At 57.2% G+C, this 56,101-nt stretch carries 55 protein-coding genes and 1 pseudogene (1 of these 56 only partly in view); 22 read left to right on the top strand and 34 right to left on the bottom strand.

Annotation, left to right across the window (positions count from 1 at the left end):
• Positions 1-88, top strand: partial view of a tRNA 5-methoxyuridine(34)/uridine 5-oxyacetic acid(34) synthase CmoB gene (gene cmoB, locus CC94_RS0100985; protein WP_005373175.1) — the final stretch only. It extends 887 nt beyond the left edge of the window; the window shows 88 of its 975 coding nt (coding positions 888-975); the start codon falls outside the window, past its left edge; its stop codon occupies positions 86-88.
• Between the two features lie 250 nt (positions 89-338).
• On the opposite strand, the gene CC94_RS0100980 is transcribed toward cmoB, so the two are convergent.
• Together CC94_RS0100980 and pepN are read right to left on the bottom strand one after the other, a co-directional pair.
• The gene (locus CC94_RS0100980; RefSeq protein ID WP_005373173.1) at positions 339-551 is read right to left on the bottom strand and encodes a type II toxin-antitoxin system HicB family antitoxin; all 213 of its coding nucleotides are present in this window, start codon (positions 549-551) and stop codon (positions 339-341) included.
• A gap of 635 nt (positions 552-1,186) precedes the next feature.
• On the bottom strand, positions 1,187-3,838 hold the full coding sequence (gene pepN / locus CC94_RS0100975) for an aminopeptidase N (protein WP_005373171.1): 2,652 nt from the start codon (positions 3,836-3,838) through the stop codon (positions 1,187-1,189).
• A 678-nt stretch (positions 3,839-4,516) separates the two neighbouring features.
• Between pepN and CC94_RS0100970 the strand changes: the two genes are divergently transcribed.
• Both CC94_RS0100970 and CC94_RS24465 read left to right on the top strand, forming a co-directional pair.
• A complete protein-coding gene (locus CC94_RS0100970) occupies positions 4,517-4,711 on the top strand; it encodes a hypothetical protein (RefSeq protein WP_031429521.1) in 195 nt (64 codons plus the stop codon).
• A 40-nt stretch (positions 4,712-4,751) separates the two neighbouring features.
• Positions 4,752-4,979, top strand: a complete 228-nt coding sequence (locus tag CC94_RS24465) for a transposase (protein ID WP_051911346.1) — start codon at positions 4,752-4,754, stop codon at positions 4,977-4,979.
• On the opposite strand, the gene CC94_RS25380 is transcribed toward CC94_RS24465, so the two are convergent.
• Complete coding sequence (locus CC94_RS25380) at positions 4,923-5,309, bottom strand: Rossmann-fold NAD(P)-binding domain-containing protein (protein WP_157203343.1); 387 nt, start codon at positions 5,307-5,309, stop codon at positions 4,923-4,925. The two genes, CC94_RS24465 and CC94_RS25380, sit on opposite strands and share 57 nt — an antisense overlap.
• A 43-nt stretch (positions 5,310-5,352) precedes the next feature.
• Positions 5,353-5,964, bottom strand: a complete 612-nt coding sequence (locus CC94_RS24460; protein WP_245619686.1) for a hypothetical protein — start codon at positions 5,962-5,964, stop codon at positions 5,353-5,355.
• Between CC94_RS24460 and CC94_RS0100960 the strand changes: the two genes are divergently transcribed.
• From CC94_RS0100960 to CC94_RS0100925, 8 genes are all read left to right on the top strand, one after another.
• A complete protein-coding gene (locus tag CC94_RS0100960) occupies positions 5,944-8,790 on the top strand; it encodes a site-specific DNA-methyltransferase (RefSeq protein ID WP_245619685.1) in 2,847 nt (948 codons plus the stop codon). The genes CC94_RS24460 and CC94_RS0100960 overlap by 21 nt on opposite strands.
• Before the next feature lie 177 nt (positions 8,791-8,967).
• Positions 8,968-9,489 (top strand): REP-associated tyrosine transposase, encoded by a 522-nt coding sequence (locus tag CC94_RS0100955; RefSeq protein ID WP_005373168.1) that lies wholly within the window; start codon positions 8,968-8,970, stop codon positions 9,487-9,489.
• 93 nt (positions 9,490-9,582) lie between these two features.
• The gene (locus CC94_RS0100950) at positions 9,583-12,915 is read left to right on the top strand and encodes a DEAD/DEAH box helicase family protein (RefSeq protein WP_245549376.1); all 3,333 of its coding nucleotides are present in this window, start codon (positions 9,583-9,585) and stop codon (positions 12,913-12,915) included.
• A 153-nt stretch (positions 12,916-13,068) separates the two neighbouring features.
• Positions 13,069-14,478, top strand: a complete 1,410-nt coding sequence (locus CC94_RS22060) for a C13 family peptidase (protein WP_051911344.1) — start codon at positions 13,069-13,071, stop codon at positions 14,476-14,478.
• Between the two features lie 360 nt (positions 14,479-14,838).
• Positions 14,839-16,218, top strand: a complete 1,380-nt coding sequence (pabB, locus tag CC94_RS0100940; protein WP_005373162.1) for an aminodeoxychorismate synthase component I — start codon at positions 14,839-14,841, stop codon at positions 16,216-16,218.
• A complete protein-coding gene (locus CC94_RS0100935) occupies positions 16,215-16,772 on the top strand; it encodes an amino acid kinase family protein (RefSeq protein ID WP_005373160.1) in 558 nt (185 codons plus the stop codon). The genes pabB and CC94_RS0100935 overlap by 4 nt, the downstream gene beginning before the upstream one ends.
• Positions 16,756-17,460, top strand: a complete 705-nt coding sequence (locus CC94_RS0100930) for a DUF2959 domain-containing protein (protein WP_157203342.1) — start codon at positions 16,756-16,758, stop codon at positions 17,458-17,460. Before CC94_RS0100935 ends, CC94_RS0100930 begins: the two co-directional genes overlap by 17 nt.
• A 301-nt stretch (positions 17,461-17,761) precedes the next feature.
• Positions 17,762-19,141: an L-serine ammonia-lyase gene (locus CC94_RS0100925; RefSeq protein WP_005373157.1), complete on the top strand. Its 1,380-nt coding sequence runs from the start codon at positions 17,762-17,764 to the stop codon at positions 19,139-19,141.
• Between the two features lie 510 nt (positions 19,142-19,651).
• On the opposite strand, the gene CC94_RS0100920 is transcribed toward CC94_RS0100925, so the two are convergent.
• The 19 genes from CC94_RS0100920 to CC94_RS0100830 form a co-directional block, all read right to left on the bottom strand.
• Positions 19,652-20,674 (bottom strand): ornithine cyclodeaminase, encoded by a 1,023-nt coding sequence (locus CC94_RS0100920; protein ID WP_031429517.1) that lies wholly within the window; start codon positions 20,672-20,674, stop codon positions 19,652-19,654.
• Positions 20,675-20,990: 316 nt separating this feature from the next.
• Entirely contained in the window at positions 20,991-21,671 is a 681-nt protein-coding gene (gene queC, locus CC94_RS0100915; RefSeq protein WP_031429516.1) for a 7-cyano-7-deazaguanine synthase QueC, read from the bottom strand.
• 6 nt (positions 21,672-21,677) lie between these two features.
• Positions 21,678-22,319: a 7-carboxy-7-deazaguanine synthase QueE gene (gene queE, locus CC94_RS0100910; protein WP_005373151.1), complete on the bottom strand. Its 642-nt coding sequence runs from the start codon at positions 22,317-22,319 to the stop codon at positions 21,678-21,680.
• Positions 22,316-23,191, bottom strand: coding sequence for a tol-pal system protein YbgF (ybgF, locus tag CC94_RS0100905; protein ID WP_031429514.1), 876 nt, complete (start codon positions 23,189-23,191; stop codon positions 22,316-22,318). The genes queE and ybgF overlap by 4 nt, the downstream gene beginning before the upstream one ends.
• Complete coding sequence (pal, locus tag CC94_RS0100900; RefSeq protein WP_031429512.1) at positions 23,192-23,773, bottom strand: peptidoglycan-associated lipoprotein Pal; 582 nt, start codon at positions 23,771-23,773, stop codon at positions 23,192-23,194.
• 222 nt (positions 23,774-23,995) lie between these two features.
• A complete protein-coding gene (gene tolB / locus CC94_RS0100895) occupies positions 23,996-25,273 on the bottom strand; it encodes a Tol-Pal system beta propeller repeat protein TolB (RefSeq protein ID WP_031429511.1) in 1,278 nt (425 codons plus the stop codon).
• Positions 25,274-25,534: 261 nt separating this feature from the next.
• Positions 25,535-27,226, bottom strand: coding sequence for a cell envelope integrity protein TolA (gene tolA / locus CC94_RS0100890; RefSeq protein WP_031429510.1), 1,692 nt, complete (start codon positions 27,224-27,226; stop codon positions 25,535-25,537).
• A 5-nt stretch (positions 27,227-27,231) separates the two neighbouring features.
• Positions 27,232-27,675 (bottom strand): ExbD/TolR family protein, encoded by a 444-nt coding sequence (locus CC94_RS0100885; RefSeq protein WP_031429508.1) that lies wholly within the window; start codon positions 27,673-27,675, stop codon positions 27,232-27,234.
• Positions 27,672-28,349, bottom strand: coding sequence for a protein TolQ (gene tolQ, locus CC94_RS0100880; protein ID WP_005373139.1), 678 nt, complete (start codon positions 28,347-28,349; stop codon positions 27,672-27,674). The genes CC94_RS0100885 and tolQ overlap by 4 nt, the downstream gene beginning before the upstream one ends.
• Positions 28,346-28,765, bottom strand: coding sequence for a tol-pal system-associated acyl-CoA thioesterase (gene ybgC / locus CC94_RS0100875; RefSeq protein WP_005373137.1), 420 nt, complete (start codon positions 28,763-28,765; stop codon positions 28,346-28,348). The genes tolQ and ybgC overlap by 4 nt, the downstream gene beginning before the upstream one ends.
• A 107-nt stretch (positions 28,766-28,872) precedes the next feature.
• Positions 28,873-29,907, bottom strand: a complete 1,035-nt coding sequence (gene ruvB, locus CC94_RS0100870) for a Holliday junction branch migration DNA helicase RuvB (RefSeq protein WP_031429507.1) — start codon at positions 29,905-29,907, stop codon at positions 28,873-28,875.
• Entirely contained in the window at positions 29,904-30,503 is a 600-nt protein-coding gene (gene ruvA / locus CC94_RS0100865; protein WP_031429506.1) for a Holliday junction branch migration protein RuvA, read from the bottom strand. The genes ruvB and ruvA overlap by 4 nt, the downstream gene beginning before the upstream one ends.
• A complete protein-coding gene (gene ruvC / locus CC94_RS0100860) occupies positions 30,500-31,027 on the bottom strand; it encodes a crossover junction endodeoxyribonuclease RuvC (RefSeq protein ID WP_005373132.1) in 528 nt (175 codons plus the stop codon). Before ruvC ends, ruvA begins: the two co-directional genes overlap by 4 nt.
• 6 nt (positions 31,028-31,033) lie before the next feature.
• Positions 31,034-31,783 (bottom strand): YebC/PmpR family DNA-binding transcriptional regulator, encoded by a 750-nt coding sequence (locus CC94_RS0100855; protein ID WP_005373130.1) that lies wholly within the window; start codon positions 31,781-31,783, stop codon positions 31,034-31,036.
• Between the two features lie 136 nt (positions 31,784-31,919).
• A complete protein-coding gene (locus CC94_RS0100850; RefSeq protein ID WP_005373129.1) occupies positions 31,920-32,282 on the bottom strand; it encodes a type II toxin-antitoxin system HicB family antitoxin in 363 nt (120 codons plus the stop codon).
• Positions 32,279-32,518: a type II toxin-antitoxin system HicA family toxin gene (locus CC94_RS0100845; RefSeq protein ID WP_005373128.1), complete on the bottom strand. Its 240-nt coding sequence runs from the start codon at positions 32,516-32,518 to the stop codon at positions 32,279-32,281. Before CC94_RS0100845 ends, CC94_RS0100850 begins: the two co-directional genes overlap by 4 nt.
• 16 nt (positions 32,519-32,534) lie before the next feature.
• Positions 32,535-33,176 carry an HAD-IB family phosphatase gene (locus CC94_RS0100840; RefSeq protein WP_031429505.1) on the bottom strand — a complete coding sequence of 214 codons (642 nt, stop codon included), beginning with the start codon at positions 33,174-33,176 and terminating at the stop codon, positions 32,535-32,537.
• Positions 33,173-34,756, bottom strand: coding sequence for a phosphoglycerate dehydrogenase (serA, locus tag CC94_RS0100835; RefSeq protein WP_031429503.1), 1,584 nt, complete (start codon positions 34,754-34,756; stop codon positions 33,173-33,175). Before serA ends, CC94_RS0100840 begins: the two co-directional genes overlap by 4 nt.
• 155 nt (positions 34,757-34,911) lie before the next feature.
• Positions 34,912-35,967, bottom strand: a complete 1,056-nt coding sequence (locus tag CC94_RS0100830; RefSeq protein ID WP_005368514.1) for a transposase — start codon at positions 35,965-35,967, stop codon at positions 34,912-34,914.
• A 194-nt stretch (positions 35,968-36,161) separates the two neighbouring features.
• Here CC94_RS0100830 and CC94_RS0100825 point away from each other — a divergent pair, with 194 nt between their 5' ends.
• The 3 genes from CC94_RS0100825 to CC94_RS0100815 are packed head-to-tail and all read left to right on the top strand — an operon-like array spanning position 36,162 to position 37,981.
• On the top strand, positions 36,162-36,671 hold the full coding sequence (locus CC94_RS0100825) for a TlpA family protein disulfide reductase (RefSeq protein WP_245549375.1): 510 nt from the start codon (positions 36,162-36,164) through the stop codon (positions 36,669-36,671).
• A 3-nt stretch (positions 36,672-36,674) separates the two neighbouring features.
• Positions 36,675-37,100, top strand: a complete 426-nt coding sequence (gene hemJ / locus CC94_RS0100820; RefSeq protein ID WP_005373123.1) for a protoporphyrinogen oxidase HemJ — start codon at positions 36,675-36,677, stop codon at positions 37,098-37,100.
• A 17-nt stretch (positions 37,101-37,117) separates the two neighbouring features.
• The gene (locus CC94_RS0100815) at positions 37,118-37,981 is read left to right on the top strand and encodes an AAA family ATPase (RefSeq protein ID WP_005373122.1); all 864 of its coding nucleotides are present in this window, start codon (positions 37,118-37,120) and stop codon (positions 37,979-37,981) included.
• Between the two features lie 101 nt (positions 37,982-38,082).
• Here the strand turns inward: CC94_RS0100815 and CC94_RS0100805 are convergent, their stop codons facing one another.
• Positions 38,083-38,526, bottom strand: a complete 444-nt coding sequence (locus tag CC94_RS0100805; RefSeq protein ID WP_005373121.1) for a ferritin-like domain-containing protein — start codon at positions 38,524-38,526, stop codon at positions 38,083-38,085.
• A 190-nt stretch (positions 38,527-38,716) separates the two neighbouring features.
• Between CC94_RS0100805 and CC94_RS0100800 the strand changes: the two genes are divergently transcribed.
• The 3 genes and pseudogenes from CC94_RS0100800 (at position 38,717) to CC94_RS0100790 (ending at position 41,225) form a co-directional block, all read left to right on the top strand.
• A complete protein-coding gene (locus CC94_RS0100800) occupies positions 38,717-39,883 on the top strand; it encodes an EAL domain-containing protein (RefSeq protein WP_031429500.1) in 1,167 nt (388 codons plus the stop codon).
• Positions 39,884-39,991: 108 nt separating this feature from the next.
• Positions 39,992-40,219: pseudogene (locus CC94_RS0100795) on the top strand (LemA family protein); the annotation flags it as partial.
• A gap of 31 nt (positions 40,220-40,250) precedes the next feature.
• Positions 40,251-41,225 carry a DUF3137 domain-containing protein gene (locus CC94_RS0100790; protein WP_245549374.1) on the top strand — a complete coding sequence of 325 codons (975 nt, stop codon included), beginning with the start codon at positions 40,251-40,253 and terminating at the stop codon, positions 41,223-41,225.
• 554 nt (positions 41,226-41,779) lie between these two features.
• Here CC94_RS0100790 and CC94_RS0100785 read toward each other — a convergent pair.
• Entirely contained in the window at positions 41,780-42,961 is a 1,182-nt protein-coding gene (locus CC94_RS0100785) for a pyridoxal phosphate-dependent aminotransferase (RefSeq protein ID WP_005373118.1), read from the bottom strand.
• 105 nt (positions 42,962-43,066) lie between these two features.
• Between CC94_RS0100785 and mntA the strand changes: the two genes are divergently transcribed.
• Together mntA and uvrB are read left to right on the top strand one after the other, a co-directional pair.
• Positions 43,067-43,489, top strand: a complete 423-nt coding sequence (mntA, locus tag CC94_RS0100780; protein ID WP_005373117.1) for a type VII toxin-antitoxin system MntA family adenylyltransferase antitoxin — start codon at positions 43,067-43,069, stop codon at positions 43,487-43,489.
• A 4-nt stretch (positions 43,490-43,493) separates the two neighbouring features.
• Positions 43,494-45,500, top strand: coding sequence for an excinuclease ABC subunit UvrB (uvrB, locus tag CC94_RS0100775; protein WP_005373116.1), 2,007 nt, complete (start codon positions 43,494-43,496; stop codon positions 45,498-45,500).
• A gap of 113 nt (positions 45,501-45,613) precedes the next feature.
• Here the strand turns inward: uvrB and CC94_RS0100770 are convergent, their stop codons facing one another.
• The 5 genes from CC94_RS0100770 to CC94_RS0100750 are packed head-to-tail and all read right to left on the bottom strand — an operon-like array spanning position 45,614 to position 49,571.
• On the bottom strand, positions 45,614-47,230 hold the full coding sequence (locus tag CC94_RS0100770) for a SpoIIE family protein phosphatase (protein ID WP_031429498.1): 1,617 nt from the start codon (positions 47,228-47,230) through the stop codon (positions 45,614-45,616).
• On the bottom strand, positions 47,227-47,844 hold the full coding sequence (locus tag CC94_RS0100765; RefSeq protein WP_005373114.1) for a SpoIIE family protein phosphatase: 618 nt from the start codon (positions 47,842-47,844) through the stop codon (positions 47,227-47,229). Before CC94_RS0100765 ends, CC94_RS0100770 begins: the two co-directional genes overlap by 4 nt.
• Positions 47,832-48,233 (bottom strand): anti-sigma regulatory factor, encoded by a 402-nt coding sequence (locus tag CC94_RS0100760; protein ID WP_005373113.1) that lies wholly within the window; start codon positions 48,231-48,233, stop codon positions 47,832-47,834. Before CC94_RS0100760 ends, CC94_RS0100765 begins: the two co-directional genes overlap by 13 nt.
• Positions 48,226-48,603 (bottom strand): STAS domain-containing protein, encoded by a 378-nt coding sequence (locus tag CC94_RS0100755; protein WP_005373112.1) that lies wholly within the window; start codon positions 48,601-48,603, stop codon positions 48,226-48,228. The genes CC94_RS0100760 and CC94_RS0100755 overlap by 8 nt, the downstream gene beginning before the upstream one ends.
• Complete coding sequence (locus CC94_RS0100750) at positions 48,600-49,571, bottom strand: protoglobin domain-containing protein (RefSeq protein ID WP_005373111.1); 972 nt, start codon at positions 49,569-49,571, stop codon at positions 48,600-48,602. Before CC94_RS0100750 ends, CC94_RS0100755 begins: the two co-directional genes overlap by 4 nt.
• A gap of 335 nt (positions 49,572-49,906) precedes the next feature.
• Here CC94_RS0100750 and arcC point away from each other — a divergent pair, with 335 nt between their 5' ends.
• Positions 49,907-50,836 carry a carbamate kinase gene (gene arcC, locus CC94_RS0100745; RefSeq protein WP_005373110.1) on the top strand — a complete coding sequence of 310 codons (930 nt, stop codon included), beginning with the start codon at positions 49,907-49,909 and terminating at the stop codon, positions 50,834-50,836.
• A 132-nt stretch (positions 50,837-50,968) separates the two neighbouring features.
• On the opposite strand, the gene CC94_RS0100740 is transcribed toward arcC, so the two are convergent.
• Positions 50,969-51,376, bottom strand: a complete 408-nt coding sequence (locus CC94_RS0100740) for a phosphate-starvation-inducible PsiE family protein (protein WP_005373109.1) — start codon at positions 51,374-51,376, stop codon at positions 50,969-50,971.
• Between the two features lie 229 nt (positions 51,377-51,605).
• Between CC94_RS0100740 and trhA the strand changes: the two genes are divergently transcribed.
• A complete protein-coding gene (gene trhA / locus CC94_RS0100735; RefSeq protein WP_005373108.1) occupies positions 51,606-52,262 on the top strand; it encodes a PAQR family membrane homeostasis protein TrhA in 657 nt (218 codons plus the stop codon).
• Between the two features lie 19 nt (positions 52,263-52,281).
• Here trhA and CC94_RS0100730 read toward each other — a convergent pair whose 3' ends face one another.
• Positions 52,282-52,512 carry a hypothetical protein gene (locus CC94_RS0100730; protein ID WP_031429496.1) on the bottom strand — a complete coding sequence of 77 codons (231 nt, stop codon included), beginning with the start codon at positions 52,510-52,512 and terminating at the stop codon, positions 52,282-52,284.
• Between the two features lie 461 nt (positions 52,513-52,973).
• The gene (locus tag CC94_RS0100725; protein WP_031429494.1) at positions 52,974-54,323 is read right to left on the bottom strand and encodes a cyclic 2,3-diphosphoglycerate synthase; all 1,350 of its coding nucleotides are present in this window, start codon (positions 54,321-54,323) and stop codon (positions 52,974-52,976) included.
• A gap of 228 nt (positions 54,324-54,551) precedes the next feature.
• Here CC94_RS0100725 and CC94_RS0100720 point away from each other — a divergent pair, with 228 nt between their 5' ends.
• Positions 54,552-54,971, top strand: coding sequence for a cupin domain-containing protein (locus CC94_RS0100720; RefSeq protein WP_036304184.1), 420 nt, complete (start codon positions 54,552-54,554; stop codon positions 54,969-54,971).
• 40 nt (positions 54,972-55,011) lie between these two features.
• Here the strand turns inward: CC94_RS0100720 and CC94_RS0100715 are convergent, their stop codons facing one another.
• Positions 55,012-55,809 (bottom strand): hypothetical protein, encoded by a 798-nt coding sequence (locus CC94_RS0100715; RefSeq protein WP_051911342.1) that lies wholly within the window; start codon positions 55,807-55,809, stop codon positions 55,012-55,014.
• Between the last annotated feature and the right edge of the window lie 292 nt (positions 55,810-56,101).

Genomic DNA, 56,101 nt, shown 5'->3' with positions numbered 1-56,101 from the left:
GGACTTTCTCGATCCGAACGCGCCCGAATTGACGGTAGAAGGTTTGCCGGCCCCGAAACGTGCCATCTTACTGGCCAATTGCCTGTAGGAGTGACTGAATACCGTTGCGGATCGCTCTGGGGAGAGTAAAAAACAATTCGCATCGGTAAGTCAGCGGCACGCCCCTGTAACTCCTTTCATCGTTTGCTTGCCTTGTGAGACGAACTTTCGAACCAGGGCGGCAATGGCTTTAAGCGTCAGCCACCGTTTGACTCTATGCCGCAGTGCGAATCGCTACGCCTCTTCCTTGCCGATTTCCGGAAAGTTGCCGGGGAGTTTGTCGTGGCCGGCAAAAAGGGTCAGGTGGCAATATCAATGGTTTCCGCCCTGCAATAGCTTCTGGGAATATCGAGGCCTACTTCCCTCAGTTTCTCGATATGGTAGGAGATGGCTTCTTTCAGAGCGTCTTTGGCGCTTTCTTCCGTGACGCCTTTTGCGATGTATCCGGGGATATCCGGGCTATAAGCTGAAAAGCCTTTATTGGTGGGTTCTATGATGGCTACATATTTCATCGAAAACTTCCTTAGTTACGTTGATTTTCGGGAGCATCAGCATTTTGTGCGAAAGCCGAAACCAGGTCCGTCCGGTTTCAGCCGCAAAAAAATAAGCTGGCGGTCGCGTTATTGGCAGCCTGTAGTCCTATGTCCGCCGCGATCTACCCCTTTTTTCGGATACCGCCGTGCGCTGAGGGTTTCCACCATGACTTGGTCACCCTGTCAGATGATCCTATATTCTGGACTGCTTTTTTGCCTGAGATCCGTCTCGGTCAGAATAATCGGTCTTGCGGCGCCGGGGGGAGGGATATATCGCTCCGTCGCGTTACGTTTTCCGAACTTCTTCCTTATTGGTATATGAGCTTGCTTGCTCGAAGTCATCAACGCAGAATTTTCCTTTAATTTTCGCCAGCGGGGTTAGTTTATTGGGCTGGCAGAATCTTGTAAACGACTCAAAAAGGGTAATAAAAGGGTACTCAATGGATAGCTTGAATATCTATCGTCCGGAGTGAGGTAATTGATTTTCAAAGGATAACTGCGGGGTTTCTTATCGAAAAACGCGTATCTCCCGCCGTGGATGCAGGATATGGCTGGCGCGATAGAAAAGGCGGGGAGCTCCCGCCTTTTCTTGACCGGTTTCGGGAGGAGGGCGGTCAGGCCAGACTCTTTGCCGCCAATTCATAAACATCTTTCGAAATCACCTCAGTCGAGACGATTCGTTCCAGCTCCGCTTTCATCCGGTTCTGGCGGTTTTCGTCATAGCGCCGCCATGAAGTCAGGGCGCCGACCATCCTTGAGGCGACTTGCGGATTCAAGCCGTTCAATTCGATAATCCGGTCGGCCAGAAAGCGGTAACCCTGGCCGTCGGCGGCATGGAAATGCAGCGGATTCGACTGCGAAAACGCTCCGATCAATGAGCGGACCCGATTCGGATTCCTGATGTCGAAGGCCGGATGGCCGAGCAGGCCGAGCACCCTTTCGTAAGTGCCCGGCATCGGGCTCATCGCCTGGGCCGCAAACCATTTGTCGATGACCAGCGCTTCGTGCCGCCATTGACGGTAAAAGCCGTCCAGGCATTGCTGCCGGGCCGGATGCGGATGATTCACGATCACGGTCAGTGCGGCGAGCTGGTCGGTCATGTTCTTGGCGGTGTTGAACTGCTGCAGTGACCAGTGCCGAGCCCAGTCCGCGTCGAGCTGCGCGAGATAGCTGAGGCAGGTATTCTTGATGCGGCGGCGGCCGATCGCGCCGGCATCGAAGCGGCCGGACTCGTCGCGGTGGTAGCGCAGATAGAGCGTTTCGAGCGGTTCGCGCAGCTGTTCCGCCAGCGCCCTGGCGACCGCCTCCCGGGCATGATGAATCGCCTCGACGTCGACCACGCGCATCTGCTCGGTCAGGTACAGCTCCGAAGGCAGCGTCATCAGCAGCGAAAAATAGGACAAATCGTCCCACGATTGTTCCAGCACTTTGCGGTAGGCGTCGATCAACAGCGGATTAACGGCCAATTTCGCGCCGTTCCGATAATCGGCGATCAATCCCGACATCACCTGCACCGCCAACTGCTGGCCGGCATCCCAGCGGTTGAAGGTGTCCGGGTCGTGGCTCAGCAGGAACGCCAGTTCCTCGGGCGGCCGGTTCAAAGCCGGTTTGACCGGCGCGGAAAAACCGCGCAGCAGCGAAACGACCGGTTCTTCCTCCAGCCCTGAAAATACGAAGGCCTGCTTCGCCTGGGTCAATTCCAGGACGACCTGCTCGGCTGCTGCCTCGTTTTCTCCGAGACGGCAAAGCGCCGGGGAGCCGTCTCGGTTGATCAGTCCGGTGACGACCGGAATATGCAGCGGTTCCTTGGCGGTTTGCCCCGGCGTCGGCGGGCAATGCTGGGAAAGCGTCAGCGAAAGCGTCTTTTGCGCGGCATCGAAATGCTGCGCGACGCCGACCACCGGCGTGCCCGCCTGCGCATACCAGCGGCGGAACTGGCTGAGATCGACCCCGTTCGCGGTTTCCATCGCGCTGACGAAATCGTCGCAGGTGACCGCCTGGCCGTCGTGGCGTTCGAAATACAGGTCGCTGCCTTTCCGGAAGCCTGCCGCGCCGAGCAGCGTGTGCAGCATCCGCACGACTTCGGCGCCTTTTTCATAGACGGTCAGCGTGTAAAAGTTGTTGATCTCGATGTAGGCGTCGGGCCGGATCGGATGCGCCAGGGGACCCGCGTCTTCGGCGAACTGACGGGTGCGCAGCATGTTCACGTCCTCGATGCGTTTGACCGCTCGGGATGTGCGGTCGCCGGTGAATTCCTGGTCGCGGAACACCGTGAAGCCTTCCTTCAGGCTGAGCTGGAACCAGTCGCGGCAGGTGATCCGGTTGCCGGTCCAGTTATGGAAATATTCATGCCCGATTACCCCTTCGATATTTTCATAGTCCGCGTCGGTCGCGGTATCGGGGCGGGCCAGCACGAACTTGGTATTGAAAATGTTCAGCCCCTTGTTTTCCATCGCGCCCATGTTGAAATGGCCGACCGCGACGATCATGTACAGGTCCAGATCGTATTCGCGGCCATAGACCTGCTCGTCCCAGGCCATCGCATGCTTCAGCGACTGCATCGCATGATCGCATTTGTCCAGGTCGTGTTTCTCGACGAAGATCTGCAGCGCGATGTCGCGGCCGGACATCGTCGTGAAACGGTCCTCGACGCATTCGAGCCGGCCCGCGACCAGCGCGAACAGGTAGCAGGGCTTCTTGAACGGGTCCTTCCAGGAAACCCAGTGCCGGTTGTCCGGCAGGTCGCCACCGCCGACCCTGTTGCCGTTCGACAGCAGCACCGGAAAGCGGTCCTTGTCGCCGACGATCGTGGTCGTGAACGTGGCCATCACATCCGGGCGGTCCAGAAAATAGGTGATTTTGCGGAACCCTTCCGCCTCGCACTGCGTGCACAGCATTCCGTTGGACAGATACAGGCCTTCGAGCGCGGTATTGGCTTTCGGGTCGATCGTGTTTTCGATCGTCAGCACGAAACTGCGCTGCTGCGGCACTTCGTGGATGATCAGCGAATCCGGCGTTTGCAGATAGTCCTTGTCGCCCAGTTCGCTGTCTTCGTTCAACACCACCCGGACCAATTTCAGATTTTCGCCGGTCAGAGTCAGCGAGGTATCGCTCGACCGGCTGGCCGGATTCCGGCACATCGTCAGCCTCGATACGACGCGGGTGTTTTTCTCGTCCAGCGTGAAGCTCAGATCGACGTTATGAATCAGATATTCCGGTACGGTGTAGTCTTTGAGGTAAACGGTTCTGGGATTGGAATCGCGCATAATCAAACGTTCGGGAAAGAGTGGTAAATGGAGTGAGTGTATCGGAATTGCCGGTAAACGCAACTGTTGCTGTTTGCAGGGCAATCGCGCTATGTCTTATTTTCCGAAGATTCGCGTTGTGGCGCAGCGGTCCAAACGCCGGACCGGGCCGGACGGGCTATATCCCGTCCGTAACGTTTAAAGCGGGATGGACAGGAAAGATGATTTGGTGTTTGCGGAGAATTTTCAAACAGACGAACGGGGCGATAAATCCCATCCCGCTCGGTCCGGCGGAAGTTTCAACATGGCGCGATTGCCCTGTTGCCGTTTGCAAAAAGTTGACTTCTCAATATGAATTGCCTATTGTTCGCTTCAAATTTTCGTTAGGCCGGGCGCTGCAGGAAAAACCGTTTATCTTCGCGCCTAGCGGGTTAAAGAGACAGTCAGGTTACCGATGCGCGTCAGGAGGATCAAAGAAAGCCTGGCTGAGTAGCGTTTTTTAGACCGTACCGGCAAGCAATTAGAATACATTGCCTTTCAGCCTATTGTTTCGCCTTTGCCTACGGGATTCGTTACTCCGCCATCGTAAAATTTTCCTGAAACATTTAGACACTATCAAACGGCGAGTTTTGCCGCTGTGCGTGTTCAAAGCATATTTCCTGAAAGGGTTGCGATGAAATGTTCCGAGATAGTTAATTCTTGCAAGTGATCACAGCATTCCATGCGAAATATTTCGCGCATGAGCTTACACGGCAGCATGCGCCCAACGGGATAGGCCGGCTATCACAATCCCTATTCGATGCCAGCGTTGATCTGAATCCGCATCAGATTGAAGCCGCTTTGTTCGCCTTAAAATCGCCGTTGTCCAAAGGCGTATTGCTTGCAGTGGAGTAAAAGCGGTGTTTGGGAAGCAGCGCTGGATCAATTGAACAGGATGCATCGAAAAAAACAGCGTCAACCCGGCCCCAGTTACGGGATTATCGACTCTCAAAGCGCGAAAACCCAGTATGACAGCGAGGAACACGGCATCGACGGCGGCAAAAAGGTGAAGGGACGCAAACGCCATATCGTGGTCGATACCCTGGGTAATCTGTTACATGTTCATCTACAGATGACGCTGCATTTCCGTGAAAATCAAAGATGGCTTTGCCGTGTTGCCTAAACGTTGGGTGGTGGAGCGGACTTTTGCCTGGCTTGGACTGTTTCGGTGCTTAGGATTTAGCTCCAAATCACTTCCCGGCCAAAGACCTGCCAGGTTTTTAAAACCTGGCAGGTCTACCACCCATACCAGGAAGTTAATATCGGCCAAATCCTTAGCCAAGAATTTTGAAGTCCTCATCGCCACCGCTGAAAACGGGGTACGGATTGCCATGATCGAATTAACCCTTGCAAAATGCTTGTGATGTTTTGCAGGACAGCTTCTAAGGATGGCATTAATAAAACAAACTAACAACGCAGCAAAGTAAGCTTGTCGATTGAGCGGAAAGCTCAAGACAGGCTTGAATAGGGCTAAAACTTCAATTTTCTAAAAAATTCTAATGAGCAACACCGAAAAATACCGTATCCGCCTGATCAATCTGCTGAAAGAGTTGTTCCAACTCGACCAGCCGGAACTGGATTTTGGCTTTTACAAAATCATGCACGCCAAGAGCGTGCAGGTTACGCACTTTCTGGAAAACGACTTGCTCAAAGTCATTCAGGATGCTTTCGGCGAAGCCGATGAAAACCGGATTGCGGAAGCCAGGGCAAACTATGAAGCGGCGCCTGAACAAGCCAACAGATTCGGCGCGCCTAACCCGGAAGAAACAGACGGCGTCAAAGAAGCCAAAGCGCTTTATGAACAGGCCAAGGACGGCGGCAATGCCGAAAGCGAAGTCTACGACCATCTCTACCGTTTTTTCGAGCGCTATTACGACAACGGTGACTTCATGTCGCGCCGTTATTACGCCCGCGAAAGCGACAGCCGCGCCGCGCCTTATGCTGTGCCTTATGACGGGCGCGAGGTTTACCTGCACTGGGCGAACAAGGACCAGTATTACATCAAGAGCAGCGAATACCTGACCAACTACAGTTTCGACCTTAACGAAGCGATCCGCCAGGAAGCGCAAAAAGCCAAAGGCCAGGGCTTGGAAGCCTTTGCCGACCACGGCGGTCAGCTACCGCTGAAGGTCCACTTCCGCATCGTCGAGGCGAGCGAAGGCGAGCACGGCAACATCAAAGCCGCCAGCGAGCAGAAACGCTTTTTCTTGATCCACGCCGCGAGGCCGGTTGAATTCATCGACGGCGAACGTAGGGTGGACCAGTGTAGCGCATCCATCGATACCGACGCGCCCATGGCGGATGCGCCTAACGGCTTATCCACCCTACAAATCAACTTCGAATACCGTCCCGACGCCGAAAAAACCGGCCAGGACAATAAATGGCAGGAAACCCGGCTGCGAGAAGCGGAAGCCGCCATCGTCAAGGCATTGCAAAACCAACCGGCAGCGGCGGATTTTCTCAAAGGACTGACGTTGCCCGCGCCGACCGATAGCAAGGGCAAACGCACCCTGTTGGGCAAATACCTACAAAAATACGCTGCGCGCAACACCATGGATTACTTCATTCATAAAGATCTCGGCGGCTTTCTGTGCCGCGAGCTGGATTTTTACATCAAGAATGAAATCATGCGCCTCGACGACATCGAGAACGCCGACGCGCCGCAAGTCGAACACTACCTGGCCAAAATACGCGTGTTGCGCCGGATTGCCCAGCAACTGATTGCGTTCCTGGCGCAACTCGAAGAATTCCAAAAGAAGCTTTGGTTGAAAAAAAAATTCGTCACCGAAAGCCATTATTGCATCACCCTGGACCGCATACCGGAAAGCTTTTATGCCGAAATTGCCGCCAACGGCCGGCAGCGCGAGGAATGGGTAAAGTTGTTTGCTATCGACGAAATTGCCGCGGATCCGGCGCGCCCCGGCTACAGCAATCCGCTCACACTGGAGCTTCTCAAAGCCAATCCATTTCTGCTGGTCGATACCGCGTTATTCGACGAAGGTTTCAAACAGCGGTTGCTGGCCAAAATTCCCGATTTGGACGCGCAATGCGACGGCGCGCTGATCCATTCCGAGAATTTTCAGGCGTTGGGGTTGATGCAGGAGAAATATCGGAAGCAGGTGAAGTGCATTTATATCGATCCACCGTATAACACGGGCGGAGATGGATTTGCCTATAAAGATAGTTACCAGCATTCGAGTTGGTTATCGAATATCCATAACCGATTAGCTTTAGCAAAATCCTTGCAAGCCGATGATAGCAGCATTTCCGTTTCTATTGACGATAACGAAGTGGTTAATTTATCCCTGTTATTATCGTCGTTATATGGAGATGCTTGCAAAATAGCCGACCTGATATGGCAAAAGCGATATTCTCCAGATATTCGCAAAGCAATTAGCGATGCACATGAATATATATTGGTTTACGCAACTGATCCTTTTGAATTCAAGGCAAAGCGTAATCTATTGCCCTTAGGAAATGACCAAATCAAACAGTTTTCTAATCCGGATAATGATTCTCGTGGATCTTGGAAGGCAGATAATTTTACGGCGCCTGGTTTCCGTCCTAACCAAATGTATGAAATAGAAACGCCAGATGGTCGAAAGCTTACACCGCCGCCGGGACGTTGCTGGATGGTTACGCAAGAAAACTACGAAAAGTTAAAAGAAGATAAACGTATTATTTTCGGAAAAGACGGTTCCGGCCGTCCTGCAGTAAAACGGTTTTTGAATGAAATGGAAGGCATGGTCCCATGGACATGGTGGGATCATCATTCCTCTGGGCATTCGCAAGAAGGCTTAAAGGAAGGTAGCGATCTTTTTTCCAGAGAAGGCACGTTTTCTACGCAAAAACCGACCCGACTCATTCAAAAATTACTGCATATTACGACTTCGAAGACGGCTAGTGTCTTTGACTTTTTTGCTGGTTCCGGGACAACTGCCCACGCAATAATTAATCTCAACCGTGAAGATAACGGTAATCGCAAATACCTTCTTGTTGAGCAAGGCGATCATTTCGACACTGTACTCAACCCCCGCATCCAAAAAGTAGTCTACTCAAAAGACTGGAAAGACGGCAAACCTGTTTCCCGACAAGGCATCAGCCACTGCTTCAAGTACCTGCGCCTGGAAAGCTACGAAGACGTGTTGAACAACCTGGTTTTCAAAGAGGATGCCGCCCGCGATACGGCCTTGGCGAACAATCCCGAGTTGCGCCGCGATTATTTGCTCAATTATTTCTTGGACGTGGAAACTCAAGGCAGCCAAAGCCTGTTGAACATCGCCGATTTTCGCGACCCGACCGCTTACCGAATGCGGATCAAGAAGCCGGGCAGCGGCGAGCAAAACTTGCAAACCATTGATCTGGTCGAAACCTTTAACTGGCTGATCGGCTTGTGGGTGCGGCACATGGCCGCGCCGCAAACGTTTTCGGCGGAATTCGCGCGAGAAACCGATCCCGACTTGCCGCAAGATCAAAACACCCGCTTGCGCTGTACGCGGCTGAAGCCGGTGGCCTTGGATGCCGGAGAATCCGGTGGATGCGGCTCGCGCCTTATCCACCCTACGTCCACGATGGATGACAATGGTAGGGTGGATAAGGCGCGAGCCGCATCCACCAAGCATCACGACCACGATGAACCGCGTTATTGGTTTCGCCTGATCGAAGGCTATACGTTGAAAGTGCCGGGCGACAATTCGTCGAAAATCCCGACCTTGATCGTCTGGCGCAAGCTGACCGATAACCCGGAAAAAGACAATGCGGTGTTGCAAAAATACCTGCTGGATAAGCTGCAAATCTCCCCGCGCGAACACACCTATGGCGCGATTTACATCAACGGCAGCCATACCTTGCCCAATCCGGTGATCGAAGGCGAACAAATCAAAGTGCGTCTGATCGAGGAAGCATTTCATACCGCGATGTGGTCCGGGGAATAAGGCATGACTGCAAACCAAAGACGAAGATGCCCGCAGGTCGAGATCGCGTTACGCCGGCGCGGCACAAAAAGCCTGTCAGAGCATGCGGTGGATACGCCTGACGGCTTATCCACCCTACAGGCCGCAGCTTCAGGTAGGGCGGATAAACGCTAGCGCATCCACCATTGGGCAGAATCGATGAGCGAATACCGCCGCTTATTTGTCCGCGGAGGCCACTACTTTTTTACTGTGGTTACCTATCAACGCCGGCCGGTGTTTTCCGAACCGACCCATGTCGATATTTTGCGGGCCGCATTTAAACAGGTGATGGCAGTACGGCCTTTGGAGATCGAGGCGATCGTGATCTTACCCGACCATCTGCATTGCCTTTGGCGCTTACCCAGCGGAGACGCGGATTTTTCAGGGCGTTGGCGGGAAATCAAAAAATATGTTTCCAAACGTATCGGTGATTCGGGAAGACGATCGGGCGAACGCGATGTTTGGCAGCGACGGTTTTGGGAGCATGCTATTCGCGATGAGAACGACTGGCGGCGGCATGTGGATTATATTCATTTCAATCCTGTTAAACATGGCTTGGTCAGCTCTCCTGGTGAATGGCCTTATTCATCATTTAGAAAATTTGTTTCAGCCGGTTGGTATGACGTTGGCTGGGGTGCCGGCGGATTGCCGGATAACATAAAAAACATCGATTGCGAGTGATTAAGGTAGGGTGGATAAGCGAAGCGCATCCACCATGGAAGGCAAATTTGGTGGATGCGCTTCGCTTATCCACCCTACATCGAGACGATTCAAATGGCAGTAAAACCCAAAGCCGTTAAAACCGGCGGCAAGAAGACCGGACAAACATTACCGTTTGCCGACAAGCTGATACTGAACCAATGGATCATGTCTTTGCTGGGCATCGATACTTTTGCCGAACATCAAGACGGCAACCGCCGGGTGCGTCCCATGCAGTTGCTGGCGAAACAACTGCGCGATTGCCGGGAAGGATTGGATAGCGATAACCTGCATTATTTTTATCAGCAATTGAAAAACCACTGGCAACCGGGCGCCACCTTGAGCCCGGCGGCACTGCTCAACTACGAGCAAAACATCGTCGACCATACGCTATGGCTCAACGAAGGCCGGGACCGGCCGATCGAATGGAAATATTACCAATGGCTGTCGTTGTTGTTTGCGGAAATTTATCTGCACCACTACTTTGCCGACCGCGATAAACTCTTGGAGCAATTGAACGATTATGTGCGGCGCTTTAATGACCATTGGCAAGCCAAGCAGTACAGCACCGGTATCAGCGAATACAGCGCGGACGAATTAAACAAACTGTGTCTGCAAAATGCGACCGGCTCCGGCAAGACCCTGCTGATGCACATCAACTATCGCCAGTTCGCGCATTACGCCAAGGAAGCAGGCAAGCATGACGCCGTGACACGCACCTTGTTGATTACTCCGAACGAAGGCTTGAGCAACCAGCATGAACAGGAGTTGAAACAGAGCGGTATAGAAGTATCGAGATTGGTGTTGGATAACAATGACATCGGTAGCACCGCCAATATCTTTGCCAGCGGTTACGGCCATTTGAGCCGGATCGATTTTATCGAGATCACCAAGCTGGGCGATAAGGACGGCCCGAATACCATCGCTACCCGCAACCTCGGCGATCAGAACCTGATTTTGGTTGACGAAGGCCATCGCGGCATGGGCAAGGCGGAAGAGGAAGGCTGGATGAAGCAGCGCGAACGGCTGGTAGAAAAAGGCTTTGCGTTCGAATATTCGGCGACGTTCAAAGAGGCGGTCAAAGCCGCGGGCAATGCCAAAATCGAAGAGAGTTATGCCAAAGCGGTATTGTTCGATTATTCCTACCGTTATTTTTATGAAGACGGTTACGGCAAGGACTATCGCATCTTCAATATTCCCAAAGCGCAAACCGATCACGAGTTTTTATACCTATCGGCCTGTTTGCTGAGTTTTTACCAGCAGTTGCGCTTGTACCGCGAACGCAAGCCTCAGTATGCGGCTTATAACATCGAGAAGCCGCTCTGGGTGTTTGTGGGTTCGAGCGTTTCCAAAGCAACCGAAAAAAATAAGAAAGGCGAGACGGTCGTTGATGACACAGTCTCCGATATTGTGCAGGTGTTGCGTTTCATTAACCGATTTCTGGCCGAGCCGCAGCAAGCCGTCAAAACGATCGAAACCTTGTTGCATGACAACGGCACATCGACCGGTTTGGTCGATAGGAACGGCCACGATATTTTCCACGGCGCTTTTTTGTTTTTGCGCAAGCAACTGCAAAAAGGCGAGAAGGCTGCCGAGATGCACGCCGACATCCTCGGCGCGTTATTCAACAACCGCGCCGGCGGTCAATTGCATGTTCTGCGTTTGAAAGGGGATAGCGGCGAGTTGGTTTTGAAAGCCGGTCATGGGGATAAGCATTTCGGCTTGATCAATGTCGGCGATGCGTTGGGACTGGCTAAACACGTACAAGAGTCCTGCCCGAATATTGTGTTGGATGACAGCGATTTTGTAGCCGCGCAATTCGCCGGCATCAAGGAATCGTCCTCGCCGATCAATCTGCTGATCGGCGCGAAAAAGTTTGTGGAAGGCTGGGATTGCTGGCGGGTTTCTACCTTGGGTTTGATGCGTGTCGGCCGCAGCGAGGGTTCGCAAATCATTCAGCTTTTTGGCCGGGGCGTGCGTTTGAAAGGCTATGAGTGGTCGTTGAAACGTTCGTGGGCGGTGACTCCCGTTAAACAACCGGAATATATTCATTATCTGGAAACCTTGAATGTATTCGGGGTGCAGGCCGATTTTATGGAGAAATTCCGCGACTTTTTGAAAGAAGAAGGCTTGCCGGCCAATGACCGCAAGGAAGTGTTCCAGATTCCGATGAACGTCACTTACGATTTTGGCCATAAATTGAAAGTGATCCGGCCCAAGCTGAAAAAAAGCGACGGCCGCGAATACAGTTTTACCCGCGACGGAGCGATGCCCTTACTCGGCGGGGTGCCGGAGGCGATGCGCAAAAACCGCATCGAAGCGGACTGGTATCCCAAGATTCAGGCAATCGTTGCGCAAGGTGTAAAATCGGGTACCGCTGCCGTCAATGCGAATGAAGCCGTTTTCAGCGAAGAGCATATTGCCTTTCTCGACATCAACAAGCTTTATTTCGACTTGGAGCAGTACAAGGCCAGGGAAAATCTGTACAGCCTGATCATTGTGCCGCAAGCCATCCATAGCCTGTTGAAACGTCATGATTGGTATGTACTTTACGTGCCGAAAAATCTGATGGCGATGAATAACTATGCCCATGTGCGCGTCTGGAATCAAATTGCCTTGGAGTTGCTGAAAAAATACTGTAAACGGTATTACTTGTATTCCATGGACGAGTTTATTCGGCCCCGGCTTGAAGTTCGGGAGTTGGATGCAAGTGACGGCAATTTGCCAAAGCCGGATGAGTCCTATCAATTGATCGTCGATGCCAGCGAAAAACAGTTGATAGGCGACATCGAAAAATTAAAAACAGAAATCGAACAGGCCGTACACTCGAAAAAGCCCAAACTGATCGAAGCTGGACAATTAAAAGCCTGCTTATTGGCTAATCATTTATATCAGCCGTTATTGTATGCCGAGAAAGGCTGTCCGATTTCGATTGCCCCGGTTTCGCTAAACGACAGCGAGAAGAATTTCGTCGTGGATTTGATGGGGTGGCTGGGAGCCAATGAATCCAGACTGCTCGAAAACAAAACATCCATTTTTCTGTTGCGCAATAAATCGCGCGGCAGTGGCATAGGTTTTTTCGAGGCGGGCAATTTCTATCCCGATTTTATCTTATGGTCGGTTAAGGGCGAACAACAGGTCATCGCCTTTATCGAACCGCATGGCATTACCCATGAAGGGCCGGAGCATGACAAGGTGCGTTTCCATAAAACTATTAAGGAAATCGAACAGCGCCTATCCGATAAGCATATTCGGCTGGAGAGTTTTATCGTTACACCGACCCCTTATCAACTGGTCGAGGCAATGGGATATGATCGCCAGCATTGGGAAGAGCGACATGTATTGTTTATGAATACGCCGGCTTATATGGAAATCCTGATGAAAAATATCACCCTCAACGGGTTTTAGTTAAGTGCGGCGGGATAAATATCCCGTCCGGCTAGTGGCTAGAGTCCGATATACTGCCGGCCGTTTTGTAGCGATCAAAAAGCGGCCGGCAAGGGCTCGAACGGGTAAAATATCGGATACTTCCCATTTTTTCAGCGCCTGTTTCGCCTCCGAATGAATCCAATATCCAATTTATCGACGAATCTGCACAACGGCTTGCGCCTGGCGTTTTTCCGCAAGCGCGGTCCGGAAAACTTCGTTGTCGGTCTCGACCCGTTTTTGCTGCTTCTGCTTGTCGATCTGCTGCTGGAAACCGGCTCCGGTTATCTACTGTATTGGCCCGATCCGGAGTTCCAGCTTTACGCGCTGCCGGTTTATACCTTCGAGCTGGCCTGTTTCCTGATGGCGGCTTGGTTGACTTCGAAGTTTGTCCGGCGCGAAAACGCGGCGCTACAGATCGGGGTTGTGGTTTACAGCTTGTCGCCTGCGTTGATTTTGCTGCAGACGGTGTCGCGTTATCTGAACGGACGGGAGTTCGAAAGCTGGCCCGATCTCGGCCCGTGGTTCGAGCGGCTGGCGGCGGTGTATCTGTTGATTCTGCTCGGGCGTGCCCTGTTTCTGGTTTGCGGGCGCTGGCGTTCCACGACCGCCGGCATGGCGCTGGTGCTGTTGTCGGCCGGTCCTGCCGGCGAGTGGTTCGCGGATTACCGCGATTTCTGGTATTCGCCCGAAGAACAGGAAGTACAGGACGGCGATCCGTATGCAAGGTACAAGGCGCTGGATGCCGAAAGGCTGATGTACCGGCAGCCGGTTCTGCTCGAAGAAACGTTGAGCCGGCTGCGCCCGGAGCGTAAAGGCCGCGTCGATCTGTTCTATCTCGGTTTCGCCAGCTATGCGACCGAAGACGTGTTTTCGATCGAGGCGGACTATATCAAACGGCTGTTCGACGAACGGTTCGGTACGGTCGGCCATTCGCTGAACCTGGTCAATCATCTCGACACGCTCGAAGACACGCCGCTTGCGACCGCGACCAATCTCGCCCAGGCCTTGAAACGCATCGGCCGGATTATGAACCCCGACGAAGACGTGCTGTTCCTGTACCTGACCAGCCACGGCGGCAGCGATCACAAACTGGCGGTCGAGTTTTGGCCGCTGCCGTTGAACGACCTCTCTCCTGAACAGCTGAAGGCGATGCTCGATCAGGCCGGCATCAAGTGGCGGGTGGTGGTGGTTTCCGCCTGTTATTCGGGCACGTTCGTCGATGCGTTGAAAGGTCCGCATACCCTGGTGGCGACGGCCGCGGCGCACGATCGGACCTCTTTCGGCTGCGGTTCGGAATCGGATTTCACCTATTTTGGCGAGGCGGTGTTCAAGCAACAATTGCAGAGCCGGTTTTCGTTGATCCCGGCATTCAAGGCGGCCGCGGCCTCGATTGCGGAGCGCGAGCGGTGGGAAAAACTGGAAGCCTCCCGGCCGCAATTATGGGTCGGTAAACCGATGGAGGCCCATCTTGCCGACCTGGAAAAATCGCTGACCCGTTTTCAATGCGAAGCTGGACGGAGGCAGGCGCAATGCGCCGAATGAGAGCCGGGATGGCGGTTCCGGCAAGATTCGGCGCACCGCCGGCTGAACGTTCCGAAAGCGGAGCGCCGGGATCGATGAAATGTGGGAACGGCGTCGAGCATTAAGGCAAACAATGTTACAATAGCGGCCTTCTCAATACGCCATCGTCCGCATTCATCCGTAACGGTTGCACTTTTCCGTCATTCAAGCCTCATTGCCGCCGATTTTTCTCTTTTACGACTTGCGGCAGCGTTGCAGGAAGCGCTGAACTATCGATGACTTCAAATCAGACCTCATTATTTTCAGGCCGGGCGCCATGCCGTATCATGCGCCCGCTGCCGGCTGCCTTTCGCCTTGGCTTTAACCGCGTCCGTCGCCTCGATGCTTTTTTCTGACTTGCGCAAGGATTCGCTGCCTTATTTTGAAAATACCGCCGCGTTGTTTTCATCGATGGCGGGCGAACCCTGGGCGGTTTTCCTGGACAGCGGCTATCCTGGCAATACGCGCGGACGCTACGACATCATCGCCGCCGAGCCGGTCTGCACCCTGGTCACGCACGGCGAGAAGACCCGGGTCGAGCGGGACGGGCGCTGCGAGGAATCGGGCGGCGATCCGTTCGATCTGGTCAAACGGGAACTCGGCAGCGTCGCGCGGCAGGATGGCGATTTGCCTTTCAAGGGCGGCGCGATCGGTTATTTTGCCTACGATCTGGCCCGGCGGCTGGAGCATCTGCAGGCGCTCGCGGCCGATCGGGAGCATATTCCGGAAATGGCGGTCGGGATCTACGAATGGGCGGTCGTGGTCGACCACCACGAGAAGAAAAGCTATCTGGCCGGCATCGCGCGCGATCCGGCCCGCTGGCAGCGCCTGATCGAACGCTTCGGCTGCCTGCCCGAAGCACATCCGGCAGCGCCGTTCCGGGTGCGCGGCGAGATCAGGACCAACATGGACAAGGCCGGCTATTTCCGGGCTTTCGACCGGATCAAGCATTATCTGACCGAGGGCGACTGTTACCAAGTCAATTTGTCGCAGCGTTTTTCGGCCGATTGCGAAGGCGATCCGTGGACCGCCTACCGGAAGCTGCGCGAGTTGAATGCGGCGCCGTTCAGCGCCTACCTGAACTTTCCCGAAGTACAAATCCTGAGCTCCTCGCCCGAGTGTTTTCTGAAGCTGACCGACGGCGTGGTCGAAACCAAGCCGATCAAGGGCACTCGCCCCCGCAGAGCGGACGAGCGCCAGGACCGCCGACAGATGCGGATTTTGCGGCACAGCCCGAAAGACCGCGCCGAGAATTTGATGATCGTCGACCTGCTCCGCAACGACATCGGCAAGACCTGCAAGCCGGGCACGGTCAGGGTGCCGAAAATCTTCGCGATCGAAACCTATGCGACCGTGCACCATCTGGTCAGCACGGTCACCGGCGTGCTGGCCGACGGCAAGCATGCGCTCGATTTGTTGAAACATTGTTTCCCGGGCGGTTCGATCACCGGCGCGCCGAAAATCCGCGCGATGGAAATCATCGAAGAACTCGAACCGAACCGGCGCGGCGTCTATTGCGGCTCGATCGGCTACATCGGCTTCGACGGCAACATGGACAGCAATATCGCAATCCGCACGCTGGTGCATTCGCACGGCGAGATCCGCTTCTGGGCCGGGGGCGGGATCGTGAACGATTCGGTCGCCGAAGAGGAATACCAGGAATGCTTCGATAAGGCGGCGGCCTTGCTCGATCTGCTCAGGCAGTTTGCGGATAAGCCATGATCGTGATCAAGCTCGGCGGCAGTCTCGAAGCGGCCGGTACGCTGGCCGATTGCCTCGCGGCCATCGAGCGAAAATTCGCAGACGGGGCGGTGGTGGTGCCGGGCGGGGGCCTGTTCGCGGACCGGGTCAGGGATGCGCAGCAACGCTGGCGGTTCGGTGATCCGGCCGCGCACCGGATGGCGATTTTGGCCATGCAGCAGATGGCGCTGCTGTTCAACGGCTTGAAACCGGATTGGCGGATCATTTCGCAAGTCGCCGATTTTGACCGCTTCACGGGCATGTCGATCTGGTCCCCGGATCCGGACGAGCTCGATCGGGCGGGCATTCCCGCCAATTGGAACATCACTTCCGACAGCCTCGCGGCCTGGCTGGCGGGACGGCTCTCGGCCGGGGAATTGATCCTGGTAAAATCCGTTGCGATCGACGCCGGCACAAGCCTTGCGGAACTGGCCGAGCGGCAGATTGTCGATAAGGCGTTTTGCGCGTATGCCCAAGACGCGCGTTTTAAAATAACTCTCATCAATCAAAGTACGTTGAATGGCTGCATCCAATAAACCGACGGACGGCGACTTAATGGCTTATGCCGTGTCGTTCATCCGGCGCTTATTCCTGAAACAAATCAAATCGGTCTATTACAACGCCCGGGAAACGATCGGCGGCGACCACAAGCGCGCGATCGTGGTGCATCAGGTCGAGCAGGCGTGCGTAAGCCTCAGGGAAACCCGCAACGAATTCGAGGACGCCCTGCAGCGCTTCAAGATGCTGGTGAACGTGAACGATGCGCTGCTCGAACACCGTTATCATCAGCTGAACCGGAAATACCAGTTCTGCCGAGCGAAATCCGAGGCGGTCAGCACGCGGATCCGGGCGATCGAAGAAGTCAGCGAGGCGCTGTTCGCCGAGTGGGAAAAGGAACTCGACGAATACAATAGCCGCACTCTCAGGAACCACAGCAAGCAACAACTCCGGCTGGCCCGGCAGAATTACGCCCGCCTGCTCAAGTCCCTGCGCACGGCCGAAGCGAAGATCCATCCGGTCCTGTCCGCGTTCAAGGATCAAGTCCTGTACCTGAAGCATAATCTGAACGCGCAGGCGATCGCCGCGCTGCAAAACGAATTCGTCGTGATCGGGGTCGACATCGCCCAGTTGATCCAGGCGATGGAGCAGACGATCGCCGAAGCCAGCAGTTTCGTGGCGATGCTGTCCGACCGGAAGGAAGCGCTGCCGGGTCCGCATCGTTAAGGATCGGGTCGATAATCATTTTTCGGTTACTTTGAACTCCGAGGCTTGTGTTTTGCAGGGCGGGGCATAATGGCGGCTGTGGAAACGACCAGGAAATTCTGGCTGGTCTTCAAACGTATTCTTTGGGCGATAACGCCTCCGACACTTTGATCCAGAGGCTTTCGAGCCGAGAACGGGAACGGACGCAGCCCGGTCTAATATATTAGATATTCCTTCTATTGGCATAGTCATTGCTTCTGTCTTCGTAAAGGCATAACTTCCCTTTACTGAATCTTTTCTTCGACATTTTTCGCAGGCAATCATGGCAATCAGCGTTTTCGACATTTTCAAGATCGGCATCGGCCCCTCCAGTTCGCATACGGTCGGACCGATGCGGGCGGCGATGGCGTTTGCGAACAAGTTGGAAGCGCAGGGCCTGGCGGCGAGAATCGCTAGGCTTCAGGTCGAGCTGTTCGGCTCGCTGGGCGCGACGGGCAAGGGGCACGGCACCGACAAGGCGGTGCTGCTCGGGCTGGAAGGCGAGGCGCCGGATCTGATCGATCCGTCGGTGATTCCGGGACGGCTGGCAGCAATTCGCGAAGCCGGCGCCATCCGCTTGTTAAAGCGCTATCCGGTGCGTTTTGATCAGCAGGCCGACTTGCTGTTTCACCGCAAGAGCCTGCCTTTTCATTCGAACGGGATGCGATTTGCCGTTTTCGACGAAAAGGGCGCAGAGCTTTTGCAGGCCGATTATTACTCGATCGGCGGCGGTTTCGTGGTAACCGGCAGGGAAGCGGCGGCCGACAAGCTGACCCGTCACGACGAACGTCTGCCGTATCCGTTTAAAACCGGTGCCGACTTGCTGAAGCTGTGCGCGGCGAGTCACAAGCCGATCAGCGCATTGATGATGCATAACGAACAAGCCTGGCAGGGCGAAAATCAGGTTCGGCAACAATTGCTGAACATCTGGCGGGTGATGCAGGCCTGTGTCGAACGGGGCATGCGCGAAGAAGGCATCCTGCCGGGCGGGATGAAAGTAAAGCGACGCGCGGCGAATCTTTACAAGCAGTTGATTGGCGAGATTCCGAGGCAGACGCCCGGCCTGCCGGTCGGAACGCTGGAGTGGGTGAACCTGTTCGCGCTTTCGGTCAGCGAGGAAAACGCGGCCGGGGGCCGGGTGGTGACCGCGCCGACCAACGGCGCCGCCGGCATCATTCCGGCCGTTCTGCATTATTACTGGCGGTTCTGCGAGGGCGCCGGCGAGGAAGGCGTAATCCGCTTTCTCCTGACCGCGGCCGCGATCGCGATTCTGTACAAGGAAAATGCGTCGCTGTCCGGGGCCGAAGTCGGCTGCCAGGGCGAAGTCGGCGTGGCCTGTTCGATGGCGGCCGGCGCGTTGGCGGAAGTCTTGGGCGGCACCCCGGAACAGGTCGAAAACGCGGCCGAAATCGGGATGGAGCATAATCTGGGCCTGACCTGCGATCCGGTCGGCGGTCTGGTGCAGGTGCCTTGCATCGAGCGCAATGCGATGGGCGCGGTCAAGGCGATCAATGCGGCGCGGATCGCTTTGCGCGGTGACGGCAGCCATTTCGTCTCGCTGGACAAGGTGATCAAGACGATGCGCGAAACCGGCGCCGACATGAAAACCAAATACAAGGAAACTTCACGCGGCGGGCTGGCGGTGAATCTGATCGAATGTTGACAGGTCGTTCGCGTCTTATGGATGGGATGGCTTGCGGTCGGTAATGTCCCGCATCCTGCGGAGGTTGGTTGCCGCTGCTGTTCTTGCAATAATGGCGTCCTTAGCGCATTCTCGCTTTGGGAATATGGCCTTCGTAAGGAAAACACGTTATTCCGGCAGAGCCTGCCCCGGTCAGGGATTGCCGAAATCCGGAAATCCAGGAGGGGTAGCTCTCATACTTCCCTCTCATCTGGATCTCGGCAATCCCCCTGAGCGGGACGAGGTTGATGACCCCGTTCCCCTCATTTGAAGACCTACCGCCAGCATAAAATCATCTTCTATGTTCGCGCGATGCTAAACGTTACGGAGGGGATAAATATCCTGTTCGGCACCGGTATCTTACGGGTTTAGCCCGTAGGGTACGCTGTGCGTACCATCCATGTCGAAAGGTACGCGCAGCGTACCCTACGGGGCAACGGCAGGGCACCCTTCAGAAGGTGAGGCATTCCCTACACGCGGTATGAAAATGCTCTAGCCGGCGGGACTGGGGTTGAACAGCCCGAACAAATCTTTCGGATCGGCTGGTTCCGGCAGTATTTCCAGCTCCTCGCCTGCAGAATATTCGGAAGCCAGTTCGTAAACCAGACGCAGGGCCGAATAATCTTCCAGCGCGAAACCGACCGAATCGAAAAGGGTAATCTCTTCGCGGGACTCGCGGCCCGGCTTGATGCCGGCCGCGAGTTCCCACAGCTCGGCATGGACGCGATCCGCCGCGCATTGCTGCACTTCGCCTTCGGCAAGCGATTGCGGCAGGTATTCGACCACGATCTTCACGGCTTCGAGCAGTTCCGCAGGCAGTTCGGTCTTGCCGGGGCAATCGCCGCCGATTGCGTTCAGATGGGTGCCCGGTGCGAGATCCTGCAAGCCGAATAACCGCTGCCGGCCGTGCGCGGCGGTGGCGGTGATCACGATATCGGCCTGCCGGATCGCCGCCCGGACCGAGTCGGCGGGAGTCAGGAGGAAACCCGAGTTTTCAAGATTGCGCGCGAATTTGGCCATAGCCTGAGGGGCTTTGTCGTAATACCGGATTTCCTTGAGCGGGAACAGCCGTTTGAAGCCCAGAACCTGAAATTCGGCCTGTGCCCCGGTGCCGATGATCGCGAGCGTTTCGGCATCGGAGCGGGCCAGGTACTTTGCCGCTAGCGCGCTGGCGGCGGCGGTCCTGAATGCGGTCAGCAGCGTCATGTCGGCAAGCAGCAGGGGATAGCCGGTGAGGGCGTCGCTGAACTGACCGATGGCGATCACGCTGAGTTTGCCGAGCGCGGTATTGCCGGGGTGGCCGTTCACGTATTTGAACGCGTAGTAACGGTCGTCCGCGCACGGCATCAGTTCGATCACGCCCTGGTCATAGCGGGTGGCATGGCGGGACGATTTTCGAAAGTCATGCCAGCGCCGAAAATCCTGTTCGAGCGCGGCGATCAGCCGGTCGAAAAAGCTTTCGATGCCGATCGCGGCGATCAGTTTTTGCATGTTGCGGGCGGTGATGATTTTCATGTGGAGCCTTTGGCGTGTCGAGTCCGTTAGGGCGGAAGCCAGTGGGGAGCTTTTATGGAAGTGATTTTACGACAACGGTCTTTGCGGGCGGGTTCAAACCGGACAGATTCCGGGAAGTTCTCGTGGAGCTTTGAGCGAGGGCGTTCGACATTTCGGCAGGACTCGCCGGGGTCATTGCCAGGATGGCCGATTTGCATTGGCCCGAGAAGAGGGGGGCATCAGGATCGGTCTTGTAGACCCCGATCTGTTGGGCTTCCTGGCGTCAGCCCAACCTACGCGGCTGAACCGAAAGCCGGAGAGAATTGCATCGACCGGGCTAAAGGGGTGGCCGGTAACGAGTGGGATCTTCGATGCCGGCGGCGTCAAAGCCGTTTTTGCGCAAGCGGCAGGCATCGCACAGGCCGCAGGCGCGCCCGTCCGGGGCGGCGGCATAACAGGATACGGTTTGGCTGTAATCAACATCTAAAGCCAGGCCGGTTTTGATGATGTCGGCCTTGCTCAATGAAATCAGCGGCGTGTGGATCGTAAAATGATCGCCTTCGACGCCGGCCTTGGTCGCCAGATCGGCCAGTTTCTGGAATGCCGCAATGAACTCGGGCCGGCAATCCGGGTAGCCGGAATAATCGACCGCATTCACGCCGATGAAAATATCGCGGGCGTTGAGCACTTCCGCCCAGCCCAGCGCGAACGCCAGAAAAATCGTGTTGCGGGCCGGCACATAGGTGGCCGGAATGCCGGCTTGCGGCGTGGTCGGCACCGGGATGTGGTCGTCGGTCAACGCCGAACCGCCGATCGCGCCGAGCCCCAGCGGAATGATTTTATGTTCGGCGACCCGATAATATTCGGCGATGCGCCTGGCTGCCTCCAGTTCCGCATTATGCCGCTGCCCGTAGTCGAAGCTGAGCGCGTGGCAAAGGTAGCCCTGGCTTTGGGCCAACGCCAGAACGGTAATCGAATCGAGCCCGCCGGAGAGCAGGATAATCGCTTTTTTTGGCATAGGGGATTATTTGCCGCGGGCGTCGGCCCACAGCAGTTTGTGCAGTTGAATCTGGAAGCGGACGGGCAGCCGGTCGGCAAGGATTTTTTCGGCCAGGTCGGTCGGGTCTTGCCGGCCCATTACCGGCGAAAACAGAATCTGGCAGCGTTCCGGCAGTTGGTATTCGTTTAGAGCGGCCTTCGACCAGGCGTAATCTTCTTCGTTGCCGATCACGAATTTGATCTGGTCTTTGCGGTCCAGAAACTGGAGGTTTTGATAAAGGTTTCGATCCAGTTCGCCCGAGCTGGGTGTTTTGAGATCCATCACCTTGACCACGCGCGGATCGACCTTCGAAATATCGAGCGCGCCGCTGGTTTCGAGCGAAACGGTGTAGCCTTTGTCGAGCAGGCGCGTCATCAGGTCGAGGCAGCCCGGCTGCGCCAGCGGCTCGCCGCCGGTAACGGTGACATACGGCGTGTCGTAAGCTTCGACCTGAGCGAGGATGTCGTCGATCGGAATCTTTTTTCCGCCGCTGAAGGCGTATTCGGTATCGCAGTAAACGCAACGGAGCGGGCAGCCGGTCAGCCGGATGAATACGGTCGGCAGTCCGACCGTATTCGACTCGCCTTGCAGCGAATAGAAGATTTCGGTAATGCGGAGAGAACTCACTGGCCGGAGATCGATTGCAGTTTTTCAGTCGCCAGGCGCGCGGCTTTCGTGTTTGGGAACTCGTTTACGACCCGGTTCAAATATTCGCCGGCTTTCGGCTTGTCGTTCAGGTCGATTTCGATGTAGCCGAGCTTCAACAGCGCGTCAGGCACCTTCGGATTGTCGGGATAGCTTTCCAGTACCTTCAGCAAGGCGGCGCGGGACGAACTGAAATCCTGATTGACCCGGTAGGCTTCGCCGAGCCAGTACTGCGCGTTGCCGGACAACGGTCCGGCAGGATTTTTGCCCAGGTAGGTCTTGAATTCCTCGATCGACTGCGCGGTACGGCCGTTTCTGAGGTCGTCGTAGGCCTGCTTGTATTCCAGGTCTCCCGATGCGGCGGCAGCGGATTCGGTCGGAGCGGGAGGAACGGCCGGTGGGGTCTGAGCGGCCCCGGCAGGCGCTTGGCCGGGTTCTGCCGGCTGCGCTTCGCCGGAAGGCGGCATGGCGTCCAGGTCGGCAGGCTGCTCTGCATCGCCGGCGTTTTCGCCGGCCGGCGCGTTGCTCGTGGCCGGCGTGCCGCCCGACGCCTTGCTTTCGAGATTTTGCATTCTTTCGTCAAAATCCGAATACATCGTGCTCAGCCGTTTTTTCAGCTCGGCGTTCTGATAAGACTGTTCCTCGACCTTGCCGGTCAGTTCGCGTACTTCATTTTGCAGTTGATCGATGCGGCTCATCAGTTCGTACAGAGTCTTGCTCGATGCAGCCGCCTGGGGGACGGTTTGCGGTATTGGCGGCGGAACGCTTGGATCGTTGACCACAGGAGCCAACGCGCAAGCATTCATCGATATGCCGCCGATAAGAGTCGCTAACAGCAGAGGACGCATGTTCATTTATTTGTAAACCAGTTCGACGCGGCGGTTGAGTTCCCAGGCCGATTCGTCGCTGCCGAACGCGGCCGGTTTTTCTTCGCCATAGCTGATCAAATCGAGCTGGCCGTCGGAGACGCCTTGCGCCCGCATCAGGTTTGCGACCGATTTGGAGCGGTTTTCGCCCAAAGCGATGTTATATTCGCGCGATCCGCGCTCGTCGGCATGGCCTTCCAGAGCCAGCCGCTGGTTCGGATGGTTGACCAGGTAGCGGGCGTGCGCCGCGATGACCGGCTCGAAATCCGGCTGGATCTGGCTGCTATCCAGCATGAAATAAATCGTCGATTTGGACAGCGGATTGTTCGGGTCGGAAAATTCGGGGCCCAAGCGGCTGTTGCCGTAGCCTCCGGCGCTTGCCGTTCCCGAACCGAATTGCGAGCCGCCAAGACCGGCTCCGCTGTTAAGGCCGCCGGTCGACGCATCGTTAATGCCGCTGGCGCCCATTTGTGAGCCGTCGGTCAGGGCTTGATCGGCTTCATCATCGCTGCACGCGCTCAAAAACAGGGCGCTTATTGCTAAAGCTAAGAGTGTTTTATTTAATCTCATCGTTAAGGTCCCGAAAAATAAGGCAATAATTGTACAAGAAAAAGGAGGGGGCGCCAATTGGTCAATTCGGCCGGACCATGTACCGGGCGGATGGAGGGGCTCACATTTATCATCGGAAAAATCACCTTGTCCGGGCATTCTTCCGGATCGTAATGAAATGACCTTTATACCCTTTAAGGCAGGCTAAGTTCCCACGCCGGAGCGTGGGAACGGCGGCAAAATCTACGGGGACCAGGCCGGCTCTCTGACCGCGTTGCTGTCGAAGACGAGTTTTTGCTGCATCTTGCCGTCGAGCGATACGGCTGCCAGATAGCCGCCGCTGCCGCGTTGCGAAGCGTATAAAATCAAGTCTCCGTTCGGCGCGAAGCTGGGCGATTCGTCGGTCGGGCCGCCGGTCAGCACGTTGATCGTGCCGCTCGCGACATCCAGCACCGCAATCCGGTAGTCGTTGCCGTTACCGTGTACCATCGCGATGTTTTTTCCATCCGGCGAGAAACTGGCGCGCGCATTGTAACTGCCGGAGAAGGTGATCCGTTTTTCGGAACCGCCTTGACTCGAAACCCGGTAAAGCTGCGGTTTGCCGCCGCGGTCCGAGGTGAAGACGATGGTGCTGCCGTCGGGCGACCACGCCGGCTCGGTATCGATGGCGGTGCTGTTGGTGATTTTGGTCAACGAATTGTTGATCAGATTCAGCACGTAAATGTCCGGGCTGCCGTCCTTCGACAAGGTCAGCGCGAGCTTGCCGCCGTCCGGCGACCAGGAAGGCGCCCCGTTGATGCCGGGGAATTCGGCGACTTTCACCCGCTGCCCGGTCGCGAGCGTTTGGACATAAATTGCCGCGGTTTTTCTTTCGAACGAGACGTAAGCCATTTTGCGGCCGTCCGGCGACCAGGACGGCGACATCAAGGGTTCGGATGAAGCCGCGATCGTTTGCGGATTGAAGCCGTCCGCGTCGGCGACCTGCAGCCGGTGCGTCGCGGATGCGCCCTGGCCGCTGCTGGTGATATAGGCGATACGGCCGCTGAACACGCCTTTTTTGCCGATCAGTTTTTCGAAGATCAGGTCGCTGATGTGATGCGCGGTCCGGCGCAAATCCTGGGCGGAAGAAGTCATCCGGTAGCCGAGCAGCTGGCTGCCGTTATTCACGTCGAACAACTGGAACTGCACATTGTATTGGTTTCCGGCCGGGATCGCCTGGCCGATCACGATGTAGTTCTGGCCGACCGATTTCCATTGTTCGAACTGGATGGCTTCGGGTGACGTCGGACGCGCCGGCATGTATTGTTCGCTCATCGGCTTGAAATAGCCGCTGTGCCCCAGGTCGTTGCTGACGACGCTGCTGATGCTGATCGGCGCGGGGCCTTGCTGCGCGAACGGTACGATGGCGATCGGCAGCGCGCTTTCGATGCCTTCGGTGATTTCGATGTCCATTTCCGCGCGCAGCAGCGGCGCGAACAGACCTAACAAGCCGATGATGACGATTTTCTTTATTCTCTTCACGCGCAGACCTCTCAAAACACTTTCAAAATATTATCATGTGCAGGGTACGCTCTGCGTACCCTGCATCGACTTTCGAACTCGATTGGGCTCCAAAAAGGTACGCACAGCGTACCCTACCTGTGAGCTTTTCATCGTTTCCACGCTTCGGCGTGGGAACGCATTTGTAGGTTGGGTTAGCGATAGCGTAACCCAACATTGCCGTCTGCGATTTCGTTGGGTTACGGCTAACGCCTAACCCAACCTACGCAGAGCAGTGTTATATTAATAAGCGCCCCGGTCGGGATCGAAAGTGAACGTAAACGACCGGAAACTTTTCGCGAACACGTCCTTATCCTGAGGTACCGGCAACGGAGACGCCTTGTTGACCGCATTCTCGGCCGAGCGGTCGAAAATCTCGTCGCCGCTGGAGGCGATGACTTCGGCTTCGATCACGGAGCCGTCGGACATCAATCTGACCCGGATTTTGCATTTCAGGCCCGGCTTCATCGACATCGGCCGGATCCAACTGCGGTTGACCTTCAGCCGAATGGCCTGGATCGCCTTGGTGATCGCCTCCTGCGAGGCGGCAGCTTTAGCTTTCGCTTCCTGAGCGGCTTTCTCGGCGGCGGCCCTTTCCGCTTCGGCCTTGGCTTGGGCTTCGGCTTTCGCTTTGGCCTCGGCTGCAGCACGTTCGGCTTCCACCTTTGCTTTGGCCTCGGCCTCCGCTTTGGCCTTGGCTTTCGCTTCGGCTTCCACTTTGGCCTTCGCGGCGGCGGCTTTTTCGGCTGCCGCTTTTTCAGCCGCTAATTTTTTCGCTTTCTCGGCTTCAGCTTTGGCTTTCGCTTCCGCTTCGGCTTTTGCCTTGGCTGCGGCTTCCGCTTTTGCCTTGGCCGCTTTCTCGGCGGCCAGTTTTTTTACTTTTTCGGCCGCCGCCTTCTCGGCCTCGGCTTTCGCTTTGGCGGCTTTTTCCGCCTCGGCTTTGGCCTTTGCCGCCGTCTCGGCTTTTTCCGCAGCCAGTTTTTTGGCTTTTTCCTCGGCGGCTTTTTCCGCAGCCAGTTTTTTGGCTTTTTCCTCGGCAGCTTTTTCCGTGGCCAGCTTTTTAGCTTTTTCCTCGGCGGCTTTTTCCGCGGCCAGCTTTTTAGCTTTTTCCTCGACCGCTTTTTCGGCGGCGAGCTTTCTGGCTTTCTCCGCTTCGGCCTTGGCTTTGGCGGCTTTTTCCTGTTCGGCTTTCTCGGCTGCGAGCCTTTGCGCTTTCAGGTCGGCCAGTCTTTCGGCTTCCATCTTGGCTTTCGCTTCGGCTTCCGTTTTGGCCTTCGCAGCGGCGGCCTTTTCGGCAGCCAGTTTTTGTGCTTTTTCGGCGGCGGCCTTTTCCGCCTCCGCCTTGGCGGTGGCTTCCGCTTTTTCCGCTGCGAGTTTTCTCGCTTTGGCCTCGGCCTCCGTTTTTTCGGCTGCAAGTTTCTGCGCTTTCGCTTCGGCCGCCTTTTCCGCCTCGGCTTTTTCGGCGGCCAGTCTTTTCGCTTTTTCGGCAGCGGTCTTTTCGGCCTCGGCTTTCGCTTTGGCGGCTTTTTCCGCTTCGGCCCTGGCCGCCGCCTCGGCTTTTTCCTCGGCCAGTTTCTGTGCTTTCAGCGCGGCCGCTTTTTCCTGCGCTTTTCTTTCCTCGACGGCTTTTTCAGCCGCTTCTCTGGCCTTCGCCGCCTGAGCCTCCGCTATTGCGGCGGCTTTTTTCTGCATTTCGGCGGCCTGATCGACCTCGGGCGCCGGAGCCGGCTGTTGCTCCGGCGCGGGTTCGGGTTTTGCCTTGGCAGACGCCGGCTCGGGCGGTTGTTCGACGATCGTCGCCTGGATGATTTCCGGTTGCGGCGGCTCCGAGTTATCCGACAGCTTGAACAGCGTACTGAGGATGAACAGCAGCATGATCGAGATATGCAGCATCAGGGCCAGTACGAACGGCCAGGAGTATTTTCTCGTGTTCATCCCGCTCAGTTTTCTTCGGGCCGGGTCAGCAGGCCGACATTCGGTACACCGCTATTCTTCATGCCGGCCATCATCGTGACGACCGTACCGTAATCGACGTCTCTGTCGGCTTCGATCAGCACTTGCGTTTCGGGTTTTTCGGCGAGGACCGCCGATACTCTACCGTCGACTTCTTCGGGTTCGATAGGTTCCTGCTCTTTGTCGCAGCACATAATGAAATATTTGTAATCCCCGGCCGGCTCTTTGTGGATCGTGAGCACTAACGGCGGATCGTTCTTCGGTTCGACCACCGCCGATTCGGCTTCAGGAAGATCGACCTTGACGCCGGTCTGCAGCAGCAGCGGCGTGGTAATCATGAAAATAATCAGTAAGACGAGGGTGACGTCGATATAAGGGACGACGTTGATTTCGCTCATCGGCTTTCTGCGCCGGCCGTTTTTTCTGTTCATTTCTGGTGCGCCTGTCTTTGCAGTAATACGACGAACTCTTCGACGAACAATTCGTAGCGCCCGATCAGGCGGTCCAGATTGGTCGAAAAGCGGTTATAGGCGATCACGGCGGGAATTGCCGCGAACAGGCCGATCGCGGTCGCGATCAGCGCTTCCGCGATGCCGGGCGCGACCTGCGCCAGCGTCGCCTGCTTGACGTTGCTCAATGAGCGGAATGAATTCATGATCCCCCAGACCGTGCCGAACAGGCCGACATAAGGGCTGGTCGACCCGACCGTGGCCAGAAAAGGCAGATGTTCGTCGAGCCGGTCGAGTTCGCGGGACAATTCGATGCGCATGGCGCGTTGCGCGCTTTCGACCTGAACGATCGGTTCGACGTTGCCTGCCTGCCGCATACGGGAGAATTCCTTGTATCCGGCCAGAAAGATTTTTTCGATCCCTTCGGGTTCGAAGCCTTTGGCGGTCAGTTTGCGGTAAAGTTCGGCGAGGGCGACACCCGACCAGAATTCGGCCTCGAATTCGTCTGTGATCGTGATCGCGCGTTTGAGTTCCTTCCGTTTGGAAAAGATGAACGTCCAGGAGGCGAGAGAGGCCGAAACCAGCAGCGCCATCACGAATTGGACGACAACGCTGGCTTCCTTGATGAGGTGGAGGATCGATAAGTCAGTGTTCATTCTTCAATGGTTTTAAACAAATGTTGAGGAATCGCTTTCGGAGTCATCGCATTCGCATCGAGGCAGGCGATGCGGAAGATGCCCTTACATAAAATATCGTCGCCGCGCGTGATCTTCTGCTCGAAGACCAGGCTGGCTTTTTTGGCTTCAGTAAGCCGGGCGCCGACGAGCAGCAGGTCGTTGAAGCGGGCCGGTTTCAGATAATCGACCTGCAACGAACGCACGACGAAAATGATGCCGTAATCGGCCCTCAGCGCGTCCTGCTCATGGCCGAACGCGCGCAACATTTCGGTTCGGGCGCGCTCGAAAAAATTCAGATAATTCGAATGAAACACGACGCCGCCGGCGTCGGTGTCTTCGTAATAGACGCGAATCGGCCAATTGAATTTTTTTATAGGTTTATCGCCTTGTATCATGATAAGGTTAAATTTTTTTGATTCAAGCGCAATTTATTCAACGAACGGTACGGCCGTTTCGAGGCAGCTGAACGGAACCGAGAGGCCCGGATTCCGGAACGGTAGAATTATTCGAACAAATCCAGCGAAGTCCCGAGCCGATTGGGTGGCTTCAAGCCGAAATGCAGATAGGCGTTCTGGGTGACGATCCGCCCTCTCGGCGTGCGCATGATGAAGCCCTGCTGCAGCAGGTACGGCTCCAGCACGTCTTCGATCGTGCCGCGTTCCTCGCTGATCGCGGCGGACAGCGTATCCAGCCCGACCGGTCCGCCGCCGAAGTTCTCTATCATCGTCAAAAGCAATTTCCGGTCCAGCGCGTCGAAGCCGTTATGATCCACTTTCAACATGTCCAGCGCCTGAACGGCAATTTGTTCGGAGACGACGCCCGAGCCTTTGACCTCGGCGAAATCGCGCACCCGGCGCAGCAGCCGGTTGGCGATCCGCGGCGTGCCGCGCGCGCGTTTGGCGATTTCCAGCGCGCCGTTCGGTTCGATGGCGATGTTCAGGAGAGCGGCCGAGCGGGTGATGATCTTGGCGAGTTCGTCGATCGTGTAGAATTCGAGCCGCTGCACGATCCCGAAGCGGTCGCGCAGCGGCGAGGTCAGAAGGCCCGCCCGGGTCGTCGCGCCGACCAGGGTGAACGGCGGCAGATCCAGTTTGATCGAGCGGGCGGCCGGGCCTTCGCCGATCATGATATCGAGCTGGTAGTCTTCCATCGCCGGATAGAGAATTTCTTCGACCGCCGGGCTGAGCCGGTGGATTTCGTCGATGAACAGCACGTCGTGCGCTTCGAGATTGGTCAGCAGGGCGGCCAGATCGCCGGCCTTTTCGAGCACCGGTCCCGAGGTCTGGCGGATATTGACCGACATTTCGGCCGCGATGATGTTCGCGAGCGTGGTTTTGCCGAGCCCGGGCGGGCCGAAAATTAATACGTGGTCGAGCGCTTCCTGGCGCGCGGTGGCGGCCTTGATGAAGATTTCCATCTGAGTGCGCAGTTCTTCCTGGCCGATGTAGTCGGCCAGCTTTTTCGGGCGGATCGCGCGGTCCTGCCGCTCTTCGTCGAGCCTGCTGTGCGGCGTGATCAGGCGGTCTTTTTCGATCATCGCGCCGCACCCTGCAAGGCCAGCCGGATGATGTCTTCGCAGCGTTTGTCGTCAGTCGCGACGTTCTGCACCATTTTGGCCGCATCCTGCGGCTTGTAGCCCAATGCGCACAGGGCGCTGATCGCTTCCTGTTTGGGCGAGTTACCGGACGGACCGACCTGGATGCCGATATCGAGCGGGGCGCCCCCGCCAAATTCGGGCAGCCGGTCGCGCATTTCGATGATCAGGCGTTCGGCGGTTTTTTTGCCGACGCCGGGCAGGCGGACTAAAGCCTGCGTATCATTTTCGTGAACTGCGCGCTGGAACTGATCCGCGGTCAGCCCGGACAACAGCGTCAACGCCAGCTTCGGGCCGACGCCGCTGATCTTGATCAAGCTTCGGAACAAGGTCCGATCGGCTTCGCTGGAAAAGCCGAATAAGCTATGCGCGTCTTCGCGCACGACCAGATGCGTATGCAGTTTGACTTCGCTGCCGACCGCCGGCAGATTGTAAAACGTGGTCATCGGTGCTTCGATTTCGTAGCCGACGCCGTGTACGTCGAGCAGCAGCAGGGGAGGGGCCTTGTGAGCCAGAATGCCGCGCAAGAAGCCGATCATCGCGTCGTGCTCCGGCGAATCCGCAACGCGGTCTGACGGTGGTGCGAATGGCACAGGCACAGTCCCAGTGCGTCGCTGGCGTCGATTTGCAGTTCGCCCTGGATGCCGAGCAGAATTTTGACCATATGCTGCACCTGCGTTTTCTCCGCGTTGCCCTTGCCGACCAGCGCCTGCTTGACCTGGCGGGCCGCATATTCGAAGACCGGCAGATCGGCGGTCTGCACCGCGCAAATCGCCGCCCCGCGCGCCTGGCCGAGCTTCAGCGCCGAATCGGCGTTTTTGTGCATGAATACCTGTTCAATGGCCATTTGTTCGGGCCGGTAAACTTCAATGATTTCGAGTACCGAATCGAAAATCTGTTTCAACCGGTCCGGAAAATAATCGGCCTGAACCCGGATGCAGCCGCTGGCTATGTAGCGGCAGTCGTTCAGTCCCTGTTCGATGATGCCGTAGCCGGTGATGCGCGAGCCGGGGTCGATGCCGAGAATCCGGACGGTCTGGCTCTCTGTGTCATTGGAATTCAAGAGGGGTCAGCCTGCGAACTGGGCCATGATTTCTTCGCTGATGTCCGCGTTCGAATAGACGTTCTGCACGTCGTCGAGATCTTCCAGGCGGTCGATCAGGCGCAGCATTTTTTCCGCGTCTTCGGGACCCAGTTCGGTCTGGGTCGAGGCCTGCATGGTGACTTCCGCGTTGTCGGGGGTGAAGCCGGCCGCGATCAGCGTCTCCTTGACGGCCAGATAGTCTTCGGGCGAGGTCATCACGTCGATCGAGCCGTCGTCGTTGGTGACCACGTCATTTGCGCCGGCTTCCAGCGCGGCTTCCATTAGCGCGTCTTCATCGGCGTCTTCCGCATAACTCAGCATGCCGGTCTTGGTGAACAGATAGGCGACCGAGCCGTCGGTGCCGAGGTTGCCGCCCGCCTTCGTGAATGCATGGCGGACATCGCTGACGGTGCGGTTGCGGTTGTCGGTCAGGCACTCGACCATCACCGCGGTGCCGCCGGGGCCGTAGCCTTCGTAGCGCACTTCCTCGTAATTCACGCCTTCCTGTGCGCCTGATGCCTTTTTGATCGCATTATCGATCGTGTCGCGGCGCATGTTCGAGCCGAGCGCCTTGTCGATTGCGGTGCGCAAGGTCGGATTGCTGCCGGCGTCGGGACCGCCGGATTTGACCGCGACGGTGATTTCGCGCAGCAGCTTGGTGAAGATCTTACCGCGTTTGGCGTCCTGTCCGGCCTTGCGGTGCCGGATGTTAGCCCATTTACTGTGTCCTGCCATTGTTTTCTCTAATCATTAATCTTTAAAACTAACAAAAACTGTAGGGTACATACCGCATACCATTTTGGGTGTTTTCCGTCGCGGGGAGAGTGATTTAAGGTACGCGGTGGGTATCTTGATAAAATCTCATTGTGCATTAGGCGTGCGAATTACGTTGTCCCAAACCTTCCGCAATGAAAGTAAGTACCAGCGTATTCAGGCTAACGCCTTCCTGCTTTGCGCGGGCGGATAATTTCGCATGCAGTGACTTCGGCAATCGCTGCACGAATTTTCCGGACTCGCCGCCGCTGTTCGGCAGCGGAACAGGCCGGCCGCCTTCGGCGTGTGCCAACATCCAACACCGGAATGCATCTCTTCCTTCCAGAATCGCCTCTTCCGGGGTTTCTCCATCCGCCATGCAGCCCGGCAAATCCGGAAACGTGATCAAAAATCCGCCGCCATCTTCCGGAGATAAAGGGCGGACTTCAAAAGGATAATCGTCGAAATCGGGAATATTCATTGTTCATCTCCTGCATCGATTAATTCGATCAAACGCCGCACATAAATCGGTTTAATGGGCTTATGCGCAGGAACGCTAACTGCAAAGTCAATCCCTTGTTTTTGAAAAATCACGTGGCTGCCGCCCGGTTTGCGTATTATCAGTTGATGCTGTTTCGCCACGGACTCCAGATCTTCAATCCGCCAGTCGCGGGGATTGGCTCGCATCTTGTCGAGGGTTTTGCCGGCTTTGCTCATTTATAGACATTTTTAACTACAGAATATGTCTCAACACCGCCGCCAAACTCGGTCCGTTCACGAAATGGTCGGCCAGTTCGCGGACGACGGGCCGCGCGGCAACACCGCCGAAACCGATCACGCTGACGCCGTCCTGCTTGGCCTCCATGTCGGTCTTGCCGTCGCCGATCAGCACCAGCGGCGTTTCCGGACGTTTGAGGTCCCGGCAGATTTGCGCCTTGCCGCCGGTCCGGGCCAAAGGCGAGGTTTGGTCGAAATCGCGGTAGCCGCCGTCGGCGTTGAAATAGATGTCGACCGCATGTACATGGTTTTCCGGCACGCCGAGAAACCCTGCCAGCGGCAGGATCGCCTGGCGCAGGCCGCCGCTGACGATATGGACTTCCTTGCCGTGCGCGGCGAGCGCCGAAAAAACGTCCGCCACGCCTTCGACTATTTCGGCGATGTACAGCCCGGCCAGCCAGTCGATGCTGTCCGCATCCGGCCGGATCAGCGACAGCCGCTTTTCGTAGACCGCTTCGAGCGGCACTTCGCCGTTCATCGCCGCGTCGGTCAGCCGGGCCATCGCTTCGCCGATGCCGGCGCGTCCGGCCAGCTCGTCGATGCCTTCGATCCGGCTTAACGTACTGTCGCAGTCGAAACAGACGATGCCGAAACTCATAAGTTGATCTGGGTGACCTGCTGCACCGGCGGCACGTCGTGCAGTTGTTTCAGCAGGGACTCGGGAACCGGTTCGCTGACGCTGATCACCGCCATCGCCTGCTGCTGGCTGTCGGCGGTGCCGACCTGCATTCGGGTGATGTTGATGTTCGCATTGCCGAGCACCGCGCTGATCGCGGAAATCACGCCCGGCCGGTCGTCATGCCGGGTGATCAGCAGCGTGCCTTCCGGTACCACTTCGATGTCGAAATGATTGATGCCGATCAGCCGGGGATGATGGCCGCCGAGCAACACGCCCGCCGCGCTGATGTCCTGGTTCGTGCTGTGCCCGGTGACCCGGATCAGCGACACGTAGTCTTCGGTTTCGGTAGTTTTCGATTCGATCAGCGAAATGCCCTGGCGTTTGGCGATGTTTTCGGCGTTGACCCGGTTGACCGGCGTCGAGAACTGATCGGCCAGCACGCCGACCAGGGCCGCGACCGAGATCGGGCGCGTTTCGACTTCGGCCGCGCGGCCGAAAAGGGCAACTTCGAGTTTTTCGATCGGTTGAGTGGCAAGCCCGACCACGACCTTGCCCAGTTTGGTAGCAAGGTTCATGTAGTCCTGGGATTTTTGCAGTTCTTCGGCGGACAGCCGCGGCAGGTTGATCGCATTGATCGCTTCGCCGGTCTGCAGGAAGGTGACCGCCTGACGCGCGATTTCGACGCTGACCGCGACCTGCGCTTCGGAGGTGGAAGCGCCCAGATGCGGCGTGAAGACGATATTGTCGAGTTCGAGCAGGGGAGATCCGGCCGGCGGTTCGTTTTCGAACACGTCGAGCGCGGCGCCGGCGATTCGGCCGTTCTTCAGCGCCTCGTACAGCGCACCTTCGTCGATCAGGCCGCCGCGCGCGCAGTTGATGATCCGGGCGCTCCTTTTCATCATACCGAGCTGCTGGGCGCCGATGATGCTCTTGGTCTTTTCGATCAGCGGACAGTGCAGGGTCAGGTAATCGGCGCGGCTGACCAGCTCGTCCAGGCCGACCGGTTCAACGCCGAGATCGGCGAAGATTTCGGGCGCGACGAACGGATCGTACGCGATCACTTTCATGCGGAGCCCGTGGCCGCGCTGGGCGACGATCCGGCCGATCGTGCCGAAGCCGAGGATCGCCAGCGTTTTGTGCGCGACTTCCGCGCCCATCAGCTTGGAGCGTTCCCATTTGCCGGCCCGTACCGAGCTGTCGGCGGTGGGCAGCTTGCGGCTCAGCGACATCATGTGCGCGATCGCCAGTTCGGCGGTCGTGGTCGCGTTCGCATCGGGCGTATTCATCACGATCACGCCCATTTCGGTCGCGGCCGGAATGTCGACGTTGTCGACGCCGATGCCGGCGCGGCCGATCAGTTTCAGACGCTTGGCGGCCTGCAGAACTTTTGGGGTGACCTTGGTATCGCTGCGGATCAACAGCGCGTCGAAATCTCCGATAATGTTGCACAAGCCGTCTTCGTCGAGACCGGTTTCGATGTGAACCTGGATGCCGGATTGTTCGGTCAGGTAATTGATGCCGGCTTCGGATAATTTGTCGGAGATGAGGATTCTTTTCATGTCGATGATGGCCGCAGGGATACGTACTTAAAAGGCGCCATTCTAGCAGATTTGCCCGGCTCCCGGTATGGGCTTTGAAACAGGGGCTCATCACCTATCACTTTACCCCGTTCCATAAAAGGCGGGCAAAGGGATGCCGTTTTGCAGGCAGCGCTTCAGTCGGCGCAGACCGCGGATGAACCAGGAGACCAGGCTGCGGCGGAGTTTCCTGAAGCTCCAATGGTCGGGGTCACTTTGTTCCCCGGTTTTTTTTCGAGCGGCGTCGGACGCGCCAGGGCGTCGTCCTGGCCGACGCGGACGCACCAGTACATCGCCAGCGCCATGATCAGGACCAGTCGCTCCAGGCGGTCCGCGTGCCAAAGCTGTGAGCTCCCCAGGTCGAAGCCCCGGCCCTTGAAGTCGGAGAACATCGGCTCGATGGCCCAGCGCGCGGCATAGTCCAGCACCGACGCCCGCGACGGAGGGCAGTCCATCGCGATGATCCAAGGGTCTGGATGCCCGGCTTCGTGGAGGATGCCCAGGTTCGTCATGAGCCCCTGTGTGAACAGCCTCACCCCCGACAGATAACGTTCCGCCACGCCTTGTGCCAACTGACCGGTGATGGTCTCGTCGCCATGTCCGGTGTCCGCCAGCACGTTGCCTTTCAGCCGCAGCCGGTAACCCCAACCGTGGGTCTGGACCCAGCCGAACAGAGCGGCTGAGGGGTAGAACCGGTCCGCCGAGAGCAGCACCTGCGCCCCCGCAGGCAGCCAGGCCCGCACCTGCTCCAGCAGCCTTTGCTGACTCTCGAAGCCGATGTTGGCCGGCCCCGCCTCCGCCCGCCAAACTAAGGGCAGCGCCCGGTCGCCGACCCTCAGGGCCACCACCAGCAACGCCATCCGGTCGCCCAAGTCAGTCTGGTCCATAGCCAGCAGCACGGTCTGGCCGTTCCGCGCGGCCTTAGCCAGCGCCTCCCGTGTGAACGGCTCCATCACCCTCGGGGCGAGCAGCAAGGGATTCTTCAGCAAGCGCCTCAGCCATTGTTCGCGCATGTCCTGCCGCTCGGTCTCCAAAGGCAGCAGATTGGCCAGTTCCACGGTGTTCGGCGTCTGGCCTTCGATCATCGCACCCACGGCCAGCGCCAATTTCCCTACCACCGTCTTGCGCAGCCTCGGAAGTGCCCCCGCAAGCCCGTGCTCCACTTCATTCGCCAGTTTTCTTACAGTTCCCAAGCTTACCTTGAATCAAAAGTTGCAGAGGGGGATAGTTTATCTGAAACTGATAGGTGATGAGGAAACAGGGGCGAAAATTGCGTCGCCGGTATGCAGCGGGCGCACGCCTTCCGTATTGCTTGGGCGACTATTCGCCCGGCTTCGGGCGGGATTTGGTATAATCGGAAATTTCGAAAGGCAGGCGGGAAAGGGGTTTGCGATTGTTCAGGGCGAGAGGGTTGTTCGGTTTGCCGGTGCTGGTTCTCGCCGCATGGCTTATCGGGTTGGCGCTGTCCAGGATGGGCGGCACGGCGCCGGACGTGGTGTTCACCACGATTACCGGCAAGCAGGCCGCTTCGCATGCGTGGCGCGGCAAGCCGGCGATCGTGACCTTCTGGGCGACCGATTGTCCTTCCTGCATGCTCGAGATTCCGCATTTGATCGATCTGTACCGGCGGTTCCATCCTCAGGGGCTGGAAATCATGGCGGTGGCGATGGCTTACGATCCGCCCAGCCATGTCGTCGCAATGACACGGGATAGGCAACTGCCCTATGATGTGGCGCTGGATCTTAACTCGGCGCATGCGTTGGCGTTCGGCAATGTGCAATTCACCCCGACGACTTTTCTGATCAGTCCCGAGGGCAAGATCGCCGAAAAATCGGTCGGCGTTTTCGACTATTCCGCGTGGCAAAGCCGAATTGCCGCCATGTTGAACAAAGGATGAGCCATGCTTTGGTTGAAAGCCTTTCATTTGATATTCATGGTCACCTGGTTCGCCGGGCTGTTTTATCTGCCGCGCCTGTTCGTTTACCATGCGCTGAGTTCGGACAGCGTCAGCCGCGAGCGCTTCAAGATCATGGAACGCAAGCTGTATTACGGCATCATGACGCCGGGTATGCTGTTGACCCTGCTATTCGGCGTCTGGATGCTGGCCGATTACGCCTGGGCGCTTTACCGGAGCAGCGGCTGGCTGCATGCGAAACTGGCCTTGCTGACGCTGTTGGTCGGCTATCACGGTTTATGCGGCAAATGGCTCGCCGACTTCAAACACGGTCGTAACTCTCATAGCCACGTCTATTTCCGCTGGATGAACGAAGTGCCGGTGTTGTTCCTGTTCGGCATCGTGATTCTGGCCGTGGTCAAACCTTTTTAACCGCTATTTTTTTATCCATGAAACACATTATTACCCTGTCCGGCGACATCGGCAGCGGCAAGTCTTCGGTCGCGGCAGAACTGCAAAAACTGACCGAATTCGATATCATCGGCACCGGCAAAATTCAGCGCGCGATTGCGGAACGGCGCGGCCTGACCACGCTCGAACTGAACAAGATTTCGGAAACCGACCGCAGCGTCGACGACGAGATCGACAACTACGTGATCGAAACCGGCAAGACCCAGGACCGTTTGATCATCGACTCGCGGCTGGCCTGGCATTTCATTCCGGCGGCGTTCAAGGTGTATTTGTCAGTCGATCCCTTGATAGGCGCGGAACGGGTGTTCGGCGCGGGGCGCAGCGACGAGCACAATCCGTCGCTGGAGGCGACGTTGCAGAACAACCTGAAGCGCCAAAGCTACGAAGACCAGCGCTTCTACAAGCTGTACAACGTGCATTTCAGGCTTTACCGGAATTACGACCTGGTCGTCGATACGTCTTATACCGCGCCGGAAACGATTGCTCGAAAGATCTATGCATGCTTCGAGCAGCGGAATCAAGGGGGAAATTTTCCGGCGCTCTGGCTCGATCCGCGCAGACTGTCGCCGACGCATGCCCCGGCACCGGAGGCGGCTGGGCAGGCGAATCCGGATTTCGACTTCAGCCGGCCGATTTCGGTATTCGTCCACGATGGCCTGATCTATATCGCTAAAGGCCATAAAAAAGCGCTGGCCGCGCGCCGGGCCGGTATCGATCTTTTGCCTGCGCGCATTCTGACCGAAGAGATGGCGGATCCGAAACGCCGATTCAGTGAACTTGCCGTCGCGGTGCCGCCGTCGGTCCGGCAAGCCTGGGAAGCGGAGATGGGGATCGGCGTTTAACGCCATGCGGCTTTAACCGCAGCCGGAGCCGGCAAACGGACGTTGATGCCGTTTGCCCGCTCCGGCAACCGGAAAGGCGTTTTCATTGAACGCCTTTTCTTTTATCCGCCGGGCTTCTTCAGCATTTTCCTGACTTCGCCCAGATGCATTTCTTCCTGCGCGATCAGCCTGCGGGCATATTCCTCAAGCAGGACATGGTGGCCTGCGACCAGGTCGAGCAAGGTATTGTAGGCCGACAGCGCCAGCATCTCATGGTCGAGCGACTCGCGCAGGATGTCGCCGACGTCATGCCTGTGGGTTTCGAGCAGCGGTCCGATGCCGAGCGAGGGGTGCGCGTCCAGCAGGGTGATCAGTTCGCCCGCTTCGTTTGCATGCCGCAGCGATTCGGCCGCCTGATCCCGCATCCAGCCGACGATCGGTATGCGCCCGAAGCCGACCACCATCAATGCATAGTGGGTATAGCGTACCACGCCGGCCAGTTCGGTTTCCAGAATCTTGTTCAGCACCGTGACGACTTCGTCTTTATCGAATCCGTTATGAGTCATGTTTGCCTCCAAAAGCCATATGAGGGAAGCTTAACTATATCGGTTTTGGCGGAATTTTGCGACTTCGGCGCGTCAGCTACGGCCGGCAATCGCCGATCCGAGTTGCCGAACCGGTAAGTGGGGTTCCGCCGGCGTTGACTTGCGCGCCGGTCGTGTTATAAAACCGGAATTTTGTACGACAGGACGCCCGATGACCGACTCACGCTGTTATGTGCTCGCTGTGCAATTGAACGATCCGGCTCACTTTCTCGCGGTGTTCGGGGCGGCGGTCGTAGAAGTCGCGCATGCCGATTTGACTCGCGGCGTCGAGGAATTCTGCGGACGGTTGTTGAGCCGTTATCGGCGCTGCGGCGAGGTTGCCTCTCCCGAGTTCGGCCGCTGGTACTGTCTATTCGCCGAGAAAGCGTCGCTGATGCGGACGGACATGGAGGAGCAGCGGCCGGTATTGCGGGAAATCGGCGCGGTGATGATGCACGAACTGCTGATCGGCTGTTTCGGCCAGGCCACCGGCAGCCGCCAGGGATTCAATCTGGTCATTGCCGAGACCGATGCGGTGGATCCCGAATCGATCGAAAGCGCCGTGAATCAGGCATTGAGCGAGGAAACCGGCGCCAGCCTGATGCGGGCCGACGTCTCCGAAGATTATTTACGGCAACTGGTCAACGGCGGCGGACTGCTGAGTTATTTCCAGCCGATCGTCGAACTGCAGAACGGAACCACGGTCGGCTACGAGGCGCTCACGCGCGGGCCGGTCGATTCGGCCGTGCATCTGGCCGACGGCTTGTTCGGCGCGGCCCGGTATCACCGGTTGACCGACGTGCTGGAGCTGGCCTGCCTGCGACGGGCGATAGAGTGGCTGAAGGCGATCCCCGAACCGTTATGGATCTCGGTAAACCTGGGACCGGCGCTGCTGATATCGCCTGAATTCGGCCAGTTCGTCCGCGACCCCAAGATCGCGCCTTTGCTGCCGCGCGTGGTGTTCGAGCTCACCGAGCATGTGCCGGTCGCTTCGGTGGCGGGGCTTCATGATGCGGTCAGCGGCTTGCTGCCCTCGGGTCTGCGCCTCTCGCTCGACGATACCGGCTGCGGTTTCTTCGATTTGACTACGGTCGAGACGATGCGCCCGGAAATCGTGAAGCTCTGCATCACGGTGGTCAGCCGCATCGGCTGCAGCGCCGAAGTGGATAGCGGGATGCAGAGAACCATTCATGCCGTCAAACGACTGGGTGCCTTGATCCTGGGCGAGGGCGTGGAGAACGTCCATCAGGCCGAAGTCCTGAAACGCAGCGGCGCGGCGTATGCGCAAGGCCATTACTTCGGGCGTCCGAAGCCTGCGATCGAACTTTTTCCTTTGTAGCCTCAAACCTTGATGATTGCATGATTCCTCCTTCTGATGCGATGCCCTTCCTGTACCCTTTTTCCCTGTTGAATTATCTTCCCATGATCGCGATATTTCAAAGCCAATCAGAACTTCATCCAACTGCAGGCCGCCTGGAATGAAACCGAGGAACACGAGGAACAGGTTTCTGCGGCGCGCCGAACATACAACGCCTCGGTGATGAGCTATAACAATGCCTGCGAACAGTTTCCGACGAATCTTCCGGCCGGCATGATGAATGATTCCCTGAAGGCCTATATCGAGATTCCCGAAGAAAGGCAAAATATCGACGCCAGGGAATTGTTCGCAAGCTGAGCCCGATCCGCCTTTCCCGTAAAAATGCCCGATGCCTATGAATTCGGCCGAAGATTTTATCAAGCGTTACCGCGATAACCTGGCGCCGGTATTGCGCGATCTGGAGCCGGGACGTAAAGCGCTGCTGGCGCTGTTCTGGACCGGCGTCGTGTTTTTGCTGGCGAGTGCGCCCGGCTTCGTGTTGCTGTTCAGGACCGGCCAACCCGTTTATTTAGTGGCGGCGGCGCCGTTTGCGGTTGCCGCGCTTTATCAGTTTTATCGTTTCAGCGAAAAGAAAAAAGACTATACGGCCGAATTCAAGAATGGCGTGATTCGCGAACTGGTTGCATTGATCGACCCGCATCTCGATTATTATCCGCACCGCCATATCGGCGAAGACGATTACCGGGAATCCGATATTTTCAGAAGCCGGATCGATCGTTTCGAAGGAGACGATCTGGTCGAAGGGGGGCTCGGCGCGACCCGCCTGCGTTTCTCCGAACTTTGGCATCAGGAAAAACATGAAACGACCGATTCGAAAGGACGGCGGCAGACGCGCTGGGAGACCGTTTTTAAAGGCATTTTCTTCATTGCCGATTTCAACAAGCACTTTCTGGGCAAAACTTATGTGGTGCCCGATGCCAGAGAAAACATTTTAGGGATCGGCAGACTCTTCGAAAAATGGAGTTTCGGGCACGGCGAGCTCGTCGCACTGGAAAATCCGGAATTCGAAAAGCTGTTTACCGTGTACGGCACCGATCAGGTCGAGGCCCGCTACATTCTGTCGCCGTCGCTGATGGAACGGCTGGTCAACTTCAGGAACAAGGCCGGCACTCGGGTCCATATTGCCTTCATCCATTCGAAATTGTTCCTGGCGCTGTCGATCAATAAAAACCTGTTCGAGCCGAAGATTTTTTCGAGCGGCGCGCAGTCGGGGTATTTGCGGGAATATTTCCGCTATCTAGCGCTGGTCGCGGGGATCGTGGACGACCTGAACCTGAATCTGAGGATTTGGGGGAAGGTTTAGGAGTTGTTTGTTGTAGAGCGGATTAGACGCGCATTTTATTCGGACTCTCAGCTCTGAAGGCTTTTACCGCGCGTCGTAATCCGCCGTATGAAATCGCGCTTGGACATGGCGGATTACGACGCGCGTAGAGCTCTCCACATACCGGAGAGTTTACCGAATGGCGCGTCTAATCCGCCCTACAGCTATTACATTCCCAGGCCGGAGTATGGGAACGATTTCTAGAGCATTTTCATATCGCGTATAAGGGCGCACTACCGTTAAGTCAAGCCGTCATCTCGGCAGGGATTCATGCCAGGCTTTCCTGCCTGGCCCCCTTCGGGTCAATGCAAATCTGTTCCAGACAGATTTGTGCCGAGATCCAGACTGCAGGGATGCATTAAAGCTTGCCATCCCTGGCTTCTGGATTCGGCAACCGCTCCCTGCGTTGCTCTATCTCCTGCATCCATGCAGTCGTCCGGTAATCCCTGCCGGAATGACGAGTTTCCCCCTCACTTTGCGGCATGGCTTATGACCGTACACCCAAAACGAAAATGCTCTAGTGGGTGGAGGAGCGATCAAACCGCGTTGCGGATCCGCTCCATCGCTTTTTCCAGATTCGCCATGCTGGTCGCGATCGAAATCCGGATGTGGCCAGGCGTGCCGAAGGCGGAACCCGGCACCAGCGCGACGCCGGCCTTCTCGATCAGGTATTCCGAAAACGCCAAGTCGTCGTCGATGCCGTCCAGGCGAGCCAACAGTTTCTCGATGTTCGGAAACACGTAGAAAGTCCCGTCGGTTTCGATGCAGTCGATGCCGTCGATCTTGTTGAATTCGGCCACCACATAATCGTGGCGTTTCTTGAATTCGACGCACATGTCGTTGATGAAGCTTTGGTCGCCGGTCAGCGCCGCTTCGGCGGCGACCTGCGAAATCGAGGTCGGGTTCGAGGTGCTTTGCGACTGCACAGTGGTCATTGCCTCGATCAGGTCGGCGGGGCCCGCCGCATAGCCGATGCGCCAGCCGGTCATCGAGTAGGCCTTCGAGACGCCGTTCATCACCACGGTACGGTCGTACAGATCCGGATGCGCGTTCAGGATGTTCACGAACGTGCCTTGCTTCCAGAGGATATGTTCGTACATGTCGTCGGTTGCGATGATGATGTTCGGATAGTCTTTCAGCACGTCGCCGAGCGCTTTCAGTTCGTCGAGCGTATAGGCGATCCCGGACGGATTCGACGGGCTGTTGATGAAGATCAACCGGGTTTTCGGGGTAATCGCCTTGCGCAATTGTTCGGGAGTAATCTTGAAGCGCTGCGCCTGGGTCGTTTCGATGATCACCGGCACGCCGTCCGCGAGCAGCACCATGTCCGGATACGACACCCAGAACGGGGCAGGGATGATCACTTCGTCGCCCGGGTTCAACAGCGCCTGCGTCAGGTTGAACGAACTCTGTTTGCCGCCGCAGGACACCAGAACCTGCTTCGGCTGATAGTCGAGCCCGTTGTCCTTTTTGAACTTTTCGATGATCGCTTTCTTCAAACTCGCGATGCCGTCCACAGCGGTGTATTTGGTGAAACCTTTCGCCAGGGCTTCTACCGCGGCCGCCTTGATGTGTTCGGGCGTATCGAAATCGGGTTCGCCCGCGCCGAGGCCGACGATGTCCTTGCCGGCTGCACGCATTTGCGCGGCCCGGGCGGTAATCGCCAGGGTGGGGGAAGGTTTGACTGCCTGCACTCTATGGGATAGTTTGATGCTCATGTTCCGCCGTGTAAAATCAATGTCAATAATTGCCGCAAATTATACTCTATTGGTCTGGTAAAATGCAGATACCGATTGCAAACGCGATAGTCTCGTCGAAATCCCATGAATACTGAGCCGTTCTCCCACGCGCCCGATTCGAACCTCGAGTCGGCCGTTCTCTCCGTTCTGACCGGTCGAAAAGAGATGCAGTTGGTCATTTTATTCGGTTCGCTGGCATCCGGTAAGGCGCGCGCGGACAGCGATCTCGATTTGGCGCTGGACGCGGGGCGTCCCTTGGATGCGGAAACAAAAATGCAGCTGATCGGGGATCTGTCCGCGGCCATCGGTCGGCCTGTCGACCTGATCGACCTTCGGATGGTGGGCGAACCTTTGTTGGGGCAGATTCTCCGGCATGGCAAACGGCTCTTCGGAAGCAACACTTGTTACGCCGATTTGATCCGCAAGCATCTTTTCGAACAGGCGGATTTTTTGCCTTACCGCAACCGGATACTCGCCGAGAGAAGAAAGGCTTGGATCGGGAAATAATCAAGTGAAAAAAGAATTTAAAATCCACAGTCGCTTCCAGCCGGCCGGCGACCAGCCGAGCGCGATCACGCAACTGACCGAAGGTTTGAACGACGGCGAACTGCATCAGACCCTGCTCGGCGTGACCGGTTCGGGGAAGACCTTCACGATCGCGAATGTAATCCAGCAAGCCCAGCGCCCGGCCATGGTGATGGCGCCGAACAAAACGCTGGCCGCACAGCTCTACGGCGAGTTCAAGGAGTTCTTCCCGGAAAACAGCGTCGAATATTTCGTTTCGTATTACGACTATTACCAGCCGGAAGCCTATGTGCCGGCGTCCGATACCTATATCGACAAGGATGCTTCGCTGAACGAGCACATCGAACAGATGCGGCTGTCCGCGACGAAAGCTTTAATCGAGCGCGAGGATACGATCGTCGTTGCGACCGTGTCGGCGATCTACGGGTTGGGCGAGCCGGAGTCGTATTTCAAGATGGTATTGCACCTGGTCAAGGGCGACATGATCGACCAGCGCGCGCTCATCCGCCGCTTGACCGAGATGCAGTACACCCGCAACGATGTCGACCTCCGGCGCGCAACCTACCGGGTGCGCGGCGACGTGATCGACATCTATCCGGCCGAATCGGACTCGGAAGCGCTCCGGGTCGAACTGTTCGACGACGAAGTCGAGCGCCTGTCGCTGTTCGATCCGTTGACCGGCGAAATTCTGCGCCAGGTCGCGCGTTATACGGTGTATCCGAAGAATCACTACGTGACCCCGCGCGAACAGTTGCTGGAGGCGGTCGAGAAAATCAAGGTCGAATTGAAACAGCGTCTGGAACAACTGCGCGCGCTGAACAAGCTGGTCGAGGCGCAGCGTCTGGAGCAGCGCACGCTGTTCGATATCGAGATGATCATGGAGATGGGCTATTGCTCCGGGATCGAAAACTATTCCCGCCATCTGTCCGGCCGCGGCCCCGGCGAACCGCCGCCGACAATGTTCGATTACCTGCCCGCAAACGGGATCATCGTGATCGACGAAAGCCACGTGACGATTCCGCAGATCGGTGCGATGTACAAGGGCGACCGCTCGCGTAAGGAAACGCTGGTCGAATACGGCTTCCGGCTACCGTCCGCGCTCGACAACCGGCCGCTGACCTTCGACGAGTTCGAGCAGAAATCGCCGCAGCGTATTTATGTCTCGGCGACGCCGGGCCCATACGAAAAGGCGCATTCGGGCGTATTCGTCGATCAGGTGGTCCGGCCGACCGGCCTGCTCGATCCCGAGGTCGAGGTACGGCCGGCGACGACGCAGGTGGACGACCTGTTGTCCGAAATCAACAAGCGGATCGATCTCCAGGAACGAGTGCTGGTCACCACCTTGACGAAACGGATGGCGGAAGACCTGACCGAATACCTGACCGACCATGGCATCCGCGTGCGTTATCTGCACTCCGATGTCGAAACGGTTGAGCGCGTCGAAATCATCCGCGACTTACGCCTCGGCCAGTTCGACGTGCTGGTCGGCATCAACCTGCTGCGCGAAGGGCTGGATATTCCGGAAGTGTCGCTGGTCGCGATTCTCGACGCGGACAAGGAAGGTTTTCTGCGTTCGACCGTATCGCTGGTGCAGACGATCGGCCGCGTCGCCCGCAATGTGCACGGCAGGGCGATTCTGTATGCCGACCGGATCACCAAATCGATGCAGCAGGCGATGGAGGAAACCGAGCGCCGGCGCGAAAAGCAGCACCGCTTCAACGAGGTGCACAACATTACACCGGCGACCGTGTACAAGTCGGTCACCGATATTCTGCAGACCGCGATTCCCGGTGCGGGGCTTGCGATCCCCGGCAATCAGAAACGTGTTGCCGAACCGGCCGCGCCTTATAAACCGCTGACCCAAAAACAGCTGGCGAAGAAGATCAAACAGCTTGAGGAAGCGATGTACCAGCATGCGAAGGATCTGGAGTTCGAACAGGCGGCGAAAATCCGGGACGAGCTCAAGCTGTTGCAGGAGCAGGTGCTGGTCTAGCAGGCTGCGGCCTTTTATCCGGCAGTTTGCCCGTGCCGCGTTTATGCCGTGTGTGCTGCGTCGCTACCGAAGCAGCGTAGGATGTGTTGAACGAAGTGAAGCGCATCAAATGCCTACAGAACCTTGAGAACGACCATCGAAACATCGTCAGCAAAGGAACTGCTCTCGGCAAAGGTTTGCAACTCTTTTGCGATCGTATTGATGATCTCCTGCGGCTTTTTGGCTCCCTGAGTCGAGAAAATCCGGGTCAGGCGTTCGGTGCCGAAAAACTCCCCCCGCGGATTCTGCGCTTCGGTAATGCCGTCGGTATAGAGCAGCACCAGATCGCCCGGATTCAATAGGATGCTTTTTTCTTCGAACTGGATTTCCTTGGTGACTCCGAAGATGATTCCTTCGGCATCCAGCTCGCAACAGACCGTTTTGCCGGCCGGCAACAGCAGCGGCCGGTTATGGCCGGCGTTCGCGTAGCTCAGCTTCCGGGTGGCCGGATTGTATTTCATGTAGAACATCGTGATGAAAAGCTCGGCCTTGCTGAGATCTTCGTAAAGAAGCGCGTTCAGGATGCGCAGGATGTCGCCGGTTCCGGCGTCTTTTTCGAGCATCCCCGATTCGGGATGCACATGCAGGGTACGCAGGGCTTCCGCTTTTAAGGTGCTGCGCGTTTCGGCCATGATCAGCGCGGCGCCCATCGAATGTCCCGAGACGTCCGCGATCACGATGTCGATCGCGTCCTGGCCGTAGAAATAGTCGAAATAGTCCCCGCCTACATGCGTCGCCGGCAGGCAGTAGCCCGCGATGACCACCCCTTCGACGTGCAGCGGCGCGTCGGGCAACAGCGAGAGCTGAATCTGTTTGGCGAGTTCCAGTTCATGGCGTTCTTCCTCTGCCCGCCGCAATTGCGTTACGTCGGTCTGCACGCCGATCCAATGCGTCAGGTTGCCCCGGCTGTCGTATACCGGCGAGATGAACAGTTCGTTCCAGAAGCACGTGCCGTTCTTGCGGTAGTTTTTCAAGGTGGTCAGGCAGGGCTTGCCTTCCCGCAGCGCCTCGCGTATCGTCTCGATCGCTTCCGGAGCGGTCTCCGGGCCTTGTAAAATCCGCGGATTCTGCCCGATCAGTTCTTGCTGACTGTAACCGGTCATCTGCGAGAACGCGGGATTGGCGTAGATGATCGGATGACCTTTACGCTTCGCGTCGGTAATGATGATTCCCGCGCTGGAGGCCTCGATCGCGCGGTCGCGCAGCAGCAGCCGCTCTTCATAGCGTTTGCGCTCGTCGATTTCGGCCTGCAGGTTGCTGTTGGCCTCGGCCAGTTCGGCGGTGCGCTGTTGAACCCGTTGTTCCAGTTCGTCATGCGCTTTCTGCAGCGCCGTTTCGGCGCGCTTGCGTTCGTCGATTTCGGTTTCCAGCCGTTGGTTGAGCTGGCGCAGTTCGTTGTTGGCTTCCCGGTAGCCGCGATGCGTCATCTCGAACGGCGCGAGGCTTTCCGCCCAGAATTCCGCCGCCATTTCGACCGTGCGCAGGATCTTGGCAGGGCTCGACAGGCGCTGCAGGACCGATTCGAGCGCTTCACGAAAAATCGTTTCCATGTCCAGCACGCCCAGGTCGGATTCGACGGCCCGGCGGCCGATCTCATAGGCGCGCTCGAGGCGGGCCTCGCCGCCTTCGGCCAGATAGGCACGCAATTCTTCCGTGTAAATTTGGATGATTTCGTTAACCCTGTCTATCATGGCATTGAGTCCCGGTATCGAATGACGAGGACCACCGCATCGTCGGTCGTTTTACCGAAACGGGTCAGGATGCGATCGGCGATGTCTTGCACCGGCTGGTGGCGCAACAGCGGGTCGGCGGCGGGAAAATACTTCCCGTAGCCGCTGTTGATGCCGTCCGTCGTGAAAATCAGCAGATCGCCGGCAGTCAAGGAAAGCTGATAGGCGCGCAGCGGCGGCAGTTGATAACCGACCACGCCGCCGCGGGTCGACAGCGTTTCCCGGCTGGGCGGCGTGCCGAAAATGCGCAGCAGCCGAGCGTCGACATTGCCCACGCCCAGCCAGGTCATCACCCCGTGCGCCCTGATCGATGCCAGGCTCATCGCCGCGCCTCGCGTGCCCTTGAGGGCCGCGTGGCAGCGCCCTACCAGCGCAACCGGCTCTTCCCCGGCATGCCGTTCCAGGGTGTCCGCCGCAAGCCCTGCGGCGGCCTGCGCGGCTTCGCCGTGGCCCAGGCCGTCGATCGCGGCGGCCAGTACGCCGTCCGCAAAAGGCTTGACCAACGCCTGATCGCCGGATACGCGTTCTCCCGGCAGAGTCCGTGCGGCAATGCCGTGTTCGATCAACGTACCCATTTGGTCGCCTTTATAGTTGTGCCTTGCCCTTCGGCGGAGGTGATCTCGAACTCGTCCATCAGGCGTTTGGCTCCCGGCAGTCCCAACCCCAGTCCTTTTCCGGTCGAGTAGCCGTCTTGCATCGCCCGTTCGATGTCGGCGATGCCGGGCCCATGGTCGCGGGCGACGATCGTAATGCCAAGTTGTCTGCCTTGCCGGATCTGGCTCAACACGATTTCTCCCTGCCGGGCATATTCGACGATGTTGCGCGCGAGTTCGGACAGCGCGGTCGCGATCAAGGTCAGGTCCGAGCCCGAAAATCCCAGCTCCCTGGCCAGCAGGCGCGCCTGCTGGCGTACCAGCACGATATCGGCATCGCAGCGGATTGCGATCCGGATTACGTCAGTCACGGCACATCCCTTCCTGGCAGCGGCGGTTCAGGATAGCGAGCGCTTCTTCCAGATCCAGGGCGGTTCGCACGCCGGACAGGCGCGCGTCCAGTCCCAGCTGCACCATCGCAAACGCGATTTCGGGCCGAATGCCGACGATGACCGTTTCGGCGCCGCGCAGGCTGACGGCCTGGGCGATGTTGCGCAGGGTGCGCGTGGCGAAGGAATCCATCACGTCGAGCAGGGTGACGTCCAGAATCAAGCCGCGCGAGCGGAACCGGCCCACCTGTTCCACCAGGATGTCCTGCAACTGCAGCAAGTCCGTATCGGACTGTTCGGGCTGCAGGGAGGCGATCAGGTAATGGCCTTGCTTCAGGATCGGCGTACTCATGGATGCGCTTGATCGGAACGGGGCTTATCGCTTGCGGGAACCAGCCGGTAACCCAGCAAACGTTCGGCCTCTTCCAGGCCGCTCTGCAGGTCAACCGTGGTTTTGACCTGGCTCAGGTCCACCCCGATCGCGACCAGCGCCTGCGCGATTTGCGGAGACAGGCCGGTCAGGATCACGGCCGCTCCCATCAGCCGGGCCGCGCTGACCGTCTGCAGGAGATGGTTGGCGACCCTGGAATCCACGAGCGGCACGCCGGTAATATCGACGATCGCGACCTTGGCGCGGGTCGCGCCGATGCTTTCGAGCAATTGCTCGGTCAACTGGTGGGCGCGATACGATTCGAGCACCCCGACGACCGGCAGTATCAGCAGCCGTTCGCGGACCCGCAGCACCGGCGTCGGCAGCTCGCGCATCGCTTCCTGCTGTTTGCCGATCAGTTGTTCGCGGCGGTTGATGTAGGTATCGATCGCCAGTCCCATATCCAGGAAAACCACCTTCAACAGCGAGAGAAAGGCACGAAGCGCTTTTCCCTGCTCGTCTTCATGAGCTTCGAAAAGGCGGTGCGCGACATTCCTCAAGTAAAAGCTGTACATGCCCAGATACGCTTTCATGGGCAGGCCGATGCGTTCGTGCACCGCGCCGATTTTGAGGCGGTCTTCGATATAGTCCTTGTCGTAACCCCCCTGTGTGAGCCTTGCGAAATACCGCTTCTGAGCGCGCTTGACCCGTTCCAGCACTTGCGGGTCTTGAAAGAAGACCCGGGTTTCCTCGAAAGCGAGGAGATGCTTGTAAAAATCTTCGATGACCGGGTCCGCATACGCCTGGGCAGCCGGGTCGATGCTCAGCAGTTCTTTTTCGTCTGCCTCGCCTAATTCCAGGAATGCCCGGCGATTGGCGATTTCCCGGTCGGTAATGCCTATTTCCTCCATGAGCGACTTTTCTGAATCCTGATTCGTATATTCAGCCATCGGGTATTCCTCCTGCTCTGGATGCCGGCCGTCGCCGGCATGAGGTCATGGTGGGACAGGTCGTCAATAGTGGATCCTCTTCTCGATTTTTACCGCCTTATTCCCTGTTCGTCGAGCAAAGACTCGGGCGCGGGGCCGCCGCATTTCAGAAGCTTATTTAAATATAGATCACGGCCCTTCGGAATTGTTCGATTTGTCCGTTGACGCTCCGGTTCAGTTGTTCTGCGGCAGAGGGAGCCGCTACAATGGGTACGGAAGCTCCGGCAGGCTTCCTCGTTGGTATTCCGTTGCCTTTGTTTTGGAAAATACGGTGAGTTTCCGCATCCAAATAAACTATGAGATTGATCATCGCATTGGGCGGCAATGCGCTTTTGCGCCGCCACGAAAGACTAACACCCGAAAACCAGCGCCGCAACATTAAAATGGCGGCGGAGGCGCTGGCGCCGCTGGCGCATGGGCATGAGCTGGTGGTCACGCACGGCAACGGCCCGCAGGTCGGCCTGCTGGCGCTGCAAAGCGCCGCCTATGCGCCGGATGAAAGCTACCCGTTGGATATTCTCGATGCCGAGACGGAAGGCATGATCGGCTATCTGATCGAGCAGGAATTGATCAACGTATTGCCGACGGGCCGCCTTTGCGCCACGCTGCTGACCCAGATCGAGGTCGATCCGGACGACCCGGCCTTTCAGGCGCCTTCCAAGCCGATCGGCCCGGTTTACACGGAGGCCGCGGCCGAACGGCTCGCGCAGGAGCGAGGCTGGCGCATTGCGCCGGACGGCACGCATTACCGGCGCGTCGTGGCCTCGCCCTTGCCGCGGAAAATTCTGCAGATCGACGTGATCAGGCTGCTGCTCGGCCGCGGCGTCGTCGTGATCTGCGCCGGCGGCGGAGGCATTCCGGTCGTGCGCGGCGGGCAGGGTCGGTTGGAAGGCATCGAAGCGGTAATCGATAAGGACCGGGCCAGCGCGCTGCTCGCCCGCGAGCTTGGCGCCGACGCGCTGATGATGCTGACCGACGTCGATGCGGTATACCGGGATTGGGGAAAGCCTAAGGCGCGGGCGCTGCGCGCCGTCTCGCCCGATGCGGTCCGCCAGATGGCGTTCGCGCCCGGTTCGATGGCGCCGAAGATCGCGGCGGCCTGCGAATTTGCGGAAACCGGCGGCACGGCCTTTATCGGGAGGTTGCAGGATGCGGCCGCGATTCTGGCCGGCACCGCCGGCACGCGCATTTCCTTGGAGATCGAAGGTATCGGCGAGTGGGATTGAAATTTCGCGGCAATAAAGCCTTGAATTTTCGGGTTAGGATTTCATTCGCAGGATATGAAATGGCAAATAAGCTGTCATTCAACATGTAGGCGCGATGAGCTTGCGTAATCGCACATTTCGAAGCCGAAGTCTTTAGTCCCGGTTATTAAATTTTTTTAAAACGAAATAGATCGCGGCCAGTCCGAACAATATTACCGCCATTCCCAAGAGCAGCTCTGTGTGAGCCTCCTTAAAATCCAGCGTGATCAGTTTGTTGCCCAGAGCGATGATGGCGACTTCAATCACGAAGGACGGATTTATCGAGCCTTGCACCAAATAGCTTTTTATGGATTTCAAAAGCTCCAGCCCGACCACGATGACCAGAAAAAGAGCAAAGGATTCAAAGAGGGTGTTCACATCGACTAGAAACCGAGGCGCTGTGATAATTTTGGTGATAAGCACCCTTCCTAACTCAACAGTACCCAGGATGACGGAGAGGAGCAGCAGAATAACCAGGATGAAGACCACACCCCTTTCGATTCTCTCGATTAAACTCAACATACGATCACTCCGGAAATTTCTTACCTTCCACAGCCTCTTAGGTTTCACCGTCTCCTCGTTGAATTAAAGGCTATCGAATCAAGAAACAAGCCGAAACCCTAGATCCTTTTTAGAGAGCGTTTGAACTCCAGCGAAAGCGGCCACATCCAATTTTCCAAACTCAATAAATTTACAGTAAGGCCATCCAGCACAACAAGAATTTTACCAATAGACAGCAAGGGCAACGGGTATGCGTAAATTATTTTCAGCGCCGACGCGTGAACAGTCGCGGCTGGAAGAAATCGCCAACAGTATAAGTCATGGGCTAGGTCTGGTCGGGGCCCTGTTGGGAACGCCGTTGCTGATCCTGCAGGCGGCACGGCATGGAAACTCGAAGCTTATCATCGGGGCGAGCCTCTTCTCGGCTTCGATGGTGCTGCTGTATTTTCTTTCCACGCTTTACCATGCTTTACCTACAGGAAAAGCCAAGCATCTGTTTCGGGCCAGCGAACAAGCGGCGATTTTTATCTTCATCGCGAGTACCTACACGCCTTTCACATTAGGGGTGCTTCATGGGGCTTGGGGCTGGACCCTGCTCGGCCTGATTTGGGGACTTGCCACGATCGGAGCGGCGATGGTGATCTTTAATAAAATGCTCCATCTGATGATTCCTACGAGCCTTTATCTGCTGATGGGCTGGCTCATCGTGATTGCCTTCGATCCCTTATTTGCCGTAGTGCCTGAGTCCGGCGTGCGCCTCTTGATTGCCGGAGGTGTGGCTTATACGGTGGGCGTGGCTTTTCTGGTCACCGACTCTTACCTGAAGTACGGGCATTTGATCTGGCATTTGTGTGTCATTGCGGGGACTTCGTGCCACTATTTTGCGGTGCTTTGGTACGCGGTCTAGCCTTCCAGGCAACCTAATGCTAATTGGCCCACTCGCCGCCTGCCCAGACTCTGTCAAAGTCGTCATCTTCCGGGCGGTAAATACAGGTTCCGGAACCGTCGGAAACGAAGTAATCGCCGCGCTTATACAGATAACCGGGCAGTCTTATCTGGTCATGGATCCTGGCTAACCGATGAACGACCACGCCCAGTACATCGATGTCTTCGAAAGGCGACACAATGTCGGCTCTGATTCTCTGGTTGATATTCATAAATCTCTCTTACGTCCTTGGGCAGATAGATGTCAGGGCGGGGGCGACAAGCAATTGAGAGTGAATAATTCCTCTTTCAATTTCCTGCGTGGATTAGGGGACAGTAAGCGCTTAATTCCTAGGAATGTCAATTTTTTAATCGTTCTGGCAATGATGGGGTTAATTAAATGAAAACAATAACTTAATGTTAAATATGAAGTATCCGGAGATAGCCGGGCTCGTAAATGGATTTTTCAGAAACGGAAAAAGACAATATGGCCCCGTCCTCGATGCGGCGAATCGAACGTCTTCGCGGGGCGGGGGGAACCGCGTAAGGCGGAACCGGTTTACCGGGTTCCGCCATTCTGAACGGCTATGACGCCGACCGGTTTCTGTGGCTTTGAAGCGGTGCGCGCAAGCTGCGCTCTATATGTCGGCTTCGGATTGGCGGATCGCCTTCGGTATTCGCCCCATGCTTGCTTTCACGCCGAAATCAGGTTTTTGTCTCTCAAAAACCGGTCTATCAATCCGCTTAGCGAGGGCTTGCCCATTTCCGCGAATTCATAGCCGGCGCGGAACACCGGCTTATCGATCGCGATCAGCGCCGCCAGATCGCACGGGGTGGCGGTGATCACCGCGTCGGCCGGCGCGGCATTGATGGTCTCCCGCAGGGCTTTGAGCTGCCGCGGATGGTAGCCTACGGCCGGCAGCACCTTTCCTATGTGCGGATAACGGCGGTAGAGGCCGGCGATCTCTTCGGCCGCGAAAGCGCGCGGGTCGACGATCTCTCCGGCCCCGGCTTCCATGGCCGCGACGTATCCCGCGCCGTAGGCCATGCCGCCGTGCGTGAGGGTGGGACCGTCTTCGACCACGAGCACCCGTTTGCCGGCCACCTTTTCCGGTTGATCCAGCTGCACGACCGATGCGCCGCGCAGGATCGGCGCGCGAGGGTTCAATCGCCGCGCCGAATCGGCGACCCGCCGCACGTCCGCCTCCGCCGCCGAATTGGTCTTTCCGATCAGCACGATGTCGGCCATCCGCAATACCGCTTCTCCGGGATGATAGGCGGTTTCGTGTCCGGGCCGCAGGGGATCGGCCAGCACGATCAGCAGATCCGGACGCACGAACGGAAAATCGTTATTGCCGCCGTCCCACAGGATGATGTCGGCTTCCCGTTCGGCGCGCGGAACGATCTCGGCGTAATCGATCCCCGCGAACACCGTATTGCCCAGGGCCAGATGCGGCTCGTATTCCTCGCGTTCCTCGACCGTGCAATCGGCCGCATCGAGGTCGGCGCGGCTGGCGAACCGCTGCACCGCCTGTTTTTTCAGATCCCCGTAAGGCATCGGATGGCGGATCACTGCGGTTTTCAAGCCTTGCGCCTGCAGCCGTCCGGACAGCCAGCGCGTCGTTTGCGATTTGCCGCAGCCGGTGCGTACCGCGCAGCAGGCGATCACCGGCACCGAGGCTTCCAGCATCGTCCGGTTCGGTCCCAGCAGCAGAAAATCGGCGCCTTGCGCGAGCGCGATCGAGGCCGCATGCATCACGTCGGTATGGGGCACATCGCTGTATGAGAAGACAACCCGATCGATCCTATACGCTTTGCAGAGAGCTTCGAGCTCGGCTTCATCGACGATCGGAATGCCTTCGGGATACAGGGGGCCGGCCAGCGCGGCCGGATAGCGGCGGCCGGCAATATCCGGAATTTGCGCGGCGGTGAACGCGACGACTTCGCTGGTCGGATCGTCGCGGTAAACGCGGTTGAAGTTGTGGAAATCGCGTCCGGCCGCGCCCATGATCAGCAGTCGCGTACGTCTTCCTGGAGTGCCCATAAGAACTCTCGTCAGCTTGTCGGTGAGCCTACATTATAAATCCGGATGACCCCTAATGGGGATTCTTGACGGCGATTCGAAAAATTTCCCAAGAAAAATTCCGCCCAGCTTATTGAACAAATGAGCAAGGAGATGAATCGGTCCGGATTCGCGTTAAACTTGCATCCGGATTGGCTTTGCCGTTTTATTTTACCGTTCAGGCCGTCGGCCGGCTTAAGGAATACCGTCATGAAAGAGACCGTCAAGTGCTTCGATCCCGAGTTGGAGTTTTATACGAAGGAAAGATGCTTTATCGCCGAATTGTCGAATACGCCGGATGATCCGGCCGTATCGATCGCGCGGGCGCGCGTGGCGCCCGGCGTGACGACGCGCCGGCATCGGGTCAGGGAGACGGCGGAACGCTATGTGATTCTTGAAGGCAGGGGACGGGTGGAAATCGGCAGTCTGCCGCCGCAGGAGGTCGGCCCCGGCGATGTGGTATTGATTCCGCCGTCCTGCCCTCAGCGGATTGCCAACACCGGGGCAGGCGATCTGATCTTTCTCGCCGTATGCAGTCCCCGTTTCACGAATGAAGCCTACGAAGACATCGACGACGAGCCTGATTCAGGCGGGACGGCTGCCTTATCGCCGGACGTTTTGTCCGCGTGAGCCCGCGCTTTTCCGCAGGCTCCGCGGCGCCTGCATGCGGCTAATCGTCGCGCAATAAGGCGTTCCGTGCGTCTTCCTGATGCAGAACCGGTCCCACAATCCACATCTGGTACATCGATACGCACCACATATAGGCGAACGACATCGCCATGCCCGTGCCGGCCAGTACGATGAAGATCGCGAAGTGCGGCGAAAGTTTGGTCAGCCACCAGGATGCGATGTCGACCAATAGAAACACATACGGCATGCTGATCGCGGCGTATTTGTATTGTTTCGGCACGCCGGTGCTGAAGCTGAAGATCAGGCCGACGAACATGAAGATGAAGCTGATCCCGAAGATGTGGATGTGCGAAACCCGGACCAGCGCTTCGAAGGTCGCGCCGGTGTTGGTGCTGGCGTATTTTGCCAGGTTTGCGTAATTGCTGAAGTCGGGCAGGGATCCGGCGTTCGCGTTATGGCACATTACGCAGTGATCGTCGATGATCGGCTTGATGTAGATGGTATATTCCTTCTCGTCCGCTCCGTCCCGAACCCATTGGATGATCCGGAAACGGTCTTCGTCGGGCGCTTTGTCGTGCATCGATCCGTTCAGCTTGCCTTCCAGAGAAGAACTGGTGCGGTCGCCGTAATAGCTGTACACGATGTCGTCGAACGAGAGGCCGAACTTGCCGTCGGCCATCCCGTGCGTAAACAGGATCTGGGTCAGCGCGATCAGATAGCCGACCCCGACGGTCGTCAGGTAGCCGCTGAACAACAGCTTTATCGAAGTCGAAAAACTGACCAGGTTGAGTCCCTTGAGTGGATGGTCATGGGGTTGGGGTGTTGCATTGGTTTCCATAGATCAGATCCCTACGGTAGTTGAAAAGCCGGTCAAGATTTCGCCGGTCAAAAAGACAAGCGGAACGCGTATTCTGGTAGGAAATTTCCGAGATGGAAAGGGAGGGCGATTATCATAATTCTTATGCCTCTTCCTGCCTGTTCGACAGCCGTAGCGTAGGCGGCGTGCGGAGGAAAGCCGGAATTTTCCAAGGACGTCCACGCAAAGCCACCGTCTTGGTACGGGCGAAACAAATTAGCGGTTCGCGATTCGAACGACGGATTTTAGTCCTTCGGAAAGCCGTTTTTTATCC

The sequence above is a fragment of the Methylomicrobium agile genome, assembly GCF_000733855.1.
GTDB lineage: Bacteria > Pseudomonadota > Gammaproteobacteria > Methylococcales > Methylomonadaceae > Methylomicrobium > Methylomicrobium agile.
The sequence above is the reverse complement of the archived record's forward strand: the minus strand, read 5'-3'. Positions and strand labels throughout refer to the sequence as shown.

What these genes read in the sequence shown, in the direction of transcription:
- CC94_RS0100980 (WP_005373173.1), bottom strand. Translation starts at nt 551, where the DNA reads ATGAAATATGTAGCCATCATAGAACCCACCAATAAAGGCTTTTCAGCT.
- pepN (WP_005373171.1), bottom strand. Translation starts at nt 3,838, where the DNA reads ATGCGCGATTCCAATCCCAGAACCGTTTACCTCAAAGACTACACCGTA.
- CC94_RS24465 (WP_051911346.1), top strand. Translation starts at nt 4,752, where the DNA reads ATGCATCGAAAAAAACAGCGTCAACCCGGCCCCAGTTACGGGATTATC.
- CC94_RS0100955 (WP_005373168.1), top strand. Translation starts at nt 8,968, where the DNA reads ATGAGCGAATACCGCCGCTTATTTGTCCGCGGAGGCCACTACTTTTTT.
- CC94_RS0100950 (WP_245549376.1), top strand. Translation starts at nt 9,583, where the DNA reads ATGGCAGTAAAACCCAAAGCCGTTAAAACCGGCGGCAAGAAGACCGGA.
- CC94_RS22060 (WP_051911344.1), top strand. Translation starts at nt 13,069, where the DNA reads ATGAATCCAATATCCAATTTATCGACGAATCTGCACAACGGCTTGCGC.
- pabB (WP_005373162.1), top strand. Translation starts at nt 14,839, where the DNA reads ATGCTTTTTTCTGACTTGCGCAAGGATTCGCTGCCTTATTTTGAAAAT.
- CC94_RS0100935 (WP_005373160.1), top strand. Translation starts at nt 16,215, where the DNA reads ATGATCGTGATCAAGCTCGGCGGCAGTCTCGAAGCGGCCGGTACGCTG.
- CC94_RS0100930 (WP_157203342.1), top strand. Translation starts at nt 16,756, where the DNA reads ATGGCTGCATCCAATAAACCGACGGACGGCGACTTAATGGCTTATGCC.
- CC94_RS0100925 (WP_005373157.1), top strand. Translation starts at nt 17,762, where the DNA reads ATGGCAATCAGCGTTTTCGACATTTTCAAGATCGGCATCGGCCCCTCC.
- CC94_RS0100920 (WP_031429517.1), bottom strand. Translation starts at nt 20,674, where the DNA reads ATGAAAATCATCACCGCCCGCAACATGCAAAAACTGATCGCCGCGATC.
- queC (WP_031429516.1), bottom strand. Translation starts at nt 21,671, where the DNA reads ATGCCAAAAAAAGCGATTATCCTGCTCTCCGGCGGGCTCGATTCGATT.
- ybgF (WP_031429514.1), bottom strand. Translation starts at nt 23,191, where the DNA reads ATGAACATGCGTCCTCTGCTGTTAGCGACTCTTATCGGCGGCATATCG.
- pal (WP_031429512.1), bottom strand. Translation starts at nt 23,773, where the DNA reads ATGAGATTAAATAAAACACTCTTAGCTTTAGCAATAAGCGCCCTGTTT.
- tolA (WP_031429510.1), bottom strand. Translation starts at nt 27,226, where the DNA reads ATGAACACGAGAAAATACTCCTGGCCGTTCGTACTGGCCCTGATGCTG.
- CC94_RS0100885 (WP_031429508.1), bottom strand. Translation starts at nt 27,675, where the DNA reads ATGAACAGAAAAAACGGCCGGCGCAGAAAGCCGATGAGCGAAATCAAC.
- tolQ (WP_005373139.1), bottom strand. Translation starts at nt 28,349, where the DNA reads ATGAACACTGACTTATCGATCCTCCACCTCATCAAGGAAGCCAGCGTT.
- ybgC (WP_005373137.1), bottom strand. Translation starts at nt 28,765, where the DNA reads ATGATACAAGGCGATAAACCTATAAAAAAATTCAATTGGCCGATTCGC.
- ruvB (WP_031429507.1), bottom strand. Translation starts at nt 29,907, where the DNA reads ATGATCGAAAAAGACCGCCTGATCACGCCGCACAGCAGGCTCGACGAA.
- ruvA (WP_031429506.1), bottom strand. Translation starts at nt 30,503, where the DNA reads ATGATCGGCTTCTTGCGCGGCATTCTGGCTCACAAGGCCCCTCCCCTG.
- CC94_RS0100855 (WP_005373130.1), bottom strand. Translation starts at nt 31,783, where the DNA reads ATGGCAGGACACAGTAAATGGGCTAACATCCGGCACCGCAAGGCCGGA.
- CC94_RS0100850 (WP_005373129.1), bottom strand. Translation starts at nt 32,282, where the DNA reads ATGAATATTCCCGATTTCGACGATTATCCTTTTGAAGTCCGCCCTTTA.
- CC94_RS0100845 (WP_005373128.1), bottom strand. Translation starts at nt 32,518, where the DNA reads ATGAGCAAAGCCGGCAAAACCCTCGACAAGATGCGAGCCAATCCCCGC.
- CC94_RS0100840 (WP_031429505.1), bottom strand. Translation starts at nt 33,176, where the DNA reads ATGAGTTTCGGCATCGTCTGTTTCGACTGCGACAGTACGTTAAGCCGG.
- serA (WP_031429503.1), bottom strand. Translation starts at nt 34,756, where the DNA reads ATGAAAAGAATCCTCATCTCCGACAAATTATCCGAAGCCGGCATCAAT.
- hemJ (WP_005373123.1), top strand. Translation starts at nt 36,675, where the DNA reads ATGCTTTGGTTGAAAGCCTTTCATTTGATATTCATGGTCACCTGGTTC.
- CC94_RS0100815 (WP_005373122.1), top strand. Translation starts at nt 37,118, where the DNA reads ATGAAACACATTATTACCCTGTCCGGCGACATCGGCAGCGGCAAGTCT.
- CC94_RS0100805 (WP_005373121.1), bottom strand. Translation starts at nt 38,526, where the DNA reads ATGACTCATAACGGATTCGATAAAGACGAAGTCGTCACGGTGCTGAAC.
- CC94_RS0100800 (WP_031429500.1), top strand. Translation starts at nt 38,717, where the DNA reads ATGACCGACTCACGCTGTTATGTGCTCGCTGTGCAATTGAACGATCCG.
- CC94_RS0100790 (WP_245549374.1), top strand. Translation starts at nt 40,251, where the DNA reads ATGCCTATGAATTCGGCCGAAGATTTTATCAAGCGTTACCGCGATAAC.
- CC94_RS0100785 (WP_005373118.1), bottom strand. Translation starts at nt 42,961, where the DNA reads ATGAGCATCAAACTATCCCATAGAGTGCAGGCAGTCAAACCTTCCCCC.
- mntA (WP_005373117.1), top strand. Translation starts at nt 43,067, where the DNA reads ATGAATACTGAGCCGTTCTCCCACGCGCCCGATTCGAACCTCGAGTCG.
- CC94_RS0100770 (WP_031429498.1), bottom strand. Translation starts at nt 47,230, where the DNA reads ATGATAGACAGGGTTAACGAAATCATCCAAATTTACACGGAAGAATTG.
- CC94_RS0100765 (WP_005373114.1), bottom strand. Translation starts at nt 47,844, where the DNA reads ATGGGTACGTTGATCGAACACGGCATTGCCGCACGGACTCTGCCGGGA.
- CC94_RS0100755 (WP_005373112.1), bottom strand. Translation starts at nt 48,603, where the DNA reads ATGAGTACGCCGATCCTGAAGCAAGGCCATTACCTGATCGCCTCCCTG.
- CC94_RS0100750 (WP_005373111.1), bottom strand. Translation starts at nt 49,571, where the DNA reads ATGGCTGAATATACGAATCAGGATTCAGAAAAGTCGCTCATGGAGGAA.
- arcC (WP_005373110.1), top strand. Translation starts at nt 49,907, where the DNA reads ATGAGATTGATCATCGCATTGGGCGGCAATGCGCTTTTGCGCCGCCAC.
- CC94_RS0100740 (WP_005373109.1), bottom strand. Translation starts at nt 51,376, where the DNA reads ATGTTGAGTTTAATCGAGAGAATCGAAAGGGGTGTGGTCTTCATCCTG.
- trhA (WP_005373108.1), top strand. Translation starts at nt 51,606, where the DNA reads ATGCGTAAATTATTTTCAGCGCCGACGCGTGAACAGTCGCGGCTGGAA.
- CC94_RS0100730 (WP_031429496.1), bottom strand. Translation starts at nt 52,512, where the DNA reads ATGAATATCAACCAGAGAATCAGAGCCGACATTGTGTCGCCTTTCGAA.
- CC94_RS0100725 (WP_031429494.1), bottom strand. Translation starts at nt 54,323, where the DNA reads ATGGGCACTCCAGGAAGACGTACGCGACTGCTGATCATGGGCGCGGCC.
- CC94_RS0100720 (WP_036304184.1), top strand. Translation starts at nt 54,552, where the DNA reads ATGAAAGAGACCGTCAAGTGCTTCGATCCCGAGTTGGAGTTTTATACG.
- CC94_RS0100715 (WP_051911342.1), bottom strand. Translation starts at nt 55,809, where the DNA reads ATGGAAACCAATGCAACACCCCAACCCCATGACCATCCACTCAAGGGA.